The 57,249-nt window shown below is 45.1% G+C and carries 54 protein-coding genes, 5 tRNA genes, 2 rRNA genes and 1 pseudogene (2 of these 62 cut by a window edge); 31 read left to right on the forward strand and 31 right to left on the reverse strand.

The window, feature by feature from the left end; all coding sequences use genetic code 11:
• Positions 1-2,537, forward strand: a 23S ribosomal RNA gene (locus ACVFI8_RS18705) (it extends 352 nt beyond the left edge of the window).
• 112 nt (positions 2,538-2,649) lie between these two features.
• A 5S ribosomal RNA gene (gene rrf / locus ACVFI8_RS18710) occupies positions 2,650-2,765 on the forward strand.
• Between the two features lie 824 nt (positions 2,766-3,589).
• Here rrf and ACVFI8_RS18715 read toward each other — a convergent pair.
• From ACVFI8_RS18715 to ACVFI8_RS18765, 11 genes are all read right to left on the reverse strand, one after another.
• Complete coding sequence (locus ACVFI8_RS18715) at positions 3,590-3,823, reverse strand: hypothetical protein (RefSeq protein WP_457872288.1); 234 nt, start codon at positions 3,821-3,823, stop codon at positions 3,590-3,592.
• A 110-nt stretch (positions 3,824-3,933) separates the two neighbouring features.
• Positions 3,934-4,830, reverse strand: coding sequence for a UTP--glucose-1-phosphate uridylyltransferase GalU (galU, locus tag ACVFI8_RS18720; protein WP_248712078.1), 897 nt, complete (start codon positions 4,828-4,830; stop codon positions 3,934-3,936).
• A gap of 178 nt (positions 4,831-5,008) precedes the next feature.
• On the reverse strand, positions 5,009-5,281 hold the full coding sequence (locus ACVFI8_RS18725) for a ComEA family DNA-binding protein (RefSeq protein ID WP_248712077.1): 273 nt from the start codon (positions 5,279-5,281) through the stop codon (positions 5,009-5,011).
• Between the two features lie 139 nt (positions 5,282-5,420).
• On the reverse strand, positions 5,421-5,720 hold the full coding sequence (locus tag ACVFI8_RS18730) for a YciI family protein (protein WP_248712076.1): 300 nt from the start codon (positions 5,718-5,720) through the stop codon (positions 5,421-5,423).
• 5 nt (positions 5,721-5,725) lie between these two features.
• On the reverse strand, positions 5,726-6,286 hold the full coding sequence (locus ACVFI8_RS18735) for a septation protein A (protein ID WP_248712075.1): 561 nt from the start codon (positions 6,284-6,286) through the stop codon (positions 5,726-5,728).
• Between the two features lie 70 nt (positions 6,287-6,356).
• Positions 6,357-7,163 carry a tryptophan synthase subunit alpha gene (trpA, locus tag ACVFI8_RS18740; protein WP_457872290.1) on the reverse strand — a complete coding sequence of 269 codons (807 nt, stop codon included), beginning with the start codon at positions 7,161-7,163 and terminating at the stop codon, positions 6,357-6,359.
• Positions 7,163-8,353, reverse strand: a complete 1,191-nt coding sequence (gene trpB, locus ACVFI8_RS18745; protein WP_457872292.1) for a tryptophan synthase subunit beta — start codon at positions 8,351-8,353, stop codon at positions 7,163-7,165. Before trpB ends, trpA begins: the two co-directional genes overlap by 1 nt.
• A gap of 50 nt (positions 8,354-8,403) precedes the next feature.
• Entirely contained in the window at positions 8,404-9,789 is a 1,386-nt protein-coding gene (gene trpCF, locus ACVFI8_RS18750) for a bifunctional indole-3-glycerol-phosphate synthase TrpC/phosphoribosylanthranilate isomerase TrpF (RefSeq protein WP_457872294.1), read from the reverse strand.
• Positions 9,786-10,790 (reverse strand): anthranilate phosphoribosyltransferase, encoded by a 1,005-nt coding sequence (gene trpD / locus ACVFI8_RS18755; protein ID WP_248712071.1) that lies wholly within the window; start codon positions 10,788-10,790, stop codon positions 9,786-9,788. Before trpD ends, trpCF begins: the two co-directional genes overlap by 4 nt.
• The gene (locus ACVFI8_RS18760; RefSeq protein ID WP_457872295.1) at positions 10,790-11,386 is read right to left on the reverse strand and encodes an aminodeoxychorismate/anthranilate synthase component II; all 597 of its coding nucleotides are present in this window, start codon (positions 11,384-11,386) and stop codon (positions 10,790-10,792) included. The genes trpD and ACVFI8_RS18760 overlap by 1 nt, the downstream gene beginning before the upstream one ends.
• On the reverse strand, positions 11,376-12,959 hold the full coding sequence (locus tag ACVFI8_RS18765) for an anthranilate synthase component 1 (protein WP_248712069.1): 1,584 nt from the start codon (positions 12,957-12,959) through the stop codon (positions 11,376-11,378). The genes ACVFI8_RS18760 and ACVFI8_RS18765 overlap by 11 nt, the downstream gene beginning before the upstream one ends.
• A gap of 241 nt (positions 12,960-13,200) precedes the next feature.
• Here ACVFI8_RS18765 and rnm point away from each other — a divergent pair, with 241 nt between their 5' ends.
• From rnm to rluB, 5 genes are read left to right on the forward strand one after another with little or no spacing between them, the layout of a single operon-like run.
• Positions 13,201-14,025, forward strand: coding sequence for an RNase RNM (gene rnm, locus ACVFI8_RS18770; protein WP_248712068.1), 825 nt, complete (start codon positions 13,201-13,203; stop codon positions 14,023-14,025).
• Positions 14,026-14,067: 42 nt separating this feature from the next.
• On the forward strand, positions 14,068-14,688 hold the full coding sequence (locus tag ACVFI8_RS18775; RefSeq protein ID WP_248712067.1) for an L-threonylcarbamoyladenylate synthase: 621 nt from the start codon (positions 14,068-14,070) through the stop codon (positions 14,686-14,688).
• Entirely contained in the window at positions 14,685-15,497 is an 813-nt protein-coding gene (locus ACVFI8_RS18780; protein ID WP_457872296.1) for a segregation and condensation protein A, read from the forward strand. Before ACVFI8_RS18775 ends, ACVFI8_RS18780 begins: the two co-directional genes overlap by 4 nt.
• 2 nt (positions 15,498-15,499) lie before the next feature.
• Positions 15,500-16,054 carry an SMC-Scp complex subunit ScpB gene (scpB, locus tag ACVFI8_RS18785; protein ID WP_248712065.1) on the forward strand — a complete coding sequence of 185 codons (555 nt, stop codon included), beginning with the start codon at positions 15,500-15,502 and terminating at the stop codon, positions 16,052-16,054.
• Between the two features lie 26 nt (positions 16,055-16,080).
• Positions 16,081-16,941 (forward strand): 23S rRNA pseudouridine(2605) synthase RluB, encoded by an 861-nt coding sequence (gene rluB / locus ACVFI8_RS18790; RefSeq protein WP_248712064.1) that lies wholly within the window; start codon positions 16,081-16,083, stop codon positions 16,939-16,941.
• A 46-nt stretch (positions 16,942-16,987) separates the two neighbouring features.
• On the opposite strand, the gene ACVFI8_RS18795 is transcribed toward rluB, so the two are convergent.
• The 3 genes from ACVFI8_RS18795 to ACVFI8_RS18805 form a co-directional block, all read right to left on the reverse strand.
• The gene (locus ACVFI8_RS18795; RefSeq protein WP_248712063.1) at positions 16,988-17,584 is read right to left on the reverse strand and encodes a Yip1 family protein; all 597 of its coding nucleotides are present in this window, start codon (positions 17,582-17,584) and stop codon (positions 16,988-16,990) included.
• A gap of 190 nt (positions 17,585-17,774) precedes the next feature.
• On the reverse strand, positions 17,775-18,524 hold the full coding sequence (gene lpxH, locus ACVFI8_RS18800; RefSeq protein ID WP_457872299.1) for a UDP-2,3-diacylglucosamine diphosphatase: 750 nt from the start codon (positions 18,522-18,524) through the stop codon (positions 17,775-17,777).
• A gap of 7 nt (positions 18,525-18,531) precedes the next feature.
• Positions 18,532-19,029 carry a peptidylprolyl isomerase gene (locus tag ACVFI8_RS18805; RefSeq protein WP_248712061.1) on the reverse strand — a complete coding sequence of 166 codons (498 nt, stop codon included), beginning with the start codon at positions 19,027-19,029 and terminating at the stop codon, positions 18,532-18,534.
• 152 nt (positions 19,030-19,181) lie between these two features.
• On the opposite strand from ACVFI8_RS18805, the gene cysS reads away from it, so the two are divergent.
• Positions 19,182-20,561, forward strand: coding sequence for a cysteine--tRNA ligase (cysS, locus tag ACVFI8_RS18810; protein ID WP_457872301.1), 1,380 nt, complete (start codon positions 19,182-19,184; stop codon positions 20,559-20,561).
• A gap of 44 nt (positions 20,562-20,605) precedes the next feature.
• On the opposite strand, the gene ACVFI8_RS18815 is transcribed toward cysS, so the two are convergent.
• From ACVFI8_RS18815 to ACVFI8_RS18825, 3 genes are all read right to left on the reverse strand, one after another.
• A complete protein-coding gene (locus ACVFI8_RS18815; protein WP_457872302.1) occupies positions 20,606-21,334 on the reverse strand; it encodes a substrate-binding periplasmic protein in 729 nt (242 codons plus the stop codon).
• Positions 21,335-21,431: 97 nt separating this feature from the next.
• Positions 21,432-22,289: a bifunctional methylenetetrahydrofolate dehydrogenase/methenyltetrahydrofolate cyclohydrolase FolD gene (folD, locus tag ACVFI8_RS18820; protein WP_248712058.1), complete on the reverse strand. Its 858-nt coding sequence runs from the start codon at positions 22,287-22,289 to the stop codon at positions 21,432-21,434.
• 180 nt (positions 22,290-22,469) lie between these two features.
• Complete coding sequence (locus tag ACVFI8_RS18825; RefSeq protein WP_457872304.1) at positions 22,470-24,134, reverse strand: putative transporter; 1,665 nt, start codon at positions 24,132-24,134, stop codon at positions 22,470-22,472.
• 100 nt (positions 24,135-24,234) lie between these two features.
• On the opposite strand from ACVFI8_RS18825, the gene ACVFI8_RS18830 reads away from it, so the two are divergent.
• The 6 genes from ACVFI8_RS18830 to ACVFI8_RS18855 all read left to right on the forward strand — a co-directional run bounded on the left by ACVFI8_RS18830 (position 24,235) and on the right by ACVFI8_RS18855 (position 25,306).
• Positions 24,235-24,369 (forward strand): hypothetical protein, encoded by a 135-nt coding sequence (locus tag ACVFI8_RS18830; RefSeq protein WP_256469273.1) that lies wholly within the window; start codon positions 24,235-24,237, stop codon positions 24,367-24,369.
• 288 nt (positions 24,370-24,657) lie between these two features.
• Positions 24,658-24,734 (forward strand) — tRNA-Pro (locus ACVFI8_RS18835).
• Positions 24,735-24,779: 45 nt separating this feature from the next.
• Positions 24,780-24,856, forward strand: a tRNA-Arg gene (locus ACVFI8_RS18840).
• A gap of 33 nt (positions 24,857-24,889) precedes the next feature.
• Positions 24,890-24,965 (forward strand) — tRNA-His (locus ACVFI8_RS18845).
• Between the two features lie 43 nt (positions 24,966-25,008).
• Positions 25,009-25,093: transfer RNA gene (locus tag ACVFI8_RS18850), tRNA-Leu, on the forward strand.
• Positions 25,094-25,229: 136 nt separating this feature from the next.
• Positions 25,230-25,306, forward strand: a tRNA-Pro gene (locus ACVFI8_RS18855).
• Between the two features lie 472 nt (positions 25,307-25,778).
• On the opposite strand, the gene ACVFI8_RS18860 is transcribed toward ACVFI8_RS18855, so the two are convergent.
• Together ACVFI8_RS18860 and ACVFI8_RS18865 are read right to left on the reverse strand one after the other, a co-directional pair.
• Positions 25,779-26,564, reverse strand: coding sequence for a hypothetical protein (locus tag ACVFI8_RS18860; protein WP_248712056.1), 786 nt, complete (start codon positions 26,562-26,564; stop codon positions 25,779-25,781).
• A gap of 315 nt (positions 26,565-26,879) precedes the next feature.
• Positions 26,880-27,386 (reverse strand): type II secretion system protein, encoded by a 507-nt coding sequence (locus tag ACVFI8_RS18865; protein WP_248712055.1) that lies wholly within the window; start codon positions 27,384-27,386, stop codon positions 26,880-26,882.
• A 392-nt stretch (positions 27,387-27,778) separates the two neighbouring features.
• Here ACVFI8_RS18865 and tig point away from each other — a divergent pair, with 392 nt between their 5' ends.
• The 4 genes from tig (at position 27,779) to ACVFI8_RS18885 (ending at position 32,090) form a co-directional block, all read left to right on the forward strand.
• On the forward strand, positions 27,779-29,080 hold the full coding sequence (gene tig, locus ACVFI8_RS18870; RefSeq protein ID WP_248712054.1) for a trigger factor: 1,302 nt from the start codon (positions 27,779-27,781) through the stop codon (positions 29,078-29,080).
• Positions 29,081-29,169: 89 nt separating this feature from the next.
• On the forward strand, positions 29,170-29,793 hold the full coding sequence (clpP, locus tag ACVFI8_RS18875; RefSeq protein ID WP_305883129.1) for an ATP-dependent Clp endopeptidase proteolytic subunit ClpP: 624 nt from the start codon (positions 29,170-29,172) through the stop codon (positions 29,791-29,793).
• 113 nt (positions 29,794-29,906) lie between these two features.
• Positions 29,907-31,184 (forward strand): ATP-dependent protease ATP-binding subunit ClpX, encoded by a 1,278-nt coding sequence (gene clpX / locus ACVFI8_RS18880; protein WP_248712053.1) that lies wholly within the window; start codon positions 29,907-29,909, stop codon positions 31,182-31,184.
• Between the two features lie 282 nt (positions 31,185-31,466).
• Positions 31,467-32,090 carry a glutathione S-transferase family protein gene (locus tag ACVFI8_RS18885; protein ID WP_457872306.1) on the forward strand — a complete coding sequence of 208 codons (624 nt, stop codon included), beginning with the start codon at positions 31,467-31,469 and terminating at the stop codon, positions 32,088-32,090.
• A gap of 570 nt (positions 32,091-32,660) precedes the next feature.
• Here ACVFI8_RS18885 and ACVFI8_RS18890 read toward each other — a convergent pair.
• Positions 32,661-33,701, reverse strand: coding sequence for an IS110 family RNA-guided transposase (locus ACVFI8_RS18890; RefSeq protein WP_457871970.1), 1,041 nt, complete (start codon positions 33,699-33,701; stop codon positions 32,661-32,663).
• An 82-nt stretch (positions 33,702-33,783) separates the two neighbouring features.
• Between ACVFI8_RS18890 and ACVFI8_RS18895 the strand changes: the two genes are divergently transcribed.
• Positions 33,784-34,098, forward strand: a complete 315-nt coding sequence (locus tag ACVFI8_RS18895) for a hypothetical protein (RefSeq protein ID WP_457872308.1) — start codon at positions 33,784-33,786, stop codon at positions 34,096-34,098.
• A gap of 744 nt (positions 34,099-34,842) precedes the next feature.
• On the opposite strand, the gene ACVFI8_RS18900 is transcribed toward ACVFI8_RS18895, so the two are convergent.
• Positions 34,843-35,883, reverse strand: a complete 1,041-nt coding sequence (locus ACVFI8_RS18900; RefSeq protein WP_457872309.1) for an IS91 family transposase — start codon at positions 35,881-35,883, stop codon at positions 34,843-34,845.
• Between the two features lie 2 nt (positions 35,884-35,885).
• Positions 35,886-36,767 (reverse strand): site-specific integrase, encoded by an 882-nt coding sequence (locus ACVFI8_RS18905; RefSeq protein WP_457872310.1) that lies wholly within the window; start codon positions 36,765-36,767, stop codon positions 35,886-35,888.
• A 234-nt stretch (positions 36,768-37,001) separates the two neighbouring features.
• On the opposite strand from ACVFI8_RS18905, the gene ACVFI8_RS18910 reads away from it, so the two are divergent.
• The 4 genes from ACVFI8_RS18910 (at position 37,002) to ACVFI8_RS18925 (ending at position 39,405) form a co-directional block, all read left to right on the forward strand.
• On the forward strand, positions 37,002-37,481 hold the full coding sequence (locus ACVFI8_RS18910) for a hypothetical protein (protein ID WP_248712456.1): 480 nt from the start codon (positions 37,002-37,004) through the stop codon (positions 37,479-37,481).
• 99 nt (positions 37,482-37,580) lie between these two features.
• Complete coding sequence (locus ACVFI8_RS18915; protein ID WP_457872311.1) at positions 37,581-38,198, forward strand: DUF3885 domain-containing protein; 618 nt, start codon at positions 37,581-37,583, stop codon at positions 38,196-38,198.
• 145 nt (positions 38,199-38,343) lie between these two features.
• Positions 38,344-38,514 (forward strand): hypothetical protein, encoded by a 171-nt coding sequence (locus ACVFI8_RS18920; protein WP_457872312.1) that lies wholly within the window; start codon positions 38,344-38,346, stop codon positions 38,512-38,514.
• A 135-nt stretch (positions 38,515-38,649) separates the two neighbouring features.
• Positions 38,650-39,405 (forward strand): PEP-CTERM sorting domain-containing protein, encoded by a 756-nt coding sequence (locus ACVFI8_RS18925; protein ID WP_457872314.1) that lies wholly within the window; start codon positions 38,650-38,652, stop codon positions 39,403-39,405.
• A 52-nt stretch (positions 39,406-39,457) separates the two neighbouring features.
• On the opposite strand, the pseudogene ACVFI8_RS18930 reads toward ACVFI8_RS18925, so the two are convergent.
• The 8 genes and pseudogenes from ACVFI8_RS18930 to ACVFI8_RS18965 form a co-directional block, all read right to left on the reverse strand.
• A pseudogene (locus ACVFI8_RS18930) lies at positions 39,458-39,999 on the reverse strand (IS110 family transposase); the annotation flags it as partial.
• Between the two features lie 260 nt (positions 40,000-40,259).
• Positions 40,260-40,865, reverse strand: coding sequence for a DUF938 domain-containing protein (locus tag ACVFI8_RS18935; protein ID WP_457872316.1), 606 nt, complete (start codon positions 40,863-40,865; stop codon positions 40,260-40,262).
• Entirely contained in the window at positions 40,858-41,223 is a 366-nt protein-coding gene (locus tag ACVFI8_RS18940) for a Na+/H+ antiporter subunit G (protein WP_248712041.1), read from the reverse strand. The genes ACVFI8_RS18935 and ACVFI8_RS18940 overlap by 8 nt, the downstream gene beginning before the upstream one ends.
• Before the next feature lie 9 nt (positions 41,224-41,232).
• Positions 41,233-41,502, reverse strand: coding sequence for a K+/H+ antiporter subunit F (locus ACVFI8_RS18945; RefSeq protein ID WP_248712040.1), 270 nt, complete (start codon positions 41,500-41,502; stop codon positions 41,233-41,235).
• Positions 41,496-41,996 (reverse strand): Na+/H+ antiporter subunit E, encoded by a 501-nt coding sequence (locus ACVFI8_RS18950; RefSeq protein WP_248712039.1) that lies wholly within the window; start codon positions 41,994-41,996, stop codon positions 41,496-41,498. The genes ACVFI8_RS18945 and ACVFI8_RS18950 overlap by 7 nt, the downstream gene beginning before the upstream one ends.
• The gene (locus ACVFI8_RS18955) at positions 41,996-43,507 is read right to left on the reverse strand and encodes a monovalent cation/H+ antiporter subunit D (RefSeq protein ID WP_457872318.1); all 1,512 of its coding nucleotides are present in this window, start codon (positions 43,505-43,507) and stop codon (positions 41,996-41,998) included. Before ACVFI8_RS18955 ends, ACVFI8_RS18950 begins: the two co-directional genes overlap by 1 nt.
• Entirely contained in the window at positions 43,507-43,860 is a 354-nt protein-coding gene (locus ACVFI8_RS18960) for a Na+/H+ antiporter subunit C (protein WP_248712037.1), read from the reverse strand. Before ACVFI8_RS18960 ends, ACVFI8_RS18955 begins: the two co-directional genes overlap by 1 nt.
• Positions 43,860-46,655 carry a monovalent cation/H+ antiporter subunit A gene (locus tag ACVFI8_RS18965; protein ID WP_457872320.1) on the reverse strand — a complete coding sequence of 932 codons (2,796 nt, stop codon included), beginning with the start codon at positions 46,653-46,655 and terminating at the stop codon, positions 43,860-43,862. Before ACVFI8_RS18965 ends, ACVFI8_RS18960 begins: the two co-directional genes overlap by 1 nt.
• A 195-nt stretch (positions 46,656-46,850) precedes the next feature.
• Here ACVFI8_RS18965 and ACVFI8_RS18970 point away from each other — a divergent pair, with 195 nt between their 5' ends.
• From ACVFI8_RS18970 to ACVFI8_RS18995, 6 genes are all read left to right on the forward strand, one after another.
• On the forward strand, positions 46,851-47,276 hold the full coding sequence (locus tag ACVFI8_RS18970; protein WP_457872321.1) for a DUF5329 family protein: 426 nt from the start codon (positions 46,851-46,853) through the stop codon (positions 47,274-47,276).
• Positions 47,263-48,168 carry an AraC family transcriptional regulator gene (locus ACVFI8_RS18975; RefSeq protein WP_248712034.1) on the forward strand — a complete coding sequence of 302 codons (906 nt, stop codon included), beginning with the start codon at positions 47,263-47,265 and terminating at the stop codon, positions 48,166-48,168. The genes ACVFI8_RS18970 and ACVFI8_RS18975 overlap by 14 nt, the downstream gene beginning before the upstream one ends.
• A 274-nt stretch (positions 48,169-48,442) precedes the next feature.
• Complete coding sequence (locus ACVFI8_RS18980; protein WP_457872322.1) at positions 48,443-49,600, forward strand: glycoside hydrolase family 5 protein; 1,158 nt, start codon at positions 48,443-48,445, stop codon at positions 49,598-49,600.
• Between the two features lie 200 nt (positions 49,601-49,800).
• Positions 49,801-53,835, forward strand: a complete 4,035-nt coding sequence (locus ACVFI8_RS18985) for an AsmA family protein (RefSeq protein WP_457872323.1) — start codon at positions 49,801-49,803, stop codon at positions 53,833-53,835.
• A 123-nt stretch (positions 53,836-53,958) separates the two neighbouring features.
• Entirely contained in the window at positions 53,959-54,792 is an 834-nt protein-coding gene (locus tag ACVFI8_RS18990) for a substrate-binding periplasmic protein (protein ID WP_248712031.1), read from the forward strand.
• 118 nt (positions 54,793-54,910) lie between these two features.
• Positions 54,911-55,435, forward strand: a complete 525-nt coding sequence (locus ACVFI8_RS18995; RefSeq protein ID WP_457872324.1) for a phosphoribosyltransferase — start codon at positions 54,911-54,913, stop codon at positions 55,433-55,435.
• Positions 55,436-55,471: 36 nt separating this feature from the next.
• On the opposite strand, the gene mepA is transcribed toward ACVFI8_RS18995, so the two are convergent.
• The gene (gene mepA, locus ACVFI8_RS19000) at positions 55,472-56,332 is read right to left on the reverse strand and encodes a penicillin-insensitive murein endopeptidase (RefSeq protein ID WP_457872325.1); all 861 of its coding nucleotides are present in this window, start codon (positions 56,330-56,332) and stop codon (positions 55,472-55,474) included.
• 173 nt (positions 56,333-56,505) lie between these two features.
• On the opposite strand from mepA, the gene ACVFI8_RS19005 reads away from it, so the two are divergent.
• Positions 56,506-57,036 (forward strand): GNAT family N-acetyltransferase, encoded by a 531-nt coding sequence (locus ACVFI8_RS19005; protein WP_457872326.1) that lies wholly within the window; start codon positions 56,506-56,508, stop codon positions 57,034-57,036.
• Positions 57,037-57,058: 22 nt separating this feature from the next.
• On the forward strand, positions 57,059-57,249 hold the beginning of the coding sequence (locus tag ACVFI8_RS19010) for a shikimate kinase (protein WP_457872327.1). Its footprint extends 298 nt past the window's final position; the window shows 191 of its 489 coding nt (coding positions 1-191); it begins with the start codon at positions 57,059-57,061; the stop codon falls past the right edge of the window.

Here is a 57,249-nt window from a genome sequence, read left to right on the forward strand (position 1 = left end):
TGAAAACGAGTAGGACGGCACACGTGATATGTTGTCTGAATATGGGGGGACCATCCTCCAAGGCTAAATACTCCTGACTGACCGATAGTGAACCAGTACCGTGAGGGAAAGGCGAAAAGAACCCCTGTGAGGGGAGTGAAATAGAACCTGAAACCGTATACGTACAAGCAGTGGGAGCCCCTTCGTGGGGTGACTGCGTACCTTTTGTATAATGGGTCAACGACTTAATTTCAGTAGCAAGGTTAAGCGAATAGCGGAGCCGTAGGGAAACCGAGTGTTAACTGCGCGCATAGTTGCTGGGATTAGACCCGAAACCCGGTGATCTAGCCATGGGCAGGTTGAAGATTGGGTAACACCAATTGGAGGACCGAACCGACTAATGTTGAAAAATTAGCGGATGACTTGTGGCTGGGGGTGAAAGGCCAATCAAACCGGGAGATAGCTGGTTCTCCTCGAAAGCTATTTAGGTAGCGCCTCGGATGAATACTAGTGGGGGTAGAGCACTGTTAAGGCTAGGGGGTCATCCCGACTTACCAACCCTTTGCAAACTCCGAATACCACTAAGTACTATCCGGGAGACACACGGCGGGTGCTAACGTCCGTCGTGGAAAGGGAAACAACCCAGACCGTCAGCTAAGGTCCCAAAGTCATAGCTAAGTGGGAAACGATGTGGGAAGGCTTAGACAGCCAGGATGTTGGCTTAGAAGCAGCCATCATTTAAAGAAAGCGTAATAGCTCACTGGTCGAGTCGGCCTGCGCGGAAGATGTAACGGGGCTAAGCTATGCACCGAAGCTACGGGTACTTAACTTTGTTAAGTGCGGTAGAGGAGCGTTCTGTAAGCCGTTGAAGGTGATTCGTAAGGGTTGCTGGAGGTATCAGAAGTGCGAATGTTGACATGAGTAACGATAAAGGGGGTGAAAAGCCCCCTCGCCGAAAGACCAAGGTTTCCTGTTCAATGTTAATCAGAGCAGGGTGAGTCGGCCCCTAAGGCGAGACTGAAAAGTGTAGTCGATGGGAAACAGGTTAATATTCCTGTACTTCGTATAATTGCGATGGGAGGACGGAGAAGGCTAGGCCAGCATGGTGATGGTTATCCATGTTTAAGGTTGTAGGCTGGACACTTAGGAAAATCCGGGTGTCTAAGGCTGAGAATTGATGACGAGTGTCTACGGACATGAAGTGGTTGATGCCCTGCTTCCAGGAAAAGTCTCTAAGCTTCAGATTATACGAAACCGTACCCCAAACCGACACAGGTGGTTGGGTAGAGAATACCAAGGCGCTTGAGAGAACTCGGGTGAAGGAACTAGGCAAAATGGTACCGTAACTTCGGGAGAAGGTACGCTCCCGACGGTGATGAGACTTGCTCTCTAAGCTGTTGGGAGTCGCAGATACCAGTTGGCTGCAACTGTTTATTAAAAACACAGCACTGTGCTAAATCGAAAGATGACGTATACGGTGTGACGCCTGCCCGGTGCCGGAAGGTTAATTGATGTGGTTAGCGCAAGCGAAGCTATTGATCGAAGCCCCGGTAAACGGCGGCCGTAACTATAACGGTCCTAAGGTAGCGAAATTCCTTGTCGGGTAAGTTCCGACCTGCACGAATGGCGTAATGATGGCCAAGCTGTCTCCACCCGAGACTCAGTGAAATTGAAATTGCCGTGAAGATGCGGTGTACCCGCGGCTAGACGGAAAGACCCCGTGAACCTTTACTACAGCTTGACACTGAACATTGACCCTACATGTGTAGGATAGGTGGGAGGCTTTGAAGCGTTGTCGCTAGATGATGTGGAGCCGACCTTGAAATACCACCCTTGTAGTGTTGATGTTCTAACGTTGGTCCCTTATCGGGATTGCGGACAGTGTCTGGTGGGTAGTTTGACTGGGGCGGTCTCCTCCCAAAGAGTAACGGAGGAGCACGAAGGTTGGCTAAGTACGGTCGGACATCGTACGGTTAGTGCAATGGCATAAGCCAGCTTAACTGCGAGACAGACACGTCGAGCAGGTACGAAAGTAGGTCATAGTGATCCGGTGGTTCTGTATGGAAGGGCCATCGCTCAACGGATAAAAGGTACTCCGGGGATAACAGGCTGATACCGCCCAAGAGTTCATATCGACGGCGGTGTTTGGCACCTCGATGTCGGCTCATCACATCCTGGGGCTGAAGTCGGTCCCAAGGGTATGGCTGTTCGCCATTTAAAGTGGTACGCGAGCTGGGTTTAGAACGTCGTGAGACAGTTCGGTCCCTATCTGCCGTGGGCGTTTGAGAATTGAAAGGAGCTGCTCCTAGTACGAGAGGACCGGAGTGGACGAACCGCTGGTGTTTGGGTTGTTATGCCAATAGCATTGCCCAGTAGCTACGTTCGGAACTGATAACCGCTGAAAGCATCTAAGCGGGAAGCAGGCCTTGAGATTAATTCTCACTAGGACTTTAAGTCCTCTGAAGGGCCGTTGGAGACTACAACGTTGATAGGCAAGGTGTGTAAGTGCTGTGAGGCATTGAGCTAACTTGTACTAATTACCCGTGAGGCTTAACCATACAACACCCAAGTGGTGTTGCTTATAGATATCTTATTTTTTAGACCAAGAGTACTTGTTATACTCGTGGGATATTGTCAGCTTTTTCGAATGTTAAAGACAACAAGTTTTTGCCTGGTGGCAATAGCGTTGTGGACCCACCTGAACCCATGCCGAACTCAGAAGTGAAACGCAACTGCGCCGATGATAGTGTGGGGTCTCCCCATGTGAAAGTAGGTCACTGCCAGGCTCCAAATAAGAAGCCCTGCTCTATGAGCAGGGCTTTTTTATGCCTGAGGTTTAGCCACCGGCTACCATGCTGAGTCGATGGCCATGGATAGCCATGGGTAAGCATGCTTTTTCAGGCTGAAGTGAAAGCCGCTATGCTGCGCACCTATTTAGAGAAGGCCTATCCTAAGGGATAGGCTTTTTTATGCCCGAAATGTAGTCACAGGCTACCATGCTGAGTCGATAGCCATAGATAGCCATAGATAGCCATAGATAGCCGTGGGTAAGCATGTGAGCGTCGACAGATACCACCAAACGCTTATTAAATGACCTCGTTGTCGAAAGATAGCGGGGTTTTTTATTGCGTGTTTATCGGTGACAGTGTTTGTATCGTTAAGATGAAAGAATGTGCCAGTATGCTGTTCCCAAAATAAGGGGGTTAAGCGTTCAGAAAATGACTAACAATAATTTCAAGTAGCTAAGATTTTAACGGCTGTTGATGAAGTTTTGTTGGCAGGAATGATCTCTCCACAAGTCGGCATTGTAATGCCTATTACTTATGTAGGGTAGCTCTCAGTTCGGCTTTAATCGAGACTTAATATTAACCAGAGAAAAACAGCCAGCGATATTTAAGTGTATATGGGGTTAAAGCGTGGTCGGTGTGTTCTACAATGAGTTAGCGGGTCACAGAGCGTTGTATATGGCTATAGCGTCATACGGTGTTAAATAAATAGAATAGGGTAACAGAGAGCCGATGAAGCGTGGTGAAAGGTCTGAGGAACTGACGGTTGTGTTTGAAATAAAAATGACGAACCGAAGTTCGCCATTAACAATTACGATCTAACTCTACTGGGCAGTAGAAGTAGCAGTAGAAGTCGATGAGCCCGTAGTTGAATCATTGCTTTGATTTGCTGCAATACCTACTACAGCTACACCAGCAGCAACACCACCAACTACACCAGCGGTTACGCCAGTAGCGCCAGCGGCTGAACCACCAGCTGCGCCAGCAGTGGCTTCTTGAGCTAAAACATTACCTGACATTGCAAGTGCCGCAGCTGCAACTAAAACTAATTTTTTCATGAAATTTCCCTGTATAAAAAAATGCATTACTTCTTCATTGTATGACTTCGATGGCATGTTTTCCACACCTGTTTATACTTTTATCACTGATTGCGCTGATTTTCCAGTTATTAAAGTTTTAGATCTGCTAAATATTTCTTAAAGCGATCTTTTAGCTCCGGGTGGCGTAAACCGTATTCGACAAAGGCTTTTAGATACCCAAACTTGCTGCCACAATCATGGCTTTTCCCTACCATATAGTAGGCTTGTGCCTTTTCTTTTTTCATTAAACTGGCGATAGCGTCGGTGAGCTGAATTTCGTCGCCGGCTCCAGGAGGGGTTCTGGCTAATTCTTTCCATATTTGCGCTGATAATACATAGCGACCTACCACGGCTAAGTTAGAAGGAGCCTCATCTACAGAGGGTTTTTCTACGGTTGCAATCATGTCTGCCGATTCACCCGGTCCGATGTTTGCGCCATTGATATCAGCGATACCAAATTTACTGACATCTTCTTGGGCTACAGCTTCAACCATGACTTGACTGGAGCCTGTATCATCAAATTTTCTCACCATATCGGCGAGGTTTTGGGTTTTCAAATCTGAGGTTGAGTCATCTAAAATGACGTCGGGTAACAACACCGCAAAAGGATTATCACCGATTAAAGGTTTAGCGCATAAAATAGCATGCCCTAGGCCTTTAGCGACACCTTGTCGTATATGCATAATGGTGACGTCTTTAGGGCATATAGAACGAACTTCTTCCAGTAACTGGCGTTTAACCCGTTTTTCAAGGGTGGCTTCTAACTCAAAACTGGTATCAAAATGGTTCTCAATAGAGTTTTTACTTGAATGAGTCACTAAAATGATTTCTTTGATGCCTGCGGCGATGGCTTCTTGCACGACATACTGTATTAAAGGCTTATCTACGATAGGCAGCATCTCTTTAGGGATAGCCTTAGTGGCGGGTAACATTCTAGTTCCTAAGCCGGCAACGGGGAGAACCGCTTTTTGTACTTTAGTGGTCATTTCAGTCTCTTGAAATTAAAAATATGCACGGCACTTTAACATGTGAAAATGACAATTAAAATTAGCTTAATTCATAACTGTGTACGAATTGACAGAGTTGTTATTATTTTCGCTCTCAGGTTCACGCCCTAGCATTAATTGCTAACTGCGGGCGCAGTTGTTTGTTTATATATCAGCCTTATTCGACGAACAACTTGTCTTTGTTATCTAGGTAAATCGTCTCTCCCACACCCGGTACCAGCACTATTTGCTCGACATTTTTAAAGTCTCCGTGCTGCTTTCGGTATTCTACTATGGCGATTGATTTACTTTTTCCGATACCTTTTAGAGTTACTAACTGTTCAGCGTTAGCCGTATTAAGGTTTAAGGCCTGGGTGTTTTCAGTCGCATAGAGTGGATTTAGGCCAGCAACGCAAAGCACTAAGGTGAGTAACAGTGTTTTTATTTTCATGGTTTCGCTCCTTTTTGATAAAACCATGAATAAGACTAGAGTAAGTTTTTAAATAACAAATGACTCAATTGGGTGAAATTGACAAAAACGTGAATAAATAGGCGCGAAAAGCTAGGCGAGATAACTCGCCCAGTGAGAATTACGGTAAGACCTTTTTAAAAGGTTTAACAATGACAGTGTCATAGACACCTGCTTCAATGTATGGGTCTGCGTCTGCCCAGCCTTGGGCGTCTTCTAGGCTAGCAAATTCGGCAATCACTGTTGAACCGGTAAAACCCGCTTCAGCGGGGTCTTCTGCATCAATGGCAGGGTTGGGGCCAGCCACGAATAAACGACCTTCATTGAGCAGGTCTTGCAGTCGAGCTAGGTGGGCGGTTCTGGCGAGCTTGCGTTTCTCTAAACTGTTTTCTACATCTTGAGCAAAAATAACATACCACATGGCCATTAATCCTTCTTTTGAGATAGCGAGTCTTGTTGTTCTTTAGGTAAATGTTTGTATAAGTAAATTACCGTAGCAACGGTGAATAATAAGGTTAAGCCAAGTAAACCAAAGACTTTGAAATTTACCCAGACATCTTCAGAGTAGTTGAAAGCGATATAAAGGTTTAAGGTTCCACAGCCGATAAAAAAAAGTGCCCAAGCCACGTTCACTTTGCCCCATACCGCATCAGGTAATTGCATTTCTTTACCAAGCATCTTCTTGATGAGAGGGCTACCAAACGGGAACTGGCTAAGCAATAGCACTACACCAAACAACCAGTTAATAACGGTTGGCTTCCATTTGATAAAATCATCATCGCGCAGTACTAGGGTGAGCCCGCCAAACACCAAAATAAGAACGAAAGAAATCAGATGCATCTTCTCAACTTTCTTATTTTTTAAATACGAGATGGCTAACAAAACCGCCGCTGCGATAATCAGAGCCAGTGTTGCAGCATAGATATCTTGCATTTTGTAAACGGCGAAAAAAATAATTAGCGGAATAAACTCGAAAAACTGTTTCATAATTTCCCAGTGCTAGCTGATAGTAAAAAGCCGCTAAAATAGCGGCTTTTGATAGTAGCAAGTTCTAATCTTAAACGGTAGCGGCTTTCATAGAAGCGGTAAACTCACGCAGTGAGTCTAGCATTTGTGGTTTATCGTCAAGATGTGCCTCTATAATTTTCACCACTGCAGAACCCGATATCGCACCAGCGGCCCCGGCAGCAATGCTGTCTTTTACTTGTTTGGGGGTGGCAATACCAAAACCCAGTAAAGCTGGCGGTGCGCTATATTGTTGCAATTTTTCAAGAAGATGAGCGATTGGTGCTTCTGCTTTGGTCTCGGTGCCTGTGACTCCTGCGCGGCTGACTAAGTAGGTATAGCCCTGTCCGTATTCAGCCACCTTGGCTAGCGTTGCATCATCGGCGTTTGGAGGGGCAATAAAGATGCTTTGTAATCCGTGCTTATTCGCTGACTCTCTAAAAGGGGCTGATTCGCGAATTGGCGCATCAGCAACCAACACCGAATCTACACCTGCTTCAGCTAGCTTTTGGTAAAATACATCGATGCCAGTAGAGTAAACCAAGTTTGCGTATAATAATAAGCCAATGGGGACTTCCGGGTGTTTATCACGAATGCTCTTAATCATTTCGATACATTTTGGTGGGGTCACGTTGGCAGCAAGGGCCCTTACGTTCGCGCCTTGTATAGTTGGCCCATCGGCAACCGGATCGGAAAAGGGAATGCCTAGCTCTAAAGCGTCTGCTCCGCCTTCTATTAATGCATCAACAATGGCTAATGACTGCTCAAGGTCAGGGTCACCTAATGTCACAAACGGTACAAATGCGCCTTGCTGCTTAGCTGCTAAGCGTTCAAATAAGTTAGCGTAACGTTGCGTCATTATAGGCCTCCTCGTTGTTCGAAAATTTCTGCCACTGTAAAGATATCTTTGTCGCCTCGACCAGATAGATTCACCAGTAATATTTGTTCTTTGTTTTTATCTTGCTTCGCCAACTTAAGGGCGTATGCCAAAGCATGTGCTGACTCTAGAGCAGGAATAATTCCTTCACTTTCCGCTAAAGTTTGGAATGCACTTAAAGCTTCTTCATCAGTCGCTGATTCATAGCTGGCACGACCAATCGCGTTTAAGTGAGCGTGTTGAGGGCCTACTGACGGGAAGTCCAACCCTGCCGAAATGGAGTAAGACTCTTCAATTTGACCATTGGGATCTTGCATCAATAAAGAGTGCATGCCAAAAAACATCCCCTTACGGCCATGCTTTAGTGGTGCGCCGTGTTGATCGGTATCTATCCCTTTACCCGCAGGCTCAACACCAATCAGTTGCACGCCTTCTTCTTCAATAAAGTCGGCAAACATGCCAATGGCATTAGAGCCGCCACCCACACAAGCAATCACTGCATCAGGCAATCGACCTTCGGCTTTTAAGATCTGTTGTTTAGCTTCTTCACCAATCATTTTCTGGAACTCGCGCACAATGGTGGGGAAAGGGTGCGGGCCCGCAGCCGTGCCAAGCAAGTAATGGGCGGTGTCGTAACTGGCTGCCCAATCACGGAGGGCTTCATTACACGCGTCTTTCAGTGTTGACGAACCGCTATGAACGGGAATCACTTCAGCGCCCATCAGCTTCATGCGGAATACATTTGGCTCTTGGCGTTCGCAGTCAATCGCGCCCATGTAGACACGACATTTTAAGCCAAGTAGTGCGCAGGCCAACGCGGTGGCTACGCCATGCTGGCCGGCACCGGTTTCGGCAATAATTTCTTTTTTACCCATGCGCTTTGCTAGCAGGGCTTGGCCTAATACTTGGTTAGTTTTGTGAGCACCGCCGTGCAGTAAGTCTTCACGCTTGAGGTAAATTTTCGTTTTTGTCCCCGCAGTGATGTTTCGGCAAAGCGTTAGGGGGGTAGGTCTACCGGCATACTCAGTCAATAGGTGATTGAATTCTTCTAGAAATTCAGGATCCTGCTGGGCATCAATAAAGGCTTGCTCAAGTTGGTCTAAAGCGGGCACCAAAATCTGTGGTACAAACTGGCCACCAAACTCGCCAAAATAGGAATTTAATTTACTCATTATCGACTCTTATTCTTAATAAAGGGCTACTGTTACTAATCAATGTAGGATTAGTACTGTCTAATTTTTTCAAACGCCGTTTTTATTTTTGCTGGGTCTTTGATACCGGGCGCTTGTTCTACGCCAGAGTTTAGATCAAGACCGGCAGCGGCAAAAGCTAAGGCGTTTTGAATGTTATCGGGGCTAATACCGCCAGCTAACATCGCACCGTGGCTGTGCTCACCTAATAGTTGCCAATCAAATGCTTGGCCGGTGCCACCACATTGGCCTGCCACCTTACTATCAAATAGTACTTTGTCGGCGTTATTGGGGGCTGTCGGTAACTCTTGGTCCACCGCTAGCGCTTTCCAAACTAAGCTGTGTGTAAGTCGATCTTTAAGTTGCGCGATATACTGCTCATCTTCGTCACCGTGTAACTGAACAGCATGCAATTTAAGGTGATTGGCGACCTCAGCTACTTGTTCTACGGGGCTATTTACAAATACCCCGACAAAATTTAGTGGTGCAGCACTAACTAGCTGTTCAGCAAGCTTAAGGCTAACTGCGCGAGGAGACTTTTCAGCGAAAATCAGGCCACCATACACCGCACCAGCTTGATGGGCGGCGACGACGTCTTGATCGCGGGTCAAACCACAAACTTTGTTTTCACCTAAAATTAATTTGCGGCAAGCCAAGTCTACATCGTCTTGACTCATTAGCGAGCTGCCCACTAAAAAGCCGTTGGCGTATTTAGATAGCTCTCTAACCTGCTGATGTTTGTAGATACCAGACTCGGAAATAATGATTCGGTCTTCTGGAATTTGCCTAGCTAGCTCAGGAGTACGATCCAAAGTGATCGAAAGATCGCGCAGGTTGCGATTATTTATACCGATAACCTTGGCATTTAGCGCAATGGCTCTCTCTAGCTCTTGCTGATTACTCACTTCGGTCAATACGCCTAATTTGAGCTTATGAGCAACTTCAGCAAGCAAGCTATATTCATTATCGTCAAGTACCGACAGCATTAGTAAAATGGCATCAGCTTGGTGATAACGAGCCAAATAAATTTGGTATTCATCAATAAAGAAGTCTTTGCATAATACCGGCTGCGGAACTTGCTGTCGCACCGTGGTCACGTAGTCAAATTCACCTTGAAAATACTTGCTATCGGTTAACACTGAAATAGCTGCCGCGTAATGTTTATAGACGCCAGCGATCAGGTCTAAATCAAACTCTGGGCGAATTAAGCCCTTTGAGGGTGAGGCTTTTTTACATTCCAATATAAACTTAGCTGGGCTGCCAGATAACGCTTGGTAGAAATCTCGGTCAGTGGGGACTACTTCATCAATAAAGCTCGCCAGTGGCTGTTGCTGCATTCGTTCGGCTAACCAAATTTCTTTATCGGCGACAATTTTGTCTAAAATAGTGGTTTGTTTTGCTTCGTTCACTTGGCTCACTGACTCATCTCCGCTAATTTATTTGCTAGGATTAGCGGGCGACCAGATGCCATTTCATCGATTGCCATTTGTACGCCTTCAGCGACGTTGTCCGTCTTATTAGCTAACTTGAGTAATACTGCTACGTTTACCGCCACTGCGGCTTGCTGAGCGGCTGTGGCTTTGCCTTGTAGTAAGTCGATAGTAATCGCTTTATTTTCTTCTGGTGTGCCACCTTTAATGGCGTCTAAATCGGCTTGTGTTACGCCAAAATCACTTGGGGTTAAGGTATATTCGGTGATGCTATCACCGTTGACTTCAGCGATTTGAGTACGACCATGGATAGCGACTTCGTCGAGCCCGGCACCATGAACCACCATCGCTTTTTTCATACCCAGTTGTTGTAAAGTATGAGCAATAGGGGAAATCAATGCAGGGTCATATACACCCATCACTTCCATGGTGGGATGTGCAGGGTTAATAAGCGGCCCAAGTACATTAAAAATGGTACGTGTTTTTAGGGTCTGGCGCACTGGCATGGCATGGCGTACGCCAGCATGATATTGCGGAGCAAATAGGAAACATAGTCCAAGTTCATCTAAACAGCGGCGGGCAGTTTCAGGGCTCATTTGAATGTTAATTCCCAAGGCGGCTAATAAATCCGATGATCCAGATTTACTCGACACGCTGCGATTACCGTGTTTGGCCACTTTTACGCCTAAACTGGCAGCGACAAATGCAGACGTAGTCGAAATATTGATGGTGTTATGACCATCACCGCCAGTGCCGACTATATCGGCAAACGGGTAATTGGGGCTAGGGAAAGGCGCCGCATTTTCGAGTAATGCACGCGCAGCTCCGGCTATTTCTTGAGGTTTTTCACCCTTAATTTTTAAAGCCGTTAACAAGGATGACAATACAATAGGGTCTACTTCACCTTGAATAACCTGAGAAAATACTTGTTGCGCTTGCTCAGTGCTGAGGTCTTGTCCTTGATATAGCTGTTCGAGAATAGCCTGCATTATTGCTGCTCCTGTTGTATGGCCCAGTCTAGGCTTCGGGCCAATAATGTGGCCCCTTCGCTGGTCAATATTGATTCCGGGTGGAACTGAAAGCCCACCACCTTATCTTGTTCGTTAATAACAGCCATTGGCATCTTTTGATAATGGGCGCTTACTGTTAACTCTTCAGGCATCGAAGTGGCGACCAAAGAGTGGTAACGAGCCACTGGCAGTGGGTTGCTTAAACCTTTAAACATTAAACGGTTGTCGTGCTCAATAGCGGAAGATTTCCCATGAACGATTTCTTCCGCTTTGCCTACAACGCCACCATAGCTTTCAACTAAGGCTTGATGGCCTAAGCAAATACCAATTATCGGTACTTGGCCTTTACATAAATCGATAAGCTCTAACATACAACCCGCCTGCTGCGGATTGCCAGGGCCGGGAGACAACACTAATACTGGTGGGTTAGGGCTGTCATCGATGTGTTGTTTAATTTCGCTAGCACTTAAATGGTTACGGTAGATGCGAACATCTAAACCTTGGCTACGAAATTGGTCCACCAAGTTGTAGGTAAACGAGTCAAAGTTATCCAGTAGAAATACACTATGAGTCATGGCTAACGTCCTTTAAAGTAGAGCCGTGGGCGCGAGCAATGGCGTTTAATACTGCCGCTGCTTTGCTACGGGTTTCATCGGCTTCTGCTTGTGGTAGTGAATCATACACGACACCAGCACCGGCTTGTACATGTGCAAGCTGATCTTTTACAAATGCAGAGCGAATCACAATACAGCTGTCCATATCGCCGTTGCCAGTAAGATAACCAACTGCTCCACCGTAACTGCCGCGGCGTTTTTGCTCTACCTGACGAATGAGTTCAGAGGCGCGAATTTTAGGCGCGCCTACTAAGGTACCCATATTCATACAGGCTTGATAAGCGTGCAGGGCATCTAAATCACTCCGTAAGGTGCCAACGACTCGCGACACTAAATGCATAACGTGGCTGTAACGGTCTACTTTGAGTAAATCAGCTACGTGACGAGTGCCGGGTTCACTAATACGCGCAACATCGTTGCGTGCTAAGTCAACCAGCATGATGTGTTCAGCGGTTTCCTTTTTATCTAAACGTAGTTCTAACTCTAGGCGACCATCTAGGTCTTGGTTGATTGAGCCATCTTCATTAAAACCGCGTCTACGGGTGCCAGCAATAGGATAGATTTCTACATCACGGCTATCAGCTGAATACTTAATCGCACTTTCCGGCGAAGCGCCAAACAACACAAATTCGCTGTCTTGCAAATAGAACATGTAAGGGCTTGGGTTAGTGATTTTCAGTTCGCGATAGGCTGCCAAGCTATCAGGGCAAGACAGTGTGAAACTGCGAGAAGGTACCACTTGAAAAATATCGCCTTGGCGAATGTAGTCTTTCATGGTCTCTACATTTTGGCAGAAGTCACGGTCACTAATGTCGGCTTCAATTTTGCCTTGGTAGTTGTTGAGGTCTGGCGTGGCTTGTTGGTGGTTTTCGTGCTCACAGAGTTCAACTAAATGCGCCAAACGTTGGTTTATTCGTGTCTGCTCGGCATCGTCATAAATAGAGCCAATAATGTGGCTAACTTGCGCTTGGTGATCGATCAATAACAGCGTTTCGGCTAAATAAAACTGGTAGTCTGGGCAGATGTTAGTGCTGTCGGCAACATCTTGCAGTTGCTCAAAGCTGGCGATGAAATCGTAGGCAAATACGCCGCCAATAAATACGCCTTTATCTAAATCGCTTAGCTCACCGTACAGTTTGATAATGACCCGCAGAGCATCAACCGGTGAATTGGCTTTTAAGCGTGAATCTTCGTCTAAGTTGGCAGCGGGGAGAGGGTAGTTGAGCTCTAGTTGGGTCGTGTTGTGCAGGCTGATCAGTGAGGCGTCTATATTATCAGCTACAGCTGCAATGACCGATTGACCGTTTAGCGATACGGCTGAAAAACTAACTTGGCGGCCTGTGCAGGTAATTTTTAATGCAGCATCGGCAAGAATTAAGCTTTGCAGGTTTTCCTTACTATCAATCTCACTCGATTCTAGTAAAACATTATGCTGGCTTTCTTTACACAATTCTTGATAAAGGCTAAGAGGATCATGTACATAACTAGCATCTATCTGGGTATTGCTTAATTGCACCCTAGGGTGGTTACTCATGGTTCGTTACTCCTGGTTAAGGCCGTAGCGCAAATATAAAAAAGCCCGCGTTAAGCGGGCTTTTTGTTGTTCTGTACAATGTATTGGAAATACAACAACTCACACCCGTCTATTTCGGAGTGCGCCACCACCAAGATTTATTGGTTAGAAGAAAAGTTGTCATGTTTATCCTTAGTCATTCTGATAAACTAAGTTAACTGTAAATGACACAACCAAGTCAAGAAAAAATTTAGGAAATTTAATGCGATTTGATTTGCATTGCCATACTACTGCTTCAGATGGGGGCCTCAGCCCCAAAGAAATAGTAATGCGAGCCGAAAACATGCAAGTCGACGTTTTGGCTATTACTGATCACGATACCACTGCCGGAGTGGCAGAAGCGCAAGCTAACGCTAAACATTTACAAATTATCGCTGGAACAGAAATATCAACCGCCTGGCATGCCTTTGATATCCATGTGGTAGGTTTAAACCTCGATACTTCCCATCAAGGCCTGCAAGATAATTTGTTGCAGCAAAGAGATAAGCGAGAAATTCGTGCCCTCGAGATGAGCCGTCGCCTAGATAAAGTCGGTATCGTAGATGTATACACGCAAGCTAAACAGCTTGCCGGAAGCGCTCCGCTTACTCGTTCGCATTTTGCTAAAGTACTGATAGAGCGCGGTGTAGCGGCTAACTTCAATAAAGTATTTGATAAATACCTGAGCCGTGGCAATACCGGCTATGTGCCTAATAACTGGATGAGCATTGGCGAAGCGGTAGCCGTTATTCAACAAGCGGGTGGCGTAGCAGTATTAGCGCATCCCACCCATTATGAGTTGTCTAATAAATGGGTCCGCAAACTGATCGCTGAGTTTGCCGAAGCAGGGGGGGATGGTATCGAAATAGCCATGCCTCAAATATCTAAAGACCAGTTATCTTGGTTGGCTGATTTAGCTGAGCAACATCAGTTAAGTGCTTCACAAGGCTCTGATTTTCATCATCCTTCCCCTTGGCGTGAGTTAGGTAGAGGGCTACACTTACCTGAAAAGTGCCAACCGATTTGGCAACGTTGGCAAAGCCAATAGCCTTCAAGTGTTGTTAAGGCTATCGAAATAGCAGGAACCTTTATGAGTCAATTTTTCTACGTTCATCCAGACAACCCTCAGCAGCGTTTAATGAAACAAGCGGCAGCGCATATTCAACAGGGTGGGGTGGTGATATATCCCACTGACTCAGGCTATGCCATTGGCTGCCATATTGGTGATAAAGCCGCATTAGAACGAATATGTCGAATTCGTCAGCTTGATAAAAATCATCATTTTACGCTGATGTGCCGAGATTTATCTGAAATTTCGGAATATGCGCGAGTAGGTAACCAAGCTTACCGCCTGTTACGCAGCTGTACTCCGGGAGCTTACACCTTTATTTTTAAGGGCACTAAAGAAGTGCCACGTCGCTTACTGAATCCAAAGCGTCGCACTATTGGTATTCGTGTGCCCGATAACAAAATTGCCTTAGCGATGTTAGAAGCCTTGGGTGAGCCACTCATGTCATCAAGTTTAATTTTGCCGGGCAATGATTTTACCGAATCAGATCCGGAACAGATCAGAGATGCCTTGGAGCACCAAGTAGATTTGATTATCAACGGTGGTTATTTAGGTGAACAACCTACTACCGTTATCGATTTATCTGAAGATGAAGCTGAAATTTTACGCCATGGCGCGGGCGATACCAGCCCTTTCGAGTGAAACAAGTCAAGGTGTCGTTAACTCAACAGCTAACCTTAGCCAGTGTTAATGGTGAACCGTGGCTAGACTTTCCCGAAGACTTATTTATTCCGCCCGATGCGATGGAAGTTATTCTTGAGCAGTTTGAAGGGCCTTTAGATTTATTGCTGTACTTAATTCGCAAGCAAAAACTCGACATTCAATACTTACCCGTATTGGCGATTACCCAGCAATACATGGAGTATATTGAAGCCATGCGCTTGCTAAAATTGGAATTGGCCGCAGAGTACTTAGTGATGGCAGCATTGCTGACCGAAATTAAATCTCGAACCCTGTTACCAATACAAGAACATGATGAGGAAGAGGACGACCCTCGCGCGATGTTAATTCGTCGCTTACAAGAATACGAATTATATAAAGATGCCACCGATAAGGTTGATCAACTGCCTCGCCAGCAACGCGATACTTACCCTGCTTCGATTGCGGTACCTGAAAACTTACCCATTAAATGGGTGTACCCAGAAGTCAGCATGGATGACCTCGTTCAAGCAATGCGTGGCATTGCCCAGCGAGCGGCAAATTTTGAACATCACGAAATTAAACGGGAAAAGCTGTCTACTCGACAACGAATGAGTGATATTTTGGCCAAGTTACAAGAGCACCGTTTTGTGGATTTTTCTCAGCTATTTACTGTCTCTGAGGGGCGTAGCGGTTTAGTCGTGAGTTTTTTAGCCATACTAGAGCTTATTAAAGAGGGCTATATTAAGTGTGTGCAAAGCCAGCCGTTGATGGCAATTCAAGTTATTTTAGTTAACACGGAAGATTGCTAGCCATGGCCTCTAAACCCAACTTAGTGAAACTAGTAGAAGCCGCATTATTTGTCGCTGCCCGCCCGTTATCGCTTAAAGAATTACAAACCACAGTATTGGCCGATGTGGGTTTAGCCCGTGCTCAAGTTAATATGATTTTGGAAGAACTCGGCCAGCGTTACCAAGACTCGGGGATCGAGCTAGTAGAAACTGCTTCGGGCTTCCAATTTCGAGCGCGTCAAGAGTATGCCTCTCAATTGGCGAACTTGTGGGCTGAAAAAGCGCCTAAATTCAGTCGCGCAATGCTCGAAACGCTCACCCTTATTGCATATCGTCAGCCAATAACAAGGGGGGAAATTGAGGCTATTCGGGGGGTAGCGGTGAGCAGCCATATTATTAGTGTATTGAAAGAGCGACATTGGATCCGTGGCGTTGGCCATAAAGAAATACCGGGCAGACCAACCCTATTTGCCACAACATCTGCTTTTTTAGACTACTTTGGTTTGAAAGATCTGGCTGATTTGCCAGAATTAGATCAATCTTTACTTGAAAAACTGCCGCAAGGCTTTCAGACTTAGCGCACTTTACCATCCGGATAAAAAATATGAGTGAAAAACTTCAAAAAGTCCTGGCTCGCAGCGGTCTAGGTTCACGTCGTGAGATGGAAGCTGTCATTGACGCAGGAAGAGTAAGTGTCGGTGGGGAAAAAGCCAAATTGGGTGACCGCATCGAAGAAGGATCTGAAGTTCGAGTTGATGGTCGAATTATAGAAATTTTAAAAGTTGAAGATACGATATGCCGTGTTCTTGCTTACCATAAGGCTGAAGGTGAAATTTGCTCGCGCAATGATCCTGAGGGACGTGAAACCGTATTTGATCGACTACCACGGCTAAAGAACGGCCGTTGGATAGCGGTTGGCCGTTTAGATATTAATACCTCGGGTTTATTGTTGTTCACCACCGATGGGGAATTAGCCAATCGTTTAATGCACCCTAGTTTTGAAGTTGAACGTGAATACGCGGTGCGTGTATTTGGTGATGTTGATGATGATATGATCCGCCGTTTACGTAGCGGTGTCGAACTGGAAGATGGCAAAGCCACCTTTACGACAGTAAGGCGTCAAGGTGGTGAAGGAATCAACCAATGGTATACCGTGACACTTAGTGAAGGCCGAAACCGCGAAGTAAGACGGATGTGGGAATCACAAGGTGTGCAAGTAAGCCGCCTTATTCGCGTCCGTTATGGTTTAATTCCGCTACCAAAAGGCTTACCAAGAAGTGGTTGGCAAGAGATGCCACTCGAACAGGTCAATTATTTGCGTAAGCTGGTGCAGCTAAGCAAGGAAGAAAATACGGTGATAAAGATTGATGATAGAGTGCGTAGCTCGCAACGCATCAGAAAATCAGTACGTAAACACCGTTCCAGAACACAGAGTCAAGCGGCTAAAAGAAGACGTTTGAAATAGAAAAAAGCTCGCTGAATAGCGAGCTTTTTTATTGCAAGTTAATGAACTAGTTAGCGAATATTGGACCAGCGCCGCTCGACCAAAGAATCACAGTGGCGATTAAAATAGTCACTAGCATGACTAAGCCTACGGTAACTAGGCTACTAGCATAAATAAACCCGCGCTCTTCAGGTATATGCATGATAATGGGTACACCGGTGTAAAGCAGATAAACCGCATAGGTTACCCCAACTAAACCTGCCACCATCACAAACCAAGGTTCAGGATATAAAGCGGCGAAACCCACCATGAAGATAGGCGTAGCCACATAGGCTGACAATTCTAAGGTTTGCTGATAACTGGTATCGGTGTTAAAGGTTTTTGCCATCCATTGTGCGGCGTACGCAAGGCAAAGCACACTGGTTACTAAGGCCGCATACATTGCCACCGACATGAATATGGCACTTTCGCTAGTCAAAGAGAAGCTATTCGCTCCCACCTTCCAGCCGATATGTACGGTTGAGAAATACCCACAAATGGCTGGAATCAGCGCCATTAGTAGTAAATGTGATAAGCTCGCACCAATCCCTTCGTGGTGCTTATCAATGTCTTGCCATTCTTCTTTTGTGTGTGAAGCTAGTCCCCAAACATGACTAAATAACATAGGCGCATCCTCGCAAAATTAACATTAGTGCAACATTTATAGTTAAGTTATGCGTTATGTCTGCTAAGTCGTCAAGTAGTTTATTAAATAAACAATTTTAACACTTTTAGTCTAAAGCTATTTTAATCAGTCACTTGGGATGTTTTGATGGGATTTGGCAAAAGCAAACTGCGATTGCCTAAAGTTGAATTTATTGACCGAGCTCAAGCTTCTGCTGCTGGTTGTTGGCGCTAAGCGTTAGGCTATCTTTGTCGATACACAGTACGCTCATTTGTTGGTACCAATCACCCAATACAACACGGTACTTTGGTGTTGTACCACTCAGTGCTAATTGATGGATCTCGGGGCGATGAGTGTGGCCGTGGATCATGTAATCGATGGGATATTGGGCAAAGCGTTGTTCAACCGTTTGTTGATTCACGTCCATAATACCTAAGGATTTACTGGTATTGGCTTGCTTACTCTTACTACGAATTTTGTGGGCGATACGTTGCCGAACAAATAAGGGGAGTAACAAGAACAGTGTTCTCAACCAAGGTTTTTGAGTAACTTCGCGGTATTTTTGATACCCCTCATCATCGGTACATAATGTGTCACCGTGAAGAATCAGTACTTGTTTACCGTATAGCTCAACCAGCTTCTCCTCTTCAAGTAAGATCATACCGCAACGCTTAGCGTAGGCTTTACCCAGCATAAAGTCGCGGTTACCATGGATAAAGTAACAGGCTACGCCTTTAGCAGTAAGAGTCTTTAATGCGGTTTCAACTTGTTTAGCAACGGTGGTTTTCTCATCATCGCCTATCCAAAACTCAAATAGATCACCGAGTATATAAAGCGCATCCGATGCAGGTGCTTGTTGTTCAAGGAAATCAAGAAAGGCCCGAATGATATCGGGCCGGTCTTCACTTAGATGTAAATCTGAAATGAAATAGGTCGGCACGTGAAGTTTATTCCGCTACGCTAACTGACTTAATCACCACTTCTTCGAGTGGTACATCAGAATGAACGTAGCCAAAATTACCGGTGTCTACACCTTTAATTTTGTTGACAACATCCATACCTTCTACAACTTCAGCAAATACACAATAGCCCCAGCCTTCACTGGTTTCAGCTTTAAAATCGAGGAAAGTATTATCATTTACATTGATAAAAAACTGAGCAGACGCTGAGTGTGGGTCCATGGTGCGGGCCATCGCCAGCGTACCGGTTTTATTTGATAAACCGTTGTTGGCTTCATTTTTAATCGGCGCTTTAGTTTCTTTTTCTTCCATACCAGCAGCAAAGCCACCGCCTTGAACCATAAAGCCGTCGATGACACGGTGGAAAATAGTATCGCTGTAAAAACCGTCTTTAGCATAAGCCAAAAAGTTTGCCGCGGTTTCTGGAGCTTCAGCTGCATTTAGTTTTACGACGATATCGCCAAAGTTTGTATGTAAAGTAACCATTTTTTCACCCTTTTTTGGTAAGTGCACCGATTCTAAACTTTCCTATGCGTACTGACTAGTCACCACGCTTAAATCGGCTGTTTTTCCTAGTGGGCGGTGTTAGAATATCCCGCTCTAGTGTTAGTCAGTGAATGGAACAGGAAACCAATTAGATGTTACAGATATACAATACTTTGACCCGCAAGAAACAAGCTTTTAAGCCCTTAGTAGAGGGAAAAGTGGGTATGTATGTTTGTGGAATTACCATTTACGACTACTGTCATATTGGTCATGCGCGAACGTTCGTTGCCTTTGATACTGTAGCGCGCTATTTACGTTGGTCGGGATATGAGCTGAATTTTGTGCGCAACATTACTGATGTTGATGACAAAATCATAAAGCGGGCAGCCGAAAATGGCGAGAGCTGTGAAGCGTTAACCGAGCGCTTTACTGCCGCGATGCATGCTGATTTCGATGCTTTGAATATGTTACGACCTGATATTGAGCCGCGGGTGACTACCCATATGCCAGAAATCATCGAGGTTATCGAAAAGCTAATCGCTAATGGTCATGCCTACCTTGCAGAAAGTGGTGATGTGCTGTTTGAAGTCAGCACTTATGCCGATTACGGAAAATTAAGTTTACAGAATTTAGACATGTTGCAAGCGGGTGCCCGGGTTGAAGTGGAAGAAGATAAACGTAGCCCTTTAGACTTTGTACTGTGGAAAAGTGCCAAGCCGGGAGAGCCTATGTGGGATTCACCCTGGGGCCAAGGCCGCCCAGGTTGGCATATTGAATGTTCGGCAATGAACATGAAACATCTAGGCGAAGTATTTGATATTCATGGTGGTGGCTCCGATCTCACCTTTCCACATCATGAAAACGAAATTGCTCAGTCTTGCTGTGCCCACAAAACCAATTATGTTAATTATTGGATGCACTCAGGCATGGTTCAGGTAGATAAAGAAAAAATGTCTAAGTCTTTGGGCAACTTCTTTACTATCAAAGATGTACTGGAAGTATACGACCCTGAAACGGTGCGTTACTTTTTATTATCCGGCCATTATCGCAGCCAATTAAATTACTCTGAAGATAACTTGAAACAATCTCGTTCAGCCCTTGAACGTCTATACACTGCGCTACGGGGTGTAGTGCTACAGCCTATCACTGACAGCGCAGCGCAAGATTATCGTGCACAGTTTAAAGCAGCAATGGACGATGACTTTAATACGCCAGAAGCTTTACCTGTGTTGTTTGAGCTAGCCAAAGAGATTAACCGAGCTAAAGACAGTGACCCAGCATTAGCCGGGCAATACGCCAGCTTGTTGTTAGAGCTAAGTGCGGTGTTGGGTATTCTTGGCCAAGATGTCGATACTTTTTTGCAAGGCGAGCATGATAGCGAAGTGGCAGAGATTGAAGCGTTAATCGTTGCTCGTAATCAGGCTCGAGCGGATAAAGATTGGGCAGCAGCAGATATTGCACGTAACCGCCTAACTGAAATGGGAATTGTATTAGAAGATGGTGCATCAGGGACGACTTGGCGTAAGGCCTAGTTCGCTCAAGCCCTGTCCATTAAAAGGCAGCTTAGGCTGCCTTTTTACATACGGTATTTAACAAGAAGTTGTTGATACTGATCGGTTTGGGTGACCTTGGTCAATGCCGCGCGGAAACGTTTCAAATAATTGGGGTTAGTACCTTGGCTAAAGGCAAAACAGCCCTCTAATTCACCTAAACGGTAAACGGATTCAAAAAGCTCTTCATCAAAACCTAGCGCAATCGCCGTTTGAGTGATGACCTCTGGCTCAGAAGCAATAACATCTACGCGTTCACGCTTAAGCATGCGCAGCGCTTTTTCTAAATCTTCGGTTAGGGTAATTTGTTCGTATTCAACGCCTTTATATAATAAAAGCTGCTCACCAACGCTCGCCTTCATTGCGCCAAATAGTAGATTTGAAGTTGAATCAACTGTATCTAATGTTATCGCTCGAGACTTTAAGGCTATTAATTCTATATCGGAAGTGGTGATAGGGCAGGCCCAATGAAACATTTCCTCACGCCTCGGACTACGCATTGTTAAGAAAAGCGCCATATTGGGTCGGTGCTGAAGCAGGTAGTAAGCTTTTTCCCAATTCTGTACTTTAATGGCTTGGGGCTCTTGGCCCATCTCTTGCCAAACCAATCTAAGCAACTCGACTGAAATACCGGTTAAATGCGCATCTTCAACATAATTGAATGGACGCAGGTTTTCCGTTACAAAGGTAACCGTATCCGCTCGGCTGAAAAACGGTAGGCTTAAACTTAAAAGTAATAGGTAACGGATCAACATAGGCATTCCTAAATATCAATTCCTTTTAAAATTAGCTTACTTTTGATTATGTTGCCGCAGAATAAGCGAATGCTTTGTCAAACATTCGCTTTAAGCACTATTTATCGTGAAACTGCTCACAAGCTTCTAAGGTATTCTCTATTAGGGTTGCAACGGTCATTGGGCCAACCCCTCCTGGAACGGGAGTTATATAAGCAGCATGTTGACTGGCAACTGCATATTCTACATCACCGGCTAGTTTTCCACTCTCCAAACGGTTAATGCCAACATCGATCACCATAGCGCCAGGTTTAATCCATTCTCCAGGGATAAATTGTGGTTTACCTACTGCTACAACAACTAAATCTGCGCGGCGAACGTGGGCTTCTAAATCTTTGGTAAATCTATGGCAGGTTGTTGTTGTACAGCCCGCTAGCAATAGCTCAAGAGTCATTGGGCGGCCAACGATATTGGATGCGCCAACGACAACGGCTTCTAAGCCATATGGGCTAACACCAGTCGATTCGATTAGGGTAATGATACCCTTAGGCGTGCAAGGGCGAAGTGCAGGTATACGCTGTGCTAAACGACCGATGTTATAAGGATGGAAGCCGTCAACGTCTTTGTCAGGTCGAATGCGTTCAATAATTTTGGTTTCATCAATGCCTTGAGGAAGAGGAAGTTGAACCAAAATACCATCGATAAGTGGATCATTGTTTAGCTCATCAATTGCGGCTAATAAAGCTTGCTCATCAGTGTTGTCATCAAGGTCAATAGACTTTGATATAAAGCCAACTGCTTCACATACTCTACGCTTGCTTCCAACATAAACCTGAGAAGCAGGGTTGTCACCTACTAATATCACCGCTAAGCCTGGAGCGCGTTTTCCTTCAGCTATACGTTGCTTAACGCGTTCAGCGACTTTGTTTTGAACTTGTAAGGCAATTTTTTTTCCATCAATTATTTGTGCAGACATCGATTCTTCTTTAACTAGTGATTGACGATTCTCGATGGCGCTATTTTGGCATGATAGACAAATAAATGTCAGATTTTTTTGAAGTGAATGATGGCTTTTTTTTAACCGCTCGCCTCAGCGGAGGACCAGATTAGCCAGTCGAAATAAAAAAGCCTACCCGAATGGGGTAGGCTTAAAGGTTTAGGCTGCCACCCAAAGTAAAACGGCAATGACTTGTGGTGAGAGGATCCTTAAACACATAACCAAAGGATAAACCGTTGCATATGCCAAGGCTGAAGCCCCAGAGGTACTGTGTATAGAATTGGCAAAAGCTAAGGCTGGTGGATCGGTCATTGAGCCAGCCATTAAGCCGCATAGGCTCAAGTAATTGACTTTGAAAACATAGCGACCAATAAAACCAATGATCAGTAGCGGAATGAGTGTAATAAATGCCCCGTAGAACATCCAATCTAAACCATCACCCTCAACTAATGTTTCGATAAAGTTGGCACCAGAATTAATCCCAACTACGGCGAGAAATAATACGATGCCAATCTCACGTAAGGCTAAGTTGGCACTAGGAGGCATAAACCAATATAAACGCCCGATACTGCCAATTCTAGCAAGTACAATTGCTACAATCAGTGGACCGCCAGCTAAACCCAACTTAAGTGGTGCGGGTAAACTTGGTATCGCTAAAGGTAATGAACCAAGTAAAACGCCTAAGCCAATACCGATAAAGATAGGTAGCATTTGTACATGTTGCAGTTTACTGCGTACATTGCCTAAGCTTTTTGCAACCTTGTCAATATCGGCACTAGGGCCAACAATGTTTAAGATATCGCCGAATTGTAGAGTGGTATCTTTATTTGCTATCAGCTCTACGCCAGCTCGGTTCAAACGAGAGATGACCACATCAAAACTGTGTTTTAAATCTAGCTCACTGAGCTTTTTACCTAATATACGTTCTTCGGTCACCACCACGCGTTCACTGCGTAATAGGGTGCCTTTGGTAGAAAGAGACTCGTTAATTTCTTGGCCAATAATCAATGTGGCTTGCTCGAGTTTTTGTCGGCTAGGCCCCACAAGATGCAGATAGTCACCACGATGCATTAACATATCAGGTGTAGGGACTTTAAGTTCACCATCCGATTTGACGCGTGAGCAAACTAAATCTTCACCAATGAGCTTGTTCAATTCAGAAAAGGCTAAGCCATCGAGGTTAGGGTTTTCGATAATCACGTTAATGTCTTGTAAGCTTTGTTTCTTCTTACCTTTAGCGCTATCGAAATCTTCAGCTTCTTGGTCAATATTGATGCGGAAAGCCAATCGAATAATCCACATTGACAATAAAATACCCAGAATCCCAAAGGGGTAGGCCATCGCGTAGCCTAAGCCTAGCACCGTGGTTTCTTCGGTAGCCATACCAAGTTCTTGTAATATTTGTTGGCCTGCGGCTAATGAGGGGGTATTAGTTACCGCGCCGCTGTATATGCCTAAAAATACATTAAGGGGTAAATCAAAGATAAAGTGCAGAGCTACCGCTGTCACCCCACCTAAAAGTACAATGCCTACCGCCAGTAAGTTGAGTTTAAGGCCACTGGCTTTCAGTGAGGCAAAGAACCCTGGGCCTACTTGAATGCCGATGGTATAAACAAAAAGGATAAGGCCAAATTCTTTAATAAAATGCAGTGCGTGTGGGTCGAGGTGCCAACCAAATTGTTTGATAAAGTGGCCAACAAACAGCCCTCCAAACAATACGCCTCCGATACCCAGACCAACGCCACGTATTTTTAAACCGCCAAACCAAAGTCCTAAAACAGCAACAACGGATAAGACTAAGATTGATAAAGCTACTTCGCTCATGAGATTCCATTCCAACGTCAGTAATAGTGTGTTTTTAGCAAACCATGAGAGACTACTACTTTAGTCGTACCTTACTATTGATTTGGATTAATAAACCACCATGAATCAGCCAATTAGAAATAAGGTGGCGATTTTATTTATTTGGCCACAGATCTTAGGCGGCGATCGCGCCGTTAATAAGGTGATTGGTGACATTAAGCGCTGTTTTGAGATGATTATTGTTCAATTTGGCTAAGCTGTGACCAAACGGTAAATATGATTAAAAAACTGTTTGACGCTGACCATTCAAGTGGGTAGTATTCGCCTCCGTTGAAGGGCACAAAACAGTGCTTTAAACAAACCGGTGATAAGCGCAGCTTGGTAGCGCATCGTCGCGAAGCTCATAAAGAGTGGGGCCAGAGGGTTTAACCTTCTATATAATATCAAGGTAATCGGTGATTAGCGCAGCTTGGTAGCGCATCGTCGCGAAGCACATAAAGGGTGGGACCAGAGGGTTTAACCTTCTATATAATATCAAGGTAATCGGTGATTAGCGCAGCTTGGTAGCGCATCTGGTTTGGGACCAGAGGGTCGGGAGTTCGAATCTCTCATCACCGACCAAATTTTAAAACTTAGTGTTACACTAGGTTTATTGACGCTAAAGATGCGCCCTTAGCTCATCTGGATAGAGCAACGGCCTTCTAAGCCGTAGGTAGTAGGTTCGAGTCCTACAGGGTGCGCCAATTATATGCTTTAATTAGCATGAAAAGATTGTGGTGGGTATAGCTCAGTTGGTAGAGCCCCGGATTGTGATTCCGGTTGTCGTGGGTTCAAGCCCCATTACTCACCCCATTTACTCTGCACATCACCTAGTGATGTGCAGAAAGATAGTTTTGCGGAAGTGGCGGAATTGGTAGACGCGCTAGATTTAGGTTCTAGTATCGCAAGGTGTGAGAGTTCAAGTCTCTCCTTCCGCACCATTATTGGTGTAAGCGTGGGTAACGCTTTAAATATACCAAACAGTTTCGGTGATTAGCGCAGCTTGGTAGTGCATCGTCGCGAAGCTCATAAAGAGCGGGACTAGAGAAAATCTGGTAAACATACTAAGTCAAATTTCGGTGATTAGCGCAGCTTGGTAGCGCATCTGGTTTGGGACCAGAGGGTCGGGAGTTCGAATCTCTCATCACCGACCACTACATTAAGCCTCGTCAGCAATGACGGGGCTTTTTTGTTCTTTGATGCCGGTGGAAATTTTGTAGGGCATTGGCGCTTACGGATATGCCCAGAGGGTCGGGAGTTCGGCTCTTATCCTTGGCTCATCACCGAGGTCTACATTAAGCCTCGTCAGCAATGACGGGGCTTTTTTGTTTCTGGTATTTAACCGTAGTTGAACGTACTTGGTTTGGGACTAGAGGGTCGGGAGTTCGGCGCTTATCCTTGGCTCATCACCGAGGTCTGCATTAAGCCTCGTCAGCAGTGACGGGGCTTTTTTGTTTCTGTTATTTGACCGCAGTTCAACGTACTTGGTTTGGGACTAGAGGGGCGGGAGTTCGGCGCTTATCCTTGGTTCATCAACGAGGTCTGTATTAAGCCTCGAAAGCAAAGACGAGGCTTAATAGTGTTGCTCATTATTATTGTGGTTCGTAGTGCTTAGGCGAAGCCTGTCTAGCTTAATCGTCTGCGACTAAACCCGCTCAATAGCACTAAGCCTAAACCTAATATCGCTAAGGTGCTTGGTTCATCAACGGCATGAATTGTCATTTCGCCAGTGATACTTACCTCTCGCGAGGCTAACTCTTCGTCGCCCCGATAAGCCATCTCTTCTGCTCCCGCTATGTTGAAGTCCCAGCGCCACGCTATTTCCACACCTTGTTGCCAAAGTTCATAGATTGAAGCATCCATGCCACCTGTTGTAATGTTAAAAAAGTTTTCGGTGAGGTCATCATCTACACCAGGCTGATACCAGTCGTAATTGAAAAAACCACCAATATGACTATTACCTACTTCTAAATGACCATCAACAAGTTCGAGCTCTGCAATTTTAACTGTTTCTTGGGTTGCTGTGTTGTGAAGGTGGAACCCAAAGGAGGTATAGTTGTCGTAGTTAGCTACACCGTCGATATAGCTTCCAGATAAGCCCTGATATTCGAGATCTAATAACCAATCTTCCCCTAAGTTTAGGGTCTCTAGCCCCGAAGTATAAGGAAGCAGGCCCATCAAACCACCGGTTCCTGAATTGCTAAACGTGGAGCTGTCATTAGGCATGCAACCGTTAGTATCGCAGGTGCCATTATATAGCTCTGAATGGGACTCGCTAACAATGCTTAGTGCCGAAGCCTTGCCGGTGTAGACTCCATCCCCAAAGGGAGATAAGTATATCTCTGCTGCATAGCCACTAAGAGAGGTTGTTGCAAATAAGCTTGTGACAATGATCGTTTTGTAAATATTCATAGTCGTTATCCTAATATTTAATATTCCATTATTAACCTTACTTTTATTGCGGTTATTATTAAGCACCTAACGGGCCAACACTAATAAGTGATTGTTTTGTCATTAGTTGTTGTGTGGTGATAATGATCAAATTGTCATTAGTGTAAAATATTCAGACACTACAAAAGCTTGTGTGTTATCTAATTGTTATTTTAATGTTGTTTTTGTGTTCACTGATTGTGTTAAGGAACGTGAGTGACGGGCACTCTAATTGGGAGGGGAAGCATGCGAGTTAACTATTCGCAACGATAACTAAAAGGCGTTTTAAACGGTAGTTCAACAGCCGTCTGTGATTAACGCATAAATTGGCGGGGTGGTGGCGTTACTTGCTTGGGTATACTGAAAATAACAGTTGTCGTCAGTCACCTGACCATTGTCGTTACGATCGTAACCAAGGTAGGTAAATGCAATGCCTTGTTCTTGCAATACAAAGGTGTCGTCAATATCAATACGTTTTGTGATGTCGGTATTGTCGAGATAACGCCACTTTAAGCGCACATCAGGGCTGTCGGGGTTGAACACATCAAAGATGCCATCACCATCCATATCCACGTCAATTAAGTCTGCTCGGTTCGGTACTTGTTGAGCCACATAGCTAGGCATATAGGATTTTAACGTCAGTAAATCATTGGCGGCTTTTACACTCACTTTGATTTGTTCAATGGTATTAATACGTGCGTCACTAGACAGATTGAGTAATTTAGGTGCAGCTGTTACCGCAAGGATCCCTAAAATTATAATCACTACTACTAACTCGATTAATGTGAATCCGGCGTTCTTCATCGTTCCTTAATGATGACTACATTGGCTAATCGTCGCAGTATACAAACACCTACAATTGTTCACCTAGTGCATTTTAGAGTATTAAGACTAGCTTTGTGACGCGGATAATATTTAACGATGAAAATGGTCCTAAAGTGACTAAGTGGAAAATATACGTAGGAAGTGGTGAGGATTTGCCCAAACAGGTATGCGCAGTAGCAAATATTTACGCGATATCTAGGATAATATAGCGATCAGTCTCGACCTAGGCTAAAACCACGGCTATAATGCGGCGTTTTGAAATTATGGGTCCTTAACCAAGGACAGCGGTCTCGCCAAGGCGAGTTGCTAAATGCCCATTGTTTACGTAAGTAAATTGTCAGCAGGGTGCTGACTATAGCCGAGGTAATAAAATGCAGGTTTCAGTAGAAACAACTCAGGGCTTGGAGCGTCGTGTTACGATTTCGATTGACGCTGCGCAAATCGAACAACAAGTTGAGCAAGCGCTTAAGCAAGAATCACGTCGCGCTCGCATCGACGGTTTTCGTCCTGGTAAAGTGCCAGTAAGTGTAATCAAGAAACGCTACGGTGCTGCAGTACGTCAAGACGTAACTGGTCAAGCAATGCAACGTTCATTCTACGAAGCAATCATTCAAGAAAAACTAAACCCAGCAGGTTCTCCAGCGCTACAACCTGGTGACGTTAAAGATGGTGAGTTTAGCTTTACTGCTACTTTTGAAATTTTCCCAGAAGTTGAAGTAACGGGTTTAGACGCAATCGAAGTAGAAAAGAAAGTTGCTGAAGTTAACGACAAAGACGTTGACGCAATGATCGATACCTTACGCAAGCAACAGGCCGCTTGGAAAGAAACTAAGGGCATGATCAAAGACGAATTCCGCGTTAACCTAGACTTCGTAGGTAAAATTGACGGTGAAGAATTTGAAGGCGGTAAAGCTGAAGGCTTCGATCTAGCTATGGGCGCTGGCCGTATGATTCCTGGTTTTGAAGACGGTATTCTAGGTAAGAAAACTGGCGAAGAATTCACTATTGAAGTGAACTTCCCTGAAGATTACCACGCTGAGAACCTAAAAGGTAAAGCGGCTGCCTTCGACATTAAAATCAATAAAGTTGAAAAGCCTGAACTAGCTGAAGTAAACGAAGAGTTTGTTAAGTTGTTCGGTATCGAGTCTGGTGAACTAGACGCGCTTAAAGCTGAAATCCGTAAGAACATGGAGCGCGAGCTTGAGCAAACGCTTAAAGCTAGCACTAAAGAGCAAGTACTAAGTGGTTTGTTAGATAGCAACCCCATTGATGTACCAGCCGCGTTGGTTTCTCAAGAAGTGGTTGAACTACGCAAGCAAGCTATGCAACGTTTTGGCGAAAACGCTCAAAATGCTCCAGAGCTTCCTGATGAGTTATTCACAGAGCAAGCGCAACGTCGCGTTCGCACTGGTCTTTTATTAGGTGAGTTAATTAAAGTTAACGAGCTAAAAGCAGACGACGAAAAAGTGAAAACTCACATTGCTTCTTTTGCTTCTGCATACGAAGATCCAACTGAAGTACTTGAGTACTACGCTAAAAACGAAGAGTTAATGAATAACGTTCGTAACGTAGTATTAGAAGAGCAAGCTATCGAGTTTGTACTTAATCAAGCTAAAGTAACTGAAAAAGAAGTTGCTTTTGATGAAATTATGAACAAACAAGGTGCTAACTAAGTTCTAATTTGACTTAGTTACCAGTATCTCGCATATAATGGCTCGTATGTACTTCATACGAGCCATTTTTTTTAAGGAAGAGCGCATCAATGTCTAAAGAAGTTAATCAGTCTGCATTCGACCCCATGGCGGCTTTGGTGCCTATGGTTATTGAGCAAACCTCTAAAGGGGAACGCTCTTACGATATTTATTCTCGCTTATTAAAAGATCGAGTTATCTTTTTAACGGGTCAAGTTGAAGACCACATGGCTAACCTAGTGGTGGCTCAGTTGCTGTTTCTAGAATCTGAAAGCCCAGAGAAAGATATCTTCATCTACATTAACTCGCCGGGCGGTTCTATCAGCGCGGGCATGGCGATTTACGACACCATGCAATTTGTTAAGCCAAACATTAGTACCGTATGTATGGGTATGGCGGCCAGCATGGGCGCATTCTTGTTGGCGGGTGGCGAAAAAGGTAAACGTTACTGTCTACCTAACGCAAAAGTAATGATTCACCAACCATTGGGTGGCTATCAAGGTCAAGCATCTGATATAGAAATTCACGCGAATGAGATAATCAAAACAAAACGTCGCATGAACGAGTTGTTGGCCGAGCATACTGGACAAAGTTTTGATACTATCGCTGCAGACACCGATCGCGATAACTATATGACCGCCGAGCAGGCAAAAGAATATGGTATCGTCGACGATATCTTTGCGCGTCGCGAATAGTTATAAGTTATTCACGGTCTGTATAGATAAGAACATAGTGAAAATAGCATTCTCAGCAGTTTGATTTACACTGTAGATAAGACATGAGTGTGCTAAAAGTTTGAGGTTAGCGAATGACAGATAAGCGCAAGGGTGATGGAGATAGTAGTAAGCTGCTGTATTGCTCCTTCTGTGGTAAAAGCCAGCATGAAGTCAGAAAGCTGATTGCTGGGCCTTCCGTCTATATTTGTGACGAATGTGTTGAGTTATGTAATGACATTATTCGTGAAGAAATAAAAGAAATATCGCCCAAGAAAGAAGGCAATGCTTTACCAGTACCTAAAGAAATCAGGGCTCACCTTGATGACTATGTTATTGGTCAAGACCATGCCAAAAAAGTGTTAGCGGTAGCGGTTTATAACCACTACAAACGCTTGCGCAATGGCGATGTTGCAGACGGTATAGAACTTGGCAAAAGTAACATTTTGCTAATTGGTCCTACGGGTAGTGGCAAAACCTTGTTAGCAGAAACGCTCGCGCGTTTGTTAGATGTGCCTTTTACTATGGCCGACGCCACAACCTTAACCGAAGCCGGTTATGTGGGTGAAGACGTAGAAAACATCATCCAAAAATTGCTACAAAAATGTGACTACGACGTAGAAAAAGCCCAGCGTGGTATTGTTTACATCGATGAAATCGACAAGATTTCACGTAAGTCTGACAACCCATCGATAACGCGTGATGTGTCGGGCGAAGGTGTACAGCAAGCGTTGCTTAAATTGATTGAAGGTACCGTGGCATCAGTACCTCCTCAAGGCGGCCGTAAGCACCCACAACAAGAGTTTTTGCAAGTTGATACCTCTAAAATCTTATTTATCTGTGGCGGTGCATTTGCCGGCCTAGATAAAGTGATTGAGCAACGTGCATCTACCGGTGCGGGTATTGGTTTTGGCGCCGAAGTAAAAGGCGAAGCCGATAAACGTACGCTTAGTGAAACCTTTTCTAAGGTAGAGCCAGAAGATTTGGTTAAATATGGTTTGATTCCAGAGTTTATTGGTCGTTTGCCTGTAGTGGCAACACTGACTGAACTCGACGAAGATGCCTTAATCCAAATCTTAAGCCAACCTAAGAATGCACTAACTAAGCAATACGGGGCCTTGTTTAAGCTTGAAGATGTTGAACTAGAGTTTCGTGAAGACGCTTTACGTGCCATCGCTTATAAAGCAATGGAGCGCAAAACGGGTGCTCGTGGCTTACGCTCAATTGTTGAAGCGGTTTTGCTTAACACCATGTACGACTTACCGTCGATTGATAACATCTCTAAAGTAGTGATTGATCAAACGGTGATTCAGGGTGAAAGTGACCCCATCTTGATATACAGCAACGAAGACAAAGCTGCTAGCGCAGACTAAGTCATTGTATTGTATTATTAAAAGCCAGTCTTAAGACTGGCTTTTTTGCTTATAGCGTTTGACTAACTATCATCTGTTGTTGAGGCTGGTGGATAGCTAGCACATACCTGCCCAGAAATAGGCTAGGGCGTATTAGCCCCAACGCTACTCAGAACTGACCGAATTGACTTACCTGTGGACTCTGCTTGACTTAGCTTTCCTGACAGCTGTAACCTCATTATTAGAGGGCATCTTGTTCATCTGTGTTAGGTATAGAACGGTCATTAACCGTCGGAGGGAACTATGCTGAAGGTGTTGGGCAAATCAACGTCGATAAACGTTCGCAAAGTGCTTTGGACTTGCTCAGAGCTTGCCCTTAACTACGAACTTGAAGAATGGGGTAACCAAAAAGGTGAGCTGCTTAAAGCCGAGTTTCTTGCTTTAAATCCTAACGCATTGGTCCCTGTCATTACTGACGAGGACTTTGTACTCTGGGAATCAAATTCAATTTGCCGTTATCTGGCCTCCTCTATGGAGCGCTGGGACCTCTTACCTCGCTCCCCCAAGCCAAAAGCACACGTAGAGCAATGGATGGACTGGCAAGCAACAGAACTCAACAATTCTTGGCGCTACGCCTTCATGGCACTCGTTAGAAAAAATCCTTCTTATTCTGAAGATCCCGCGATTGACACAAGCGTTCGCAATTGGAATCAAAATATGATGCTTCTCGAGCAACAGCTCGAGCGCTCAGGTGATTTCATACTCGGTAGCGAGTTCAGTTTGGCTGACATTGGAATTGGACTATCTACCCATCGTTGGCTGTCTACACCAATGGAGAGACCAGAGCTTCCAGCGGTTCAGGCGTATTACCAACGGCTCTCTCAACGAAAGGGTTTCGTTGAGCATGGATGTAATGGGGTACCGTAAAGAGACTAACGGTGAGCGCCTCTAACAGGGTACCTGCTAATCCATTTGCTGGTTTTTGCCAAAAGCTGTCGTATTTTCTGCTAATTAGGGGGCTATCACCTAACTAGATTTTTGCCCCGTTACGTGTTACCGCTCCTTCAAAACTACTCTAAATAAACCTATGTACCCTTAATTTTTCTACTTTAGTGGATAAAGCACTGTGATTTTATACAGGCTGTTGCAATTCCTACTTTCTGCAAGTGATTGCATACTTTCATGCTGATGTTTTTGTTATTTTTCGAGCTAGGTGGCTGATACAGCTTAGGAAAGGTGATAACCTTGTTTTTATCAAATGTATGATAAGAGGAAAAATTCCTTGTTTAAACAAGGAATTTTTCCTCTTAATAAGCTTATGTAGACTCCCTCCTGTCAACCCCACATGGCTAGATCATTGCTGACTTATGTACGAGCTCTATAAATGGCTCAAAGATAATTACGCGTATCGAGTGTCAAATCTGTTAGGCGAGATTAAATCTCTCAGCTTATTACTGACTGTCTCGACTCTGATTAAGCAATGTGTTGTTGATTTTACTAGGCAACGAGTGCTTTAACTCGATAATCAGTTCCCTTGGTGAGTATTGAATAGGCAGTTCTAACTGTTTTATTGGCTAGCGCTACGGCTGCGCATTTCTTTCCTCTACGAGCGACGAGAGCTTGTATCCATGCGTCTTTTTCTGTGCGTGGTGTTCTTTTGCAAACATTATTTATATACGTAAATGCACCAGTAACGAGTTGGCTACGTAGCGTGCTTTTTCTTACATGTTTATTAATTGCCCCCAGCTTGGTTTTCCCTCCAGAGGAGTGCTGGACAGGGGTTAACCCGATACAGGCAGCGACATCTTTTCCTGACTTAAATATGTGGTCATCAGCTAAATCAATAGCGCTATATAAATTGATGGCATTAATTATCCCTACGCCTTCAAGCCTCATTAGTTTTTTGCATTCAGGTATGCGGTCGACTAAGGCGGTGAGAGCGTCATCGTAGTGTTCAATTGTTCTAATGACTGCTTGATAAAGTAGCCAAGCACTATGCAAAGCATCGCGTAAAGGTGCTGTAAACATATTGTCGGCATCTTCGAGCGCACTGGCTACAGCAGATTTTAAGCCGCCCATTCTAGGAGAAGGTCGGATATTGAATTCAAGCAATAAGCCAAGAAGTTGGTTATTCATGGCGGTTTTTTGCTTAATCGTTTGCTCACGCAATCGTAAAACGGTTTGCAATTGCTGTTGTTCAGGGGTTTTACCATGTACAAATTTTACGTTAGGTAGCATGGCTGCATGCACAATGGCCAAGGCATCATTCTTATCAGTTTTGTGGCTTTGCCGAACCGCAGATACCAGGCGTGGGCTAATCAAGCGAGCATCATGACCTAGAGACTCCGCTCTTTGTTTCCAATAATTAGAAGTCGAACATGCTTCAAAAACAACCGTAGATGGCTTCGTTTTGACTAACCAAGTGGCAAATTGAGACGGTGTCATTTCTTTGTTAGAAAGCACCTGTTGGCGAGCAACAACACAAACTTGAATGGCGTTTTTTGCCAAATCGACACCAATAACGGTAGAATGAAGCATATATTGACTCCTAACATATTAATCTTGACTCTAAAGCGTAGCAGAGAGCGGAGGGAGTCTAATTATCTGTTATAAGGCAAGTATGAAGCTCACTGAACTTTCAGAGTCTGATTTATTATCATTTACTTTAGATCATCAAAACTTATATATAGAGTTTCTTCTCTTGGTCGGAGACGGAAGGAGGTTTAAGGTGTTTGCTAATAATATTGATTCGAACCCAATCACCGTAAGTTTTATTGGCTTAAATATCAGAGCAAATTTAACAACGTCTGAGAACGTTCCATACCTTGGTGAAATTGAGTCTATTTATGAATCGGATTCAGGTTTCTGTTTTGAAGGTGATATAGGGATTATCGAAGTTAAAGCAAATAGATACAGTGTTGAAAAAGCCTTATAACAAGGGTTTTCAAGTCGGACAAATTACAGTTGGCTGTTGTTCGTGCCTCACACATTTTAGCCAATAGTAATTTTCCGCTTAAAACGGCGTTATGTCGCTTTCAGGTTATTCAAATGAATCAGTGCAAACACAAGCTAAACCTTGTTCAAAATATTCTGGTTTCCAGAACCATTAGATTCAATTGCTTAAACTGCGGTAGCAGTGTTTATCGTGAGCACAATCTAACGCAGACCTTTTGGGGGCCACTTCTTCCAATCTGGGTTCTGGCTTTAGTCGGGTGCGCGTTTGTATCAGCAATTTTATTCTTGGCCTCTTTGAGTTTTGTTCTAATTATGCTTTTGGGTGTTTATCTCATTGACTCAAAGCGTAATTTGCTACAAATTTATTCGTTCGACGAGTCCAGGAAAGACAACGTGAAAGCTTTAAAAAGTGTGTTTTTAGTCTTGGGTATCGTCGTGTTGGGTGCATTGTTGGAGTTCGCAACATAACGAATAAGAATAGGTGTCGCGCAGCCGACACCTTATTCGGGTGTTGAACAAGCCCGATGCTCCCTTCTATAGTAAATAACGGTGTTGATGTTGGCGGGGCCAAGGCCTTGTTAGTTTTCGCAAGGCGAGTTTGGCTAAGACGGGGTCAACGGCGTTAAGCCCTTACCCGTTTGGCGTAGTGCTAAGTTGTTATTTTTTGTGTGTTTTCATCCTCGTGTTAAGCCCTGCCATTATCCTTATACTGTTCGCCTTTCGGCTAGCTCGTTCGACTAATGCCTGTGCAGTGCATGGGGTGTTGGCAGCAAGGGCATGGCCGGGTCGCGCTGTTGTTGTCGGGTTGGAGCGCGGCGAGGTTAACGCGTTGAGGCACTCGCAGTAGTAACTGAATGCGCCGCAATACGTGTTTGGCGTTGCCCCGTAAAAAACCATAATCTCTCACCCGCTGTAATCCCTTGGGTAATACATGCTGCAAGATAAGCGTTAAGAATTGCAAGGTAGGCAGGGTGCGGATTTTGGTGGTGTGGCTTTGGCTATCTTGATACCTAAAACTCACTTGGCCGTTATGGGTACTGATGATGTCGTTATCGGGTAAGACCCCGCGATACAAGTAGCGAGATAAGTACTGTAGCGCGGGCAGTCCAAAACCTACGTTGCGACAATCTACCACCCACTTAGCGGGTATCGCTTTGAGCAGAGGCAGCGCCTTGTGGTGGTTAATCGCATCCAGCATTCTCCCTCGCCATACCTTGGCCAGTGCAAAGGCGTTAAACAAGTACTGCTTGTTGGTGTGATGCCACTGCTGCTTAGCAACGTGATAGCGCCCGCCAGCCACCAATACATGTAAATGAGGATGCAGATTACGCTGGCGGCTATGGGTATGCAGTACCGTGGTAAAGCCTAATTCGCCCTTGTTCTGGCGTTTGGCAAAGTCCTTTAACAGGCTTGATGCCACCTTGAACATGATTTGGTATAAGGCTTTAGGCTGCACGCGGGCCAAAGCTCTTAGCTCATAAGGCAGGGTAAAGGTCACCATAAAGTAAGTAGTGGGTAGCAGCTTATGTTGTTGGCGAGTTAACCAGCCAGTGGTGCAATGATGTTGGCACTGCGGGCAATGCCTGTGGCCGCAAGAAAGCGTCAATTGGTCATGATGGGGGCAATGCTCACAGTGCCAATGGCTCTGACCTTGTTGCTCAGTTTTACAGCGCAGCATGGCATACATTGCCCGTTTAGCATCCGCCCCTAAAAGCGGGGCAAGCTTGGCCCCATGTTGGTGAAGTAAATCAATAAAGGTGCTCATGGCTACGGCCACATTAAGGTGAGAGAGTCGGTGAGTGTATTCACCGCCCTTGCCGTATCTAATTGTTTCACTTGGGTCAACTGGGTATAGCGCGCGGTGGTGTTTAAACTGGCGTGCCCCAGCAAGTGTTGCAAGGAGCGTAAATCCAAGCCTTGCTCAAGCAGATGGGTGGCATAACAATGGCGCAGCGAGTGAGGACTAATGGGTTTATGAATACCGCAATCGCGCAATACCCGCTTCAAGGCTTTTTGTACACCGCCTTTATCCATCGGCACATCCACCTGTTTACCTTGGCGCGGAAATAACAAACGCGCATGCCGATGGCTTTGCCAGTGGGCACGTAAAACCTGAAGGGTGCGATGCGGCATGGGCACTAAGCGGTCTTTACCGCCTTTAGCATCACGCACATGGACGTGCATGGCCTGACTGTCAATATCATGAATGGTTAACTGTAAGCCCTCGCTCAAGCGCAGCCCCATGGAATACAACACCAAGAAGAAGACTTGATAGCGGGGTTGTTGAGTCATGCTAATCACTAAGCCTACTTGCGCAGGGCTTAAGATATCGGGTAAGCGTTTCACTTGAGGGGGTTTTACAATGTTTAACCACTGCCATTGTTTATCGAGGGTGTAGCGATAAAAGAACTGCAAGCCATTGCGGTCTAACTTCACGGTGCTCCAGGAATGGCTGCTAATCAGTTGAGCAAAATAGGCCTTTAAATCAGCGGTGCTTAAGGTGTCTGGGCAGCGGTCAAAGTGGGCAGAAATACGACGTACCGCACGCGAATACGCATCAATGGTAGCGGGGCGTTTCCCTTGTAAGGTTAAATTGGTAAGGTGTTGTTTATATAAAGCATTATAACGATGTTGTTGGCTAGGGTTCATGCTGCATACTCCGGTTAATCACGACCGATTGGCCGCGTAACATTGAGTATGAGATATCTGCTGCTATGCACTCTGCCGCAGAGCGGCTTCGTTCAACAAACGCATCAAGTCGCCGCTGAAAAGCGCGGCTGGGACACCAAAACTACGCGGCGATTTAGTTTGGTGCTTCGCAAAGTTTAACTAATCGCCGCTACGTTTTGCTGCCCCTTATGCGGGCGTTAGGCATCAAATTAAATGAACATCATCGAAGAGTTTGAATCCAACGGAATAGAGTGCAATCTCGGCGCTAGTAACTGGCACGTAGATCACGGCACTGCCGCAATCTATCCTCCGGCCACCGATGAAATGATCGAGTGGGCTTGCCTCGAAGCTAAAGCGGAATTTCCCCCCGCACTTGTTTCCCTTCTGAAAAGCACAAACGGATGCTTCTTCAAGAAGCTTACGCTATTTGGCATTCCCGTGAGTTTGTTCGAAGGTAAAGGGCTATCGAGAGGGCAGCTTCAGCCTCAGTCGATTACGACAGCGAATCGAGCATGGCGAGTCAACTACAAAGCACCGAATGAGGCCGTAATGGTTGGCTCCATACAGGGATGGTCAGAGAACACAGGGTTGTTCATGATGCCTTCTGGGCAATGCGTGAAAATCAATAGTTCAGGTATTAGTGCGCCATTTCAGCTCACTGAAAAATTGCGTGCGTTGGCGGAAAATGCCTAACAATGAAGCTCACTAACTCGTCGCTTCGCTCCTCGGGGACAAAGGCCACAGCGCGGCAAGCCGCTAGCCTTTGCCCGTGGCTGCGGCGTTAAGGCTCAAATGAATATCGAGCATAGAATTACAGAAATATTTTCCGGAAAGGCATTTGAAAGGCCTGTATTTTATAGTATTCCGGGAGGCCTGCGGTTTGAGTTGTCCGAAGGCGGAGATTGGCTAGAGCAATTTGATTTGGCTTTCAGGAAAGCCCTCGAAATATGCGAAAGTATTTTCGATGATGAAATACTGGTATGTATTCGAACTTTTGGAGGAAAATCGTTACTTTCGGTTCTACCGGTAGTTAGAGAGCTTAAAAATATAGGTTTGTATCCTCCCACTAAAAAAGAGCATTGGAAGGAGAAAAACCAAGACGATCCCGAATGGGCTACAGACGAAGACGAATATTGGCACACCATTGCATTCCATTTGCCATCAAGTGCATTGAAAAAGCTGCTGTGGTGTAGTTTGGCCTGTGACCAAGGTATAAAGCCTTGCCCTCCCGCGAGCTACTATCTATTCGATCTTAAAAAGTCCATCGAGGTCTTGCCATACGATGATAGAGGTATGGACGTGGTCGGGCCAAATCATGAATTTCTGGCAGAGCTTTATTCGAAATATTCACAATATCTTCTCGATTATTATTTGGATGCAATGAATGCTACATTTTCAAAAAAGCCTTAACAAACGCAATCTGTCGGAACGCCTTTTCGTTCCTTCGTCACTTCAAGTCATCCGCAGTTACGGGCGTTAAATGTATATGAATATTCCTAATTTCTTCGCTCTAATCACGTTAATGTTTATTGCGACAAGTGTTCAAGGGCAAAGTATGAGTGATGATAGTGATTGGAAATTAAAGCTCCGTTATGGAAAAGAAACAACTCCATATACTCACTACACCGTTTTAGCAGAAGGTGTTTGCGGTGAAATGGCAGAAGGGTTCTCTTGCCCTAAAGGTAATGCCATTATGGGGATCAAAGTGTGTAGTGGCACACTATAAATAACTAGGTGCACCTTCCTTTTCTAGAGCTTACGTATACTCTTTTTGTAACTTTAACTATATGAATAGCTTACAATTATTAAGTTCACAGGCCAATTCAAAATAAGCTTTCTACTTTTGAACAAGCAATAATACTTGTCAGATATTCTTACAATCTCTTTGGTCGCGTTAAATCATGCGCTCTATACAATTGAAAAATATACCTTTAGTTACATGGCTTGTTTATTGCTATATATCGATATTCAATATTTAGCAGGGAAATGCTCAAGCATGAAACTAACTAATTTTATAACTACGTTATTCACATTGCTATTGTTCTCAATCAGCACCGCTAAAGCTACTCTGATTACCGAAGATTTTACTACTGGGTCTTATACATATAGCGATAATGTGCTGGCAACGGCAGAAAACATCCAATTTAGCCACGACTTATATTCGTTCAATGACGGTTTTTTTCAACTTGGAGGTGGTGTTCAATCCTTCTATGGCGAAAACAATATGTTCTTTACGTTCAACAATGCTGCGTTTCTTCAATCTATTCAGTTTGCTGAGGCTTACTCTACGACTCTTACTGCAACAAATTTGAATGTCTATTTGTACAATACTAGTGGCGATCAATTATCAGTTTCCAATTTTGACTTAAGCCCTCTGCTTAGCACTATTGATTTTAGCACCAACGATGTTTCAAAAGTCGAAATTGAATTTACAGGTGTAGGGCTAGATTATTATGGTGTTGGCCGTGAACATCTTTGGTATAGAATGGATAATATCGTGTATGAACCGGCAGCTAGCCAACCGCAACTTACGGTTCCAGAGCCCTCTACTTTTATATTATCAATACTGGCGTTGTTTGGCTTAGCATCAACTAGAAAGAAAGCCCTAATTGCTTAGAGATTCTAAGTTGTGGCTTTATGGAAAAAATAGTGGACACCCAGAAATTTGACGCCATATCCAGGTCGATATTTCGCTGCACGATAGTGTCTTGATATTGCTCACGTAGTGTTTGTCTTGCCGAGATGTTTTTCAGGTTTAAGGCCGTTGCAGGTAAGTTGTATTGACTATTAGTGTTAACCACATGGCCCTTGAGCATGGCGCCGTGGCGGACAATCTTCATTCTTCGGCGTAACAAGTCACGAGCAGCACGCATTTCGCTTGGATTATCGTAGGCGATGGGGAAATTACCACCGCGCAATAACGTAGCAATTTTAAAAGAATCGACTTTATCGTTCTTAGTTTTACCGCCGTGAATCGCCTTCATATAAAGGGCGTGACCTAAAATGAAATCAATGCCCAATTCAGCGCACCAATCAGAGACCCAATACCAGCAATGCATGCACTCAACCCCGACAATGACATTGCCGATATAGGGTTCGAGCATGAGTAACAAGTCATTTTTAATCAGCCCCAAATCTTTTTGTGGACGACAACTTCCCCTTTAGAATCAATGCCACAGTAGTATGGATGTGAGTTATTATAAAATCTCATTGAGCTTTCTCCTGTTGGTTTGGTCACCTTAAGCATACCGCTGATGCGGTTTGCTAGGGAGGAGGCTCAATGATTATCAAGTCAATCAACTTCGCGCCTTCGGCGCCGGACGCAGCAAAGCTGCGCCGGTTATTGAGGCGCTAAGCTTTGCTTAGCGCTGTACAGAAAGTGTGACTGGGGGTAAATGATAGTTTTACCTAAAGGGGCAGGTTGTTTACCACCGCGAGATACTGATGCTTGCTAATACCGTAAGTTTGTCTCTAAGGTTGTTTTTGCCATATCAACAGCAAGTTGTTAGCTGGCATGTTTATTTGCTCGGTTAATTGCAACTTCACACTTAAGCCCCATTGCTTTAATTGCTCAATGTCTCTTAAGCCGCCGTAACCTTGCTGGCGTAGCATCAAATCAAAATCACGGTTACTGTCGCTGCTGTATTTACCTGCTAGCTTAAAGGGACCGTAATGATAAAACGCGCCACTTGGCTTTAGGTGTTCGCCAATGGCCAAATACATCTTTTCAGCAATGGCTTCACTCATAATGTGGGCGGTATTGGCGGTATATACTGCATCACAAGGGCAAGGCCAGCTATCTCGACCAATCTGATAATTTAAGGGCCTTGGTTGTGGGCTTAGCGCGAAGAACTGTTGCCAGTAGCTAATGGCTGAGATATTGGCTTGTTGGTCTGAGCATTGCCAGCGAGTTTGTGGGCAGGCTTTGGCAAAAAAAGCCGCGTGTTGGCCAGTGCCTGAACCTATTTCAAGCACCGTGTTGTGCTGGCTGAGCCGAGCCTGTATTTGGCCTAAGATAGCGTGTTTGTTGTTATCTGCGGCGCGGTTAAAGTACTCGGCAGGGTGAGAGCTACTCATCGTCAGGGCGTTGGTGTAAGTAAGCTTTTTTAGCCAATTGTTGATTTTGAGTATTGTCTTTCATGTTTACTTTATAGTGCAAGCCCGCTTTAGCAAGCATGTGCGCCGCCACGGGAGCGGTGATCAACAAAAACATGGTTATTAGTGCTTCTTTCAGGTTCACATGGCCAAGTTCAACGCTAAAAAATATCATCGAAGCAATGAGGATACAGCCTACCCCTAAGGTACTGGCTTTAGTGGGCGCATGTAAGCGCGTAAAGTAATCCGGAAATTTTGCCAAGCCAATAGAGCCTATCAGCATAACAATACCGCCTAACACCAATAAAACACTCACCACTATTTCTAATAATACAGACATCTGGCTTCCTTATTCGATAATATCGCCGCGCAGCAAGTACTTACAAAAAGCCGAGGTACTTACAAAGCCAAGTAGGGCAATCAATAATGCCCCTTCGTAATAACTGGCAGAGCCTTGGTAAAGGCCTAACAAGATGATCAGGGCAATACTGTTTATGTACATGGTATCAACGGCAATAATTCTGTCGGGTGTCGTGGGGCCAATAATCAAGCGCCAAGCATTTAACGCTAAAGCACAACAAATTAAGCCGCTAGCAATCAGTGTGGCGTAACTTAACATCCGAAAATCTCCTTCAAAGGCGCTTCATAGCGTTGCTTGATTAGGTCTATTAATTGCTGTTCATCTTCAAGATGCAGCACATGTACATACAGCCATTGTCGGTCATCTGATAACTCTACACTCACCGTGCCGGGCGTGAGTGAAACGCTGCTCGTGAAAATAGTGAGAGGCAAAGGCTCTTTAATCGCTAATGGCACGGCAATAAACGCTGGTTGTAAACTGCGGTTACTTTGTAATACCCGCTTCGCCACATCGTAATTAGAGACCACAATGTCAAACACTAAACGACACGTATATACCAATACTTTGAGAGGTTTTTGGGCTACCGGCTCTTTCTCGCTGAGTGGCGCAACAATCCACGGGATAACTATGGCAAACACAGCCCCTAACACCATGTGACCACGACTAAAGTCATGCAAAATTTGCCACACTAACCATAGCAATAAGCTGTGGTAAGGGGTGGGGAACCAAATAAACTTACGCACTTTATCCATTATTTGGCTACCTCATTAAGTTGTTGCAGGCTTAAACCTGCCTTCAGTTGCTCTGCGGCTAATTGTGCATAATCGCTGACAGCCCCGCCAAAAATCACCATTAACGGCAGTAAACCTACCAATAAGCCAATGGCTAAATACTGAATAGGGTGACCTTTTAGGGCCGTGGTATTTTCACCATTAGTGCGCCAAAACAATGAAGTTCCAGCCCGTGATAAGGCGATTAAAGATATCAGCCCAGCGCCTAAAATGAGTGGCCAAATCCACATTGCTTGGCTGGCATTGGTGACAGACTGCAAAATCAAGGCTTTGCCAACAAACCCAGACAGCGGAGGCATACCAATTAAACCTATTGCCAATAAGGCAAAGATAAAGCCCAAAATGCCAGCTTGCGGCATGGCTCGGGCGGTTACAAAACGGTCTTCCGCTTTACCACGTTGTTGCTGAATTAATCCCGCCAACAAGAACATCGCGGCACACGCCACGGTACTATGTAGTAAGTAATAAATGCCTGCTGTAGTGGCCTGTACCGTATTGAGAGTAATGGTCACCAATAAGGTGCCTACAGATACAATCACCAAGTTACTGCAAAGCACTCGTAAACTCTGGCTGGCCAGTACTGAAATAGCGCCAATGGCAATGGTTAATAAAGCTAGCGGCCATAACCACGGTAAAGCGATATTGGCTAACTCGCCTGCTTGGTCGCCAAACATAACGCCATGCACCCGCCAAATACTGTAAATGCCCACTTTGGTCATAATGGCGAACAACGCAGCCACTGGCGCGCTGGTACTGGCATAAGCTTTAGGTAGCCAGAAATGCAGTGGTAGCATGGCTGCTTTCAAACCAAATACTGCCAGTAACAATAATGCCCCTGACTGGGTAATTAGCAATTCGTTACTCGACAATTGTGGAATTCTATCGGCCATATCGGCAAAGTTAAGTGTACCCAAGGTGCCGTATAAGGTACCTAAAGCAAACAAGAACAGCGATGAGCCAATTAAGTTAAGAAATACATAATGGATATTGGCCTGAATGCGCTGTTTACCGCCACCGTGGATCATGAGTGAATAAGAGGCAATCAGCAATACTTCGAAAAATACAAATAGGTTAAAGGCATCGCCCGTTAAAAAGGCGCCGTTAATCCCCATGAGTTGGAACATAATTAGCGGGTGAAAAAAGGCACCATTTTTATCTTCGCCTGCGCTGGCATACATGATGACCGCTAAGCCCAAAATAGCACTTAAACTTACCATTAACACCGAGAACGCATCGGCCACTAATACAATGCCAAACGGCGCAGACCAATCACCCAGCGCATAGACTTGAATGCCTTGGTCTTTCACTTTTAGGAGCAGCACCAACGCAACAATTACCATTAAAATGTTGGCCGAAATGGACAATACCCGTTGTTTAGCTAGGGAGTTACTTAAGCTTGGGAACAGCAAAATAACCGCGACGAAAAAGGGTATTAAAACCGGAAAAATAACTAAATGGTCAAACAAACTCATTAGGATTTTTCCTCCGCCGCTAAGCGGTCAAAAGGTTCTTCACCGTCTACGTGGTCATTGCCTAAGTCGGCGCGACCGCGCATGGCTAAAATTACCGCAAAGGCGGTCATAGCGAAGCCAATCACAATAGCGGTAAGCACCAAGGCCTGGGGTAAAGGATCGGCGTAATTTTCACTGCCGTTGAGCACAGCCGGGGCACCTATGGTTAATCCACCGCTGGCAAACAAAAAGAGGTTAACCGCGTAAGACAATAAGGTAAGGCCAATCACCAAGGTAAATGTATGTCCTCGTAACATTAAAAAGATGCCACAGGCACTCATGAAGCCGACACACACGGCGTAGACTAGTTCCATTATCTTTCTCCTACGGTGAGTCGTTCTTTGGTGGTTAGCTTGCCAAGGCTGGCTAATATAAGCAGAGTTGCGCCGATGACGGTGAAGTAAACCCCGAGGTCAAAGACCAAGGCGCTAGTGAGTTCAAATTTACCTATCCATGGGAGTGATACATATTCAAACCAAGAGGTTAAGAATGGGCGGCCAAACATCCAGCTACCTAAGCCGGTTAACGCCGCGGTCACTAATCCAAGGGCAATCATATAGTGGTAACTAACACTCACCCGCTTAGCCATCCAATCAACCCCGTGTGCAAGGTATTGTTGAATTAAGGCAATTGATGTAATCAGGCCTGCAATGAAACCGCCACCTGGTAGGTTGTGCCCGCGCATAAAGATGTAAGCAGAAATAAGCAGAAACAGCGGCAACAAGCTTTGCGATACCACAGAGAGTAATATCGGGTATTTATCTTTGGCCCATAGTCGGCCATCGTGATCTTTAGTACGCATTGATAAACGCATGCGAGCAATCAGTTTATGAATCCCCAATGCTGCAATGCCAAGCACGGTAATTTCGCCAAAGGTATCAAAGCCACGGAAATCGACCAAAATAACGTTAACCACGTTAGTACCACCACCGCCGGTTTTAGCATTGGCTAAGAAGAACTCAGAAATACTATCTAAAGGATGGGTCATTAAAGCAAAACAAATACTTCCGATAATACAGCCTATTAAAGAGGCTAGAGCCAAGTCACGAACAAAGTGACTAGGGCGGCTTTTACTGGTTGGGGTATGCTGTGGGAAGAAATAGAGTGCCAGCAATAATAAAATTACCGTTACAATTTCTACCGAAAGCTGGGTGAGAGCTAAGTCGGGCGCCGAGAAGTAAGCAAAGGTAATTGATACGACTAAGCCCACTAACGATAACATTAACAAAGCAATCAGGCGGTAATGGCTCCAAATAACGGTGGCTAGCGAACCGGCAATTAATAAAATAGCCGCTACAATCAAAGCGCCATTAATCGCATGCCCTGGCAAGCTACCTCTGGTGGTGTCTAGATCTAACAAGGGCGGGGCGATGAGCAATAAAGCGAAGAAACACAGCCAAAACGCATAGCGTTGTAACGAGCCCGTCTCCAACTTACTATTAACTGTTTGCGCCCATCTTACACAGATTTGAATAAAGCCTTCAAATTCTGCTTTGGCGTCAATCGCTGGGAATTTACCCTCAAATTTAAATAAGGGTTTACGGTTTAAGTAAATGGCTAGGCCACCCGCAATCGCCAGTCCGCTCATTAATAATGGAATATTAAATCCATGCCAAACGGCCAGGCTATATTCCGGTAACGGATGATTGAGCACCGCGAATGATGCGCTATTTAGCAGCGGACCAATAGTGTAGTTAGGGAACATACCTACCAGTAAACAAATCGCCACTAATATTTCAACGGGAACCCGCATATAGCGTGGAGGCTCGTGGGGGGTTTTGGTTAAACCCTTTGGCTCACCGTTAAAGAATACGTCATGAATAAAGCGCAGAGAGTAAGCCACGGCAAAGGCCCCAGCGATTGTCGCCAGTACCGGAATAAGCCAAGACATTGAGCCTAAAATACTTTGGTCTAAGGTTTCGGCAAAGAACATCTCTTTTGATAAAAAGCCATTGAGTAACGGCACGCCAGCCATTGCGGCCGAAGCGACCATCGCTAAGGTGGCGGTGATAGGCATGTATTTCCATAAACCGTTTAGTTTGCGCATATCTCGCGAACCTGACTCATGGTCAATAATACCGGCGGCCATAAACAAAGATGCTTTGAAAATGGCGTGGTTCATAATATGAAATACCGCAGCAATGGCGGCTAACTCGGTATTTAAACCCAGTAACAACACTATCAAACCAAGGTGGCTAATGGTTGAGTAGGCCAAAAGGCCTTTTAAATCGTGTTTAAATAATGCTGAGTAAGCACCGAGTAATAAGGTAAATAAACCAGTGAGTGATACCACCGCAAACCAGACTTCGGTGCCCGCGAGTACCGGGTAAAAACGTGCGAGTAAGAAAATGCCTGCTTTAACCATGGTGGCCGAGTGCAAATAAGCACTTACCGGGGTAGGAGCTGCCATTGCATGCGGTAGCCAAAAGTGGAACGGAAATTGGGCTGATTTAGTAAATGCACCAATCAAAAATAAACTTAAAATAGCCAAGTAATAAGGGTGTTGTTTTACTAGCTCACCGCTATTTAGCACTACGTCTAACTCGTAACTGCCTACCACTTGACCTAACAATACTATCCCCGCGAGTAACGCTAAACCGCCGGCCCCCGTGATGGTGAGCGCCATTCTGGCGCCTTTACGTGCATCACTATTGTGTGACCAAAAACTAATCAGTAAAAACGAACTGATGCTGGTTAATTCCCAGTAAAACCAAAGTTGCAGCATGTTGTTTGACATAACAATGCCCAGCATTGCTGTCATAAACATAATTAGGTAGCAGTAAAAACGCCCCATATGGTCTTTTTCTGACAGGTAATAGCGGGCATACAAAATCACCAGCAAACCAATGCCTAGGATCAGCAAACTGAATAATGCAGACAAACCATCAAGGCGAAATGATAAAGCCAAACCCAACTGCGGGATCCACTCAATGCTCTGGCTAAAGTACTGGCCAGCAAATACCGCGGGTAAGTCGAGCAAAATTAAGCAAAGGGCTAACGCCGGCAGTAAAGCGGTAGCTAGTGCGCAGGCGCTGCGGCTGAGTTTATTGGCTAGTAAGGGAACAATAATCCCCAACATGGGTAAAAATGGTACCCAAAAATAATGCATTTCAGCAAAGCTCCATTAGCTAATTAGTTGGTATCGCAGCAAAATAATAGTCATTAATTGAATGAATATCCATGCCTTGTTAACTCTAGTCTACTTAAGTTACTGATTGATTCATATGCTTGTTTTGTTGCTTGAGCTTAGCGCTTTTGAGTCATAGACTACGGAATAAGCAATAAGTAAAAACGGTGGCATAAGTTGCAATTCAAACAATGGTTTTTCACTACCCTGATTTTGTGGTTTGGTCTTCAAACCCAGTTAGCCTTAAGCGCTGAAGCTGAAAGCGAAAATTGGCCTAAGCAACAAGTGCGCATAGAGGCTTTATTGCAAGCGATAGAGCAAACCGATTTGGTGTTCACTCGCAACGGGTCAGAACATGATTCTGCAGAAGCGGGGGCGCATTTGCGTATGAAGTTAAAGCGCGCGCAAAATAGTTGGTTTGCCCCAAGCAAAGAAAAGTGGACGGCTGAAATGTTCATCGACAAACTGGCCAGTAAATCATCGCTTAGCGGCAAACCTTACATGATTCGTTTTAGTGATGGCCAGCAAGTAGAGTCGGGCACTTGGTTGTATCAACAGCTTGCAGCCTATGATAATCAGCAGGTTGCTCATGAGCAAAACTGATTACCGGCTAAAATTCACACCGGTGATTCGTTACTTAGAGAAAAATGTCGACCAAAACTTAAACCTTAATGAAGTGGCTAAGTTGGCGCATTTGTCGCCCTATTATTTTCATCGCATCTTCAAAGCGGTAACCGATGAAACGCCGGCTGATTTTATTCGCCGCTTAAAACTGGAAAAAGCCGCCAATCAATTGTTTTACCATAAAGAACCCGTTACCAAGGTGGCCTTGGATTTTGGTTTTTCTAGTTCGCAAGCATTGGCCAAAGCGTTTCGAGGGTATTTTGCTATTAGCCCTTCGGCGGTAAGAAACTGCGAAAACTTAGCCACTTACAATCAATTGTTGAGAGACAGCAAGATTGGACACCTACTGCGCAATAATGGACACGCCTCAAGCGAAGATAAACTCTATGCTAGCTCAGCTAATCAACCAAGGAGAGTGTCGATGAAAACCGAACAATTTGACAATAAAACGCTAGCTTATATTAGAGTTACTGGCCCTTACGGCGAAGGCTACGATGTTGCTAGCGAGAAGTTATACCGCTGGGCTGGACCAATGGGCTTAGCGCGGGGCGAATCGCTATTCATTTATCATGATAACCCTGAGCTCACCCCGGCAGAAAAATGCCGCACTGATATATGCATTGCGGTGCCTGCCGATACCAAACCGCCAGCAGGTATTGAGATACAAACTCTCGCAAGCGGAGGATATGCCACCTTACGTAAAACGGTCACCGAATTTAGCCAGTACCCTTTGTTTTGGCAACAACTGATGAATCAAGTGGTTGAGGCAGAGCTGAGTGTTGATAATCGCCCTTGCTTTGAGCTATACCATAGCTTTGATCCGGTGACTAAACAGGCTGATGTAAGTTTTTGTAGTGCGGTAAAATTGTAAGCAAGCGAATCTTGTTGAGTTCAATCTAGGCAGCCTTATAGGCTGCTTTTTATTTGTAGAAAAACAATTCAACTGAAATGTTTTTGGTCAATTGATGTTATTTCGCAGTTCAGTATGAAAGCGGTGAAACAAATCAGGGCTAGCGGGCATTGTAAAAAATTATCTGTGAGAGCCTGCATGTTATCTTCAATTGCTCATCATCATGGCTATTTATCAACCTTGGTATCGGCTAGCCTAGCGTCTAATATATGCTCAGCTATAGGAAGGTAATGCCATGGAAAACCTAAAGAAAATTATTCAAGTGGGACTGTTTACCAGTGCTAGCTTAATGCTCAGTGCTTGCGGCGGATCAACCGGCGCTTCTAGTGATGCGAGCGTGGTACTCGATAGCAGCTATTACACCGATATGTATGACTGGAATAGCAGTGGTGGCATGGCGCAAACGCAGTTAGGCCGTGGACTAAACTTAGGCAATTTTTTAGAAGCGCCCAATGAAGGTGAGTGGACAGACGGTCGCTTGTTGGTTGAGCAAGATTTACAGATTATCGTTGATGCCGGTTTTAAAACCGTGCGTATCCCTGTGCGTTGGTCTAATCATGCTAGTGAAACCGCACCGTATCAAATTGATGCAGCGTTTATGGCGCGGGTAGAACAAGTGGTTGATTGGGCAAAAGCGGCGGGGCTAAAAGTGGTACTTAACGTTCATCACTATGAAGAAATGATGAATGATACTGAGAGTAAACAAGAAGCGCATATCCAACGTTTAGTCGGTATTTGGCAGCAAATCAGTAGTCAGTTTACCCTTGATGCTTATGATGCAGACAGCTTAGTGTTTGAGCTACTTAACGAACCTAACGGCACGATTGGTTATGATGACTGGAATGACATCATAGGCAGACTGACTCAGCTGATATGGACGGATATGGCCGATCAGCAAAACAATGGTACAGAGCAACGCACTATCATGATTGGTACCGCTAATTGGGGCCATCCCGATGGCTTAACGAAGCTAAACCTGCCTATGAGTGTGAACGCCAATAACACCATTATTACGGTCCACTACTACGAACCTTTCCATTTTACTCACCAAGGCGCGAGTTGGGTACAAGGTGCAAATGATTGGATTGGTACACCTTGGTTAGGTACCGAAGCGGACCAGCAACCATTGATCGCCTTGTTTGACCGCGTTACCGCATGGAATGAACAAGCAGGTCGAGGCTTTGAGATATTCATGGGTGAATATGGGGTGTTTTCACAATTCTCCGAAGGTGACCACCAACGCGCTTGGACAGCCTTTATTGCTCGTGAAGCTGAGAAGCGTGATATTAGTTGGGCTTACTGGGAATATGCATCTGGCTTTGGCGCTTATGACCCTGCGGTTGGCGAATGGCGCCCCGCTTTAATCGAAGCGTTGATCCCTGCACAACCCTAAAAACCACTCATTTGCCTAAGCACAAGCTTAGGCAAATGATGATGTTTCTGCACATTTCAGTTTTTTCATCTTTTGCCATGATCAAATTGCCAACCAAGCACTATAGTTTGTTTATAAGTCTGCAATATAGCTAAAAAATTCAAGTTATTAGCGCTACTGCTTAACTGGTTTATACTCAATGAACATTAGTGAAATAAGTCATGAAAATGAAGCGATGGGTAAAGCGAAGCCTAATTAGCACAAGCGTGTTGTTGGCAATCTTATTACTGCCAATTGCCATTTTAGTGGTTGGCATCAAACTAGAAATTGGCGATAGCCGCCAGTTGCTGACTAACTTGCTCAGTGAGCAGTTACAACGTGATGTTCGCATCACTGGTGATATCAGTATTGAGCTGTCATTTATCCCTGCGATTACCGTTGAGCAGATTGACATCGCTAATCCTAGCGGATTTAACCAACCTTACTTTGCGCAGGTTCGTAAAGCCAGTGCGCAACTCAGAGTGCTCCCCTTAATCAACCGTCATTTACAGATAGAGCAAGTATTACTCGATGGCTTTCATTTAGCGCTAATCAGAAACGACAGTGGTGAAAACAACTGGCAGTTTACCCAGCCAAATAAGGCCAAAGCAGCGCCATCTGTAAACCAGAGTTCTCACGAGGAAGAGGGCGGCAGTTTTTCCTGGCAAGGCATAAATTATAGCTTTGATATTAATCAGCAAATATTAATTAGTGATGCACAAATTAGCTATCAAAACCAAGCGGCCGAAGCCTTAGTCACTTGGCGCCTAGATGAGCTTAAACTTACCTCGCCAGACAGTGATACCTTGGCCATGACAGCCTTTGGTAGCATGCTCGATGAGACCTATGCTCTTCAGTCTCGATGGCAATTAGAGCCGCTGTTGCAAGGGCGGGCCGGTGATGTTGAGCTTAACATGCAAGTGGCCGACGCTCAGCTAAATTTAAGTGGGGAGATTGCCCCGCAAAGCGATCAAAATAGCCACCTAGAGCTCAGCCTCGATTGGCAAAATCCTGACTCTATCGCGCGTTTGTTAGGCGATGAATTTGCCCAATTGGCACCGATTACACTTGTTTCACGTTTTGATGGAAAGCCCGGTGAATATAGCCTCACGCCAATGAATGCCAGTTTGGGCTCTAGTCATTTGAATGGTGAACTGACTTTGAAAGGTGATTCACCACTAGAAATTAACGGCAATTTGAACATTGACCAAATTGACTTAAGCCCTTGGTTAGCGCTGGCTCAGGATGATATGTTAAGCACCAAAGCTGAGCTTAAAAGCAAACCTGTTCAGGCCCCGCTGGCGAGTACAGCAGCCTCAGAGTCTGAATCCTTGCCCTTGTTGCAGATTATTCGTTATTGGCTAAATCAAGCCGATGTTGACCTATCGTTAAAAGTTGCCAGTATTGAAGGCTTACCGCTGGAAGTATCCGCGATTAGCATAGGTTTAAAAGTTGAAGGTGAAAGCCTCAAAGCCCCCCTGCGAGCAGTGATAGACGATGTTCGTTTTAACGGCAACCTTAAAGCCAGTATCCATGATGAGCGTTTAGAGACGTCGATGCGCTTAGTGGCAAAAAAATCCCCTTTAGATAAATTAGCTAGCCGTATACCGATGCTGGCAGGCAGTAGCGGCAATATTGGCCGTTCAGTACTCAAAATTAACGCCAATGGCACCACCATTGCTGAGCTGTTGGCAAATAGTCATTTCGACTACAACATTGAAAACAGCCAGATGTTATTGCCTGCAGGTACTGCACTTAATATTCAGCACGCTAGTTTAACCGCCAGTGTAGAGAGTGAGGTGTTGGTTAAGCTCGATGGTATCTTGCTGGATATTCCGGTAAACGCGGTGCTACATGCGAGCCCATTGCGGGCGATGTTAGATAATGAACCGTGGCGGCTTGATATGCAGCTACACTCTCCGGCCATTGAGCTGCAGGTAAAGGGTGAGTTACCCAGTGGTCAATGGCAGCAAGGAGCAAGTTTAAGCCTTAACGCTGAAGGCGAACGTATTGGCTTATTAAGTCCGTGGCTAGGGGTTGACACAAATGCCCAAGGCGCGCTCAAGCTAGCGCTAGAACTGCAGGCTTCTCGCGGTCAGTCTTCGTTAAATATAAGTCACTTACAATTAGCTGATAGCCAAGGTGAATTACAAGCCTCTTGGAGCGAAGCTAAAACCGAGCAAGGTTTGGTGACCATCAAATCAAACTGGCAGCGTATCGATGTCGCACAGCTAATGGCATTAATGCCCAGTGGCGATGTAGCCCAAAATGCAAGCCAGCTTGACGCTCAAGCCGCCACAGTGGCCAAAAATAGCATAGACATTCGCCTGCCAATTTTGCCTAAAGGTTGGTCGATTCACGACGCTGACTTAGCGCTAAATATAAAGCAACTGCTGATTGGAGAGCATCAACTTAAACAGCTCACACTAACTGCTGTCGCGCGAGATGGGTGGCTACAGAAAGCACCTTTTAGTGCCGAATTCGCCGATAGCAAATTTGTCGGGAACGCTTTACTTGATTTACGTGCTTCGCCACTAAAATTGGATTTTACAATCGCGAGTCAACAGCCTAATGTTGGGCAAATACTCAAACAATTTAACATTGCTGAGCAAGCGAAAATCGAGCTTGATAGCGCTGAGCTTGCGCTCTCTCTAAGCGGTAACAATGTTGCACAACTGCTTGCCAGTACTCAGTTTAGTGCCAAGCTAAAGGGGGGCTACTGGCTATTAGTCGACCCAAATACTCAAGCCAGCGCTCGGGTTGAATTAAGCGAGGGCAGTTTAACGGCAAATCCTGAACAACCGATTACTCTCGCGCTGTCTGGGCAACTAAAGCAATTGCCCTTAACGCTGTCTTTAAGCACCTTAAGTTTGCGCGAATTTACCCAAAAGCCCAGTGCGCTTCCGATCCATTTATCCCTTGAATTAGCCGAAGTAGCTTTATCAGCTCAGGCCAATTTACCGCGGCCTATCTCGGCGCAGAACCTCACGTTAGCGGTGCAATTGAGCAGCCCAAAACTCAGCCAGTTAGACCGTTTACATGGCATTGAACTACCCCCTTTTGGCCCCATAAAACTAGCGGGTGAGTTGGTGCTTAGTCCGCAAGGATATGCCATAAATGACATGTTACTTGCCATCGCGAGCAGTGAATTAACCGGCGGGGCAAGTTTAGTCACTAGTGGTAATAAACCACTGTTAGAGCTGGCGGTAAGCGCTAACAATATCCAGTTAGACGATTTTAAAACCGGTGGTTGGCAAGGCTGGGCCCATAATTCAGACCAACAGCCAGCCGCAAATCAGCAAGACCATAGCAGCCAGCAAACGGCGGTTAATCAACAGCCTGCGCCAGCGACTCAAGCGTTGTTGAGCCAAGAATTATTTAAGCGGCTAAACGCTAAGTTTCGTTTAGATGTAGAAAAAGTGCAATCAGGCGAAGATTGGCTGGGCCAAGGAAAACTGTATTGGAGCTTGCAAGATCAGCGTTTTCGCTTAGACCCTTTGTGGATCGCTTTACCCGGTGGAGAGCTCAATGTCAGTGCCGAACTAAGCCCCTCCAACGCCGGCTTTTATAGTGAGCTTAAGGCCTCCATTGAGAACTTTGATTATGGCCTCCTCGCAAGGCGGATTAAACCGGAAACGAAGATGGGCGGTACGCTAAGCGTAAACCTTGAGGTAAATAGTGAGTTTGTTAACCCCAAGCAATGGTTTGCCGATCTTAATGGTCAAGTTGGTTTTGCTATATGGCCGCAGTATTTTGAAGCTGGCATTCTCGATTTATGGGCGGTGAGTTTGGCCAGCGCGGTGGTGCCAGAGCTTGATGACGCTGAAAAATCAGTACTCAATTGTGTGGTGGCGGTGTTTGATGGTGATCATGGCGAGCTAACTAAAAATGTCTTGTTGGCCGATACTTCAAGAATGCGAGTGTTGGGTGAAGCGTCGATCGATTTTAAGCAGCAACAAGTCAACATGGTATTAAGGCCACAAGCCAAGCGAGCGCAAATATTTGGTTTAGCTACACCCATTCAAGTGAGTGGCAGCTTTGAAGACTTCAACGTGGGGGTAGCCAATGGAGGCTTACTCGGTACCACACTTCGTTTTGTTACTAGTCCGGTGGTTTCACCATTGCGCTGGATAGTCGAAGCCCCCTTAGATGCCAACGGCAGTGAACTATGCCAACAAGCCTGGCAGCAAGCGAAACAGACACCAAGTGAGCAATAAACTCAAGTTTGAGCGCTGACCTTTTTTGTTAATGTGGACTTTCGCAAAGGCTAAGAGGCGAAAGTTGCGAACTTAATGTTTACAGCTAGGATTAATAATAAGGCTTAACGATTAAGGATGCCTATGCGATGGTCTTTGCTGCTTAAACGAATTTTATTCGCCTCTCTCCTGGCTATTTCTTTCTCTTTCTCTGCTTCAGCTGAGTTATCTATTTGCAACCGTTTGGTTGTTACGGGAAATGCCGAGTACCCTCCCATCCTGTGGCGAGATCAACATAATCCGGGCAAGTTAACCGGGCTAGCCATTGAGCTACTCGAGCTGGCACTAATGGACACCGGTATTGAGGTCGATGCGCGAGACAGAGGGGTGTGGGCGAGGGCATTACAAGAAGCTGAACATGGCGAAGTTGACATGTTAGCGGGTGCATTTCTCACCGATCAACGCCAAACCTATATGGATTATATTGTTCCTCAATTTACTGATGTGCCCAGTGTTGTATGGACCACAGCAGGACATGAGTTTGATTACCAAAAGTGGGAAGACTTACTCGAACGGCGCGGCGGTACCTTAGTGAACAATAGTTTTGGTCAAGCCTTTGATGCCTATGCTAAAGATAACTTAAAAATCCTTACCAGTGCTACCGCAGAGCGGTCCTTTGCTATGTTGTTAGCCGACCGCTTTGATTACGTGCTTTACGAGTTATACCAAGGCTTAACCATTTTAGAATCTGCTGGGCTAAAGGGTAAAGTGACTCCGTTACCTAAGCCTATATCGGTTGAAGGGCTTTATTTTACGTTTTCTAAACAATCGGGCTGTAATAGTGAATCTTTAAGGCGCCATTTAAGTGAGCGCGTCTCCCAGTTAACCGAGTTTAAAACCTTTGAGCGTCTGTTTGAGAAGCATATGCAAGCGTGGTCAAAGCAACAAATAAACCATGGTGTGCTTACCGATGATTAGCGGCTTGTTGGTTAAGCTGTTTTGTATACTCGCTTCACCAGTAAACGGCTAAATGGGGTGTGCTAGTTGGCGGTTTGCCTTCACCTCAAGGCCTATTGTCGGCTAAATAGAGAATGTTATGAGCAAACAGCATGTTGGCGAATTGGTGCTTAGCCAAGCACAAATTGCCGAAGGGGTTAGGCATGTCGCAGCCCAGCTTAATCAAAAATTTCAAGGCGAGCGCGTTGTGCTCATTACCGTGGTGCCGGGTGGTATTCTTTTTACCGCTGACTTAGTCAGGCTGCTCAATTTCGACATTTGTATGGACTACATCTCTTGTCCACATACCCCTGGAGAGCGTAATAACAAGGCTAAGATTGTGTATCAACAAAACATAAGCATTAGCCATCAGCACTTGGTTATTATTGATGATGCCATTGAATCAGGCGGTACCATGCAACGGCTAGTCACGCATTTATCCCATCAAGCTTCGCTAAAGTCGCTGTCTATCGCAACCCTCTTGGTTAAACCCAGTCGAGTAGACATACCAGTAGACCAACACTTTGCTTTTGAAATGGACAGTGATGATTTGCTGGTTGGCTATGGCTTACCTTGGGAGCAGCGCTACCGAAACCTTGCCTACATTTCAAAGCTGAGTCGCTAATTGAACGTCAACGCCTTACAGTCAGTGTTTTACATTTTACTGCATAGCTATACTAGAGGGATTCTGGCTTAGTGGCGCGCATTGCTCGGGTTTTTTCTTCAAGGGTTTGGGTTTCGCTTTGGTTTTAGCTTGATGGTTAGCCGCTTTACTCAGCTGAGTTTTCCACCAAGCTAATTCGTCGCAACCGTGCCCGCTGGTGATTGGCTTTTGGTTTTTACAGTATTGGTCTCCGTCGGGACATAATAAGCGTACATGCATATGCGCGCTGTGGCCCCACCAAGGACGAATTTTTTGTAGCCAGTCATCGGCTTCAGTTCGCTGGTTGCAAAGCTGCTGTTTAATGGCAGGGTTAACAAATATGCGCGCGACGCGTTCATCTTCTGCGGCCACTTTGAGCATGGTTTTGTGCTCGGTGCGCCAGGTCTTTGGATTTATTGCTTGTTGTTGTGGGTTCACTACGCTAACTGCTGTGGGCTTAGCCAATTGTGAAGCAGAAAGTGGCGCATCAACAAGCTTTAACCAGATATCAACATCTAAGCCAATTTGGTGGCTGCTGTGGCCAACGTTAAATTGTCCTCCTCTTGGCATAGACATGTCGCCCACTAGAATATTGTTGATCCCTTCTGCTTGAAGTTTTTTGGCTAATTCACTGATAAATGTAAGCAAATTGGGATGGCCATAATAGCGTTGTCGCTGGCTACGAATTACTTGGTAACCGTCACCGTTCAGTGGCAAAGCATCGGCGCCGGCTAAGCAACCATTTGCATAACTGCCAATAGCCGCTGCCGGCCCTTGGTATGGGCTAGTGGCTTGCTCCCAAGGGTTATCTTGCGCGAGTATTAAGGGGCTAAATAGGCTTAGTAGCAGTAAGCCATGCTTGAGATGAAACAACGACATAGACAACACTGATCCCCTTGGTTATTCATTAACGCTTACAAATATTGAACATTAGCTAAAGTCTAGCCGCTTTAATCATCAATTGAAGCCGATTGTGGCAAAGATTTTTGCTTTTGTTTAGCACACTGTTACTCTCGGTTTAAACGACAGGGTCTGGTCAAAGAGGGGGATTCATGAATCAAACTGCGGGTTTCCCCGTGTTTTTATTTGAAACCGAAAGGCTAAGGGTAGAAGAAGTGGGCACTTGCTTAGCCCAAGACTATCTGAAGCCATTGCTAGAGCGCGCTGTTGACTTGTTGAGCCCCGCAGTGGTCGCAGCCCTGCCTCAATATTTCCAAGGTATAACTACACTAAAGCATGCTGAACAGTGGTTTAAGCAAGTTTGCCTAGCAAGTCGCCTATTGGTGGTGACTAGCACTAAGCATCAACACATTATCGGCTTTATCTTCATTTATGAGGACGGCTCGGGTTCTGCGCATATTGGCTATTTGTTGGGAGAAGAATACTGGCGACAAGGTTTGGCTTTTGAGTTACTGAGGGGCTTAGTCGCTTGGGCCAGCCAGCACTGTAATTTTACACGCTTGTTGGCAGGCGTAGAGGTCGATAATATGGCCTCTAAAAAGCTACTGACCAAGCTGGGTTTTCAACGGCAACCCCCTGTTGTTGGCGCGTCTAACGAGTTTTATCAATACAGCTTAAGTTAAACACATAGAGTAAGGATCTGTTGTGCGAAAAATCTTAATATTTGGTAACTCCGGATCGGGGAAGTCAACCTTAGCTAAAGCGCTGTGTGATGCTGAACAATTGGCGCATCTAGATCTCGATACGCTTGCTTGGCAGGCAACTCAAGCTCCAACTAGGCAACCATTGCAGCACAGTTGGCAACAGATCCGGCGTTTCATTGATACACACCAAGC

The sequence above is a fragment of the Agarivorans sp. MS3-6 genome (genome assembly GCF_054112545.1).

Bases quoted from the DNA above. Each gene is read 5' to 3' on its own strand.
- ACVFI8_RS18715 (WP_457872288.1), bottom strand. From the start codon at position 3,823: ATGAAAAAATTAGTTTTAGTTGCAGCTGCGGCACTTGCAATGTCAGGT.
- galU (WP_248712078.1), bottom strand. From the start codon at position 4,830: ATGACCACTAAAGTACAAAAAGCGGTTCTCCCCGTTGCCGGCTTAGGA.
- ACVFI8_RS18725 (WP_248712077.1), bottom strand. From the start codon at position 5,281: ATGAAAATAAAAACACTGTTACTCACCTTAGTGCTTTGCGTTGCTGGC.
- ACVFI8_RS18730 (WP_248712076.1), bottom strand. From the start codon at position 5,720: ATGTGGTATGTTATTTTTGCTCAAGATGTAGAAAACAGTTTAGAGAAA.
- ACVFI8_RS18735 (WP_248712075.1), bottom strand. From the start codon at position 6,286: ATGAAACAGTTTTTCGAGTTTATTCCGCTAATTATTTTTTTCGCCGTT.
- trpA (WP_457872290.1), bottom strand. From the start codon at position 7,163: ATGACGCAACGTTACGCTAACTTATTTGAACGCTTAGCAGCTAAGCAG.
- trpB (WP_457872292.1), bottom strand. From the start codon at position 8,353: ATGAGTAAATTAAATTCCTATTTTGGCGAGTTTGGTGGCCAGTTTGTA.
- trpD (WP_248712071.1), bottom strand. From the start codon at position 10,790: ATGCAGGCTATTCTCGAACAGCTATATCAAGGACAAGACCTCAGCACT.
- ACVFI8_RS18760 (WP_457872295.1), bottom strand. From the start codon at position 11,386: ATGACTCATAGTGTATTTCTACTGGATAACTTTGACTCGTTTACCTAC.
- ACVFI8_RS18765 (WP_248712069.1), bottom strand. From the start codon at position 12,959: ATGAGTAACCACCCTAGGGTGCAATTAAGCAATACCCAGATAGATGCT.
- rnm (WP_248712068.1), top strand. From the start codon at position 13,201: ATGCGATTTGATTTGCATTGCCATACTACTGCTTCAGATGGGGGCCTC.
- ACVFI8_RS18775 (WP_248712067.1), top strand. From the start codon at position 14,068: ATGAGTCAATTTTTCTACGTTCATCCAGACAACCCTCAGCAGCGTTTA.
- scpB (WP_248712065.1), top strand. From the start codon at position 15,500: ATGGCCTCTAAACCCAACTTAGTGAAACTAGTAGAAGCCGCATTATTT.
- rluB (WP_248712064.1), top strand. From the start codon at position 16,081: ATGAGTGAAAAACTTCAAAAAGTCCTGGCTCGCAGCGGTCTAGGTTCA.
- ACVFI8_RS18795 (WP_248712063.1), bottom strand. From the start codon at position 17,584: ATGTTATTTAGTCATGTTTGGGGACTAGCTTCACACACAAAAGAAGAA.
- ACVFI8_RS18805 (WP_248712061.1), bottom strand. From the start codon at position 19,029: ATGGTTACTTTACATACAAACTTTGGCGATATCGTCGTAAAACTAAAT.
- cysS (WP_457872301.1), top strand. From the start codon at position 19,182: ATGTTACAGATATACAATACTTTGACCCGCAAGAAACAAGCTTTTAAG.
- ACVFI8_RS18815 (WP_457872302.1), bottom strand. From the start codon at position 21,334: ATGTTGATCCGTTACCTATTACTTTTAAGTTTAAGCCTACCGTTTTTC.
- folD (WP_248712058.1), bottom strand. From the start codon at position 22,289: ATGTCTGCACAAATAATTGATGGAAAAAAAATTGCCTTACAAGTTCAA.
- ACVFI8_RS18825 (WP_457872304.1), bottom strand. From the start codon at position 24,134: ATGAGCGAAGTAGCTTTATCAATCTTAGTCTTATCCGTTGTTGCTGTT.
- ACVFI8_RS18830 (WP_256469273.1), top strand. From the start codon at position 24,235: ATGAATCAGCCAATTAGAAATAAGGTGGCGATTTTATTTATTTGGCCA.
- ACVFI8_RS18860 (WP_248712056.1), bottom strand. From the start codon at position 26,564: ATGAATATTTACAAAACGATCATTGTCACAAGCTTATTTGCAACAACC.
- ACVFI8_RS18865 (WP_248712055.1), bottom strand. From the start codon at position 27,386: ATGAAGAACGCCGGATTCACATTAATCGAGTTAGTAGTAGTGATTATA.
- tig (WP_248712054.1), top strand. From the start codon at position 27,779: ATGCAGGTTTCAGTAGAAACAACTCAGGGCTTGGAGCGTCGTGTTACG.
- clpP (WP_305883129.1), top strand. From the start codon at position 29,170: ATGTCTAAAGAAGTTAATCAGTCTGCATTCGACCCCATGGCGGCTTTG.
- clpX (WP_248712053.1), top strand. From the start codon at position 29,907: ATGACAGATAAGCGCAAGGGTGATGGAGATAGTAGTAAGCTGCTGTAT.
- ACVFI8_RS18885 (WP_457872306.1), top strand. From the start codon at position 31,467: ATGCTGAAGGTGTTGGGCAAATCAACGTCGATAAACGTTCGCAAAGTG.
- ACVFI8_RS18890 (WP_457871970.1), bottom strand. From the start codon at position 33,701: ATGCTTCATTCTACCGTTATTGGTGTCGATTTGGCAAAAAACGCCATT.
- ACVFI8_RS18895 (WP_457872308.1), top strand. From the start codon at position 33,784: ATGAAGCTCACTGAACTTTCAGAGTCTGATTTATTATCATTTACTTTA.
- ACVFI8_RS18900 (WP_457872309.1), bottom strand. From the start codon at position 35,883: ATGAGCACCTTTATTGATTTACTTCACCAACATGGGGCCAAGCTTGCC.
- ACVFI8_RS18905 (WP_457872310.1), bottom strand. From the start codon at position 36,767: ATGAACCCTAGCCAACAACATCGTTATAATGCTTTATATAAACAACAC.
- ACVFI8_RS18910 (WP_248712456.1), top strand. From the start codon at position 37,002: ATGAACATCATCGAAGAGTTTGAATCCAACGGAATAGAGTGCAATCTC.
- ACVFI8_RS18915 (WP_457872311.1), top strand. From the start codon at position 37,581: ATGAATATCGAGCATAGAATTACAGAAATATTTTCCGGAAAGGCATTT.
- ACVFI8_RS18920 (WP_457872312.1), top strand. From the start codon at position 38,344: ATGAGTGATGATAGTGATTGGAAATTAAAGCTCCGTTATGGAAAAGAA.
- ACVFI8_RS18935 (WP_457872316.1), bottom strand. From the start codon at position 40,865: ATGAGTAGCTCTCACCCTGCCGAGTACTTTAACCGCGCCGCAGATAAC.
- ACVFI8_RS18940 (WP_248712041.1), bottom strand. From the start codon at position 41,223: ATGTCTGTATTATTAGAAATAGTGGTGAGTGTTTTATTGGTGTTAGGC.
- ACVFI8_RS18945 (WP_248712040.1), bottom strand. From the start codon at position 41,502: ATGTTAAGTTACGCCACACTGATTGCTAGCGGCTTAATTTGTTGTGCT.
- ACVFI8_RS18950 (WP_248712039.1), bottom strand. From the start codon at position 41,996: ATGGATAAAGTGCGTAAGTTTATTTGGTTCCCCACCCCTTACCACAGC.
- ACVFI8_RS18955 (WP_457872318.1), bottom strand. From the start codon at position 43,507: ATGAGTTTGTTTGACCATTTAGTTATTTTTCCGGTTTTAATACCCTTT.
- ACVFI8_RS18960 (WP_248712037.1), bottom strand. From the start codon at position 43,860: ATGGAACTAGTCTACGCCGTGTGTGTCGGCTTCATGAGTGCCTGTGGC.
- ACVFI8_RS18965 (WP_457872320.1), bottom strand. From the start codon at position 46,655: ATGCATTATTTTTGGGTACCATTTTTACCCATGTTGGGGATTATTGTT.
- ACVFI8_RS18975 (WP_248712034.1), top strand. From the start codon at position 47,263: ATGAGCAAAACTGATTACCGGCTAAAATTCACACCGGTGATTCGTTAC.
- ACVFI8_RS18980 (WP_457872322.1), top strand. From the start codon at position 48,443: ATGGAAAACCTAAAGAAAATTATTCAAGTGGGACTGTTTACCAGTGCT.
- ACVFI8_RS18985 (WP_457872323.1), top strand. From the start codon at position 49,801: ATGAAAATGAAGCGATGGGTAAAGCGAAGCCTAATTAGCACAAGCGTG.
- ACVFI8_RS18990 (WP_248712031.1), top strand. From the start codon at position 53,959: ATGCGATGGTCTTTGCTGCTTAAACGAATTTTATTCGCCTCTCTCCTG.
- ACVFI8_RS18995 (WP_457872324.1), top strand. From the start codon at position 54,911: ATGAGCAAACAGCATGTTGGCGAATTGGTGCTTAGCCAAGCACAAATT.
- mepA (WP_457872325.1), bottom strand. From the start codon at position 56,332: ATGTCGTTGTTTCATCTCAAGCATGGCTTACTGCTACTAAGCCTATTT.
- ACVFI8_RS19005 (WP_457872326.1), top strand. From the start codon at position 56,506: ATGAATCAAACTGCGGGTTTCCCCGTGTTTTTATTTGAAACCGAAAGG.